Below are 55,961 nucleotides of genomic sequence, written 5' to 3'. Positions count from 1 at the left end.
GCCGGCGGCAAGGCGCGCCTGGGCGACATCCTCGCCTTGCCGGCGCAGGCCTTCGCCGCCCTGCGCGGCGACCACGCGAACTTCGGCAAGAACGCCGCAGCCTGGTGGTTCAGGGTGCGCCTGGACAACCGCAACGGCACCGACCTGGCCGGTTTCCTGGAGATCAACTACCCGCTGCTGGACGACCTCAAGGTCTACCTGCTGACCGCCGATGGGCGCATCGAACAGCAGGAGAGCGGCGACCTGTTCGCCTTCTCCCAGCGCCCGGTGCAAGTGCGCAACTTCTGGTTCCCGCTGCGACTGCCGCCCGGCGAGAGCACCCTGCTGCTGCGCGTGCAGAGCACCAGCACCGTCTACGTGCCGCTGTACTTCAGCACCTACGCGGCCAGCGCGGCCAGCCAGGAAACCCTGATGGGCTTCAACGGGGCCTTCTACGGTGTGCTGTTCGGGTTGTTCTGCTACAACCTGTTCCTCTTCGTCTCGCTACGCGAGGCCACCTATGCCTGGTACCTGCTGTACAACCTCAGCCTCGGCCTGTTTTCCGCCAGCTTCGACGGCCTGCTGTTCAAGTTGCTGCCCGGACACGTGGCGCTGGAGTCGGCCGGCATCTACCTGCTGATGTACCTGAGCTGCCTGGTGTCGATCCAGTTCAGCCGCGGCTACCTCTACACCCGCCGCGACTTCCCGCGCCTCGACCGCTTCCTCCGCGGCCTGCTGCTGGCCTGCGTGGTCCTGTTGGCCAGCGAGCCGCTGGTGGGGCTGCGCGCCTGGAACGTCCTCGCCAGCCTGACGGTGATGCTGGTATCCCTCAGCCTGCTGCTGGCCGGCGTCCACGTCTGGCGCCAGGGCCTGCGCTACGGCCTCTACTACATCCTGGCCTGGGGCGCGCTGCTGCTGTCGTTCCTGGTCACCACCGCCGCCTCGCTGGGCTTCGAACTGTTCGGCCTGTTCGGCAGCAGCGTGGTCAAGATCGGCATGACCGTGGAACTGGTGACCCTGTCCATCGGCCTCGCCGACCGCATCAATGCGCTCAAGGAGGAAGGCTTCCGCTCGCGCCAGGCGGCCGAGCAGGCGCGGGTGGAGAACGAGGCGAAGAGCCGCTTCCTGGCGAAGATGAGCCATGAGATTCGCACCCCGCTGAACGGCGTGCTGGGCATGCTGCAACTGCTCCGCGACACCCCGCTGGACCGCGGCCAGGCGGCCTACGTGGAGACCATCGCCAGCTCCGGCAGCGCGCTGATGTCGGTGATCAACGATATCCTCGACTACGCTCGCATCGAGTCCGGCAAGCTGCACCTGGAGCGCATCGACTTCGACCTTGAGGAGCTGCTCTCCGACACCCTGGCGCTGTTCAGCGCCCAGGCCGTGGAAAAACGCCTGCGCCTGCATCTCGGCCTGGACAGGGGCGTGCCGCGCCGCCTCAACGGCGACCCGACGCGGTTACGCCAGGTACTGATGAACCTGCTCAGCAATGCCCTCAAGTTCACCGCCGAAGGCCATGTCGCCGTGCGCGTGCAGCGGCGCTTCGACGAGGGCGGACGCGAGCGCCTGCTGTACAGCGTCAGCGACAGCGGCATCGGGATATCCGCCCAGGCGCAGAAGACCCTGTTCGAATCCTTCTCCCAGGCCGACTCCAGCACCACCCGCCGCTACGGCGGCAGCGGCCTGGGCCTGGCGATCAGCCGCGAGCTGGTGCAGATGATGGGCGGGCGCATCGAGGTGAGCAGCGAGCCGGGCAAGGGCACCCGGTTCAGCGTCGACCTGCCGCTCAGCCCCGCCCTCGACGCCGGCGAAGCGGACGAACTGGCGCAACTGCTGCAACACCGCCCGGCCCTGCTGGCCAGCGAGGACAACCTGACCCTGGACTGCCTGCAGGCATTGCTGGAGCGTTGGGGACTGCGGGTCGAACGCTGCCTGCAGCCGAGACGGCTGAACGCCTACCTGGAGGACTTCAGCGCACCGCCCCTGCTGGTCCTGGCGGCGCCCTGGCCGGGGCCGCCGTCGATCTGGCTGGACACCCTCTATGCGCAACTGGAGCAAGGCCAGCGCATCCTCCTGCTATGCCCGCCGCAGCACTGCCAGGACCTGCCGCCGCACGAAGGCCTGCGCCTGCTGGCCCTGGCCCAGCCGGTGGCGGTGAAGGCCCTGCGCGAAGCCCTGCTGGAACTGTACCGGGAGCGGCGCCGACAGCCAGGGCGGAGCAGCGAGGCGGCCCCGGACGAACGCCTGGACGCCCCATGCATCCTGGTCGCCGAGGACAACCCGGTGAACCAGCTGGTGGTGCGCGGCTTCCTCGCCAAGCGCGGCTACGCGGTGCGCCTGGCCGGCAACGGACGGCTCGCGCTGGACGAGTACCTGCGCGATCCGAACGGCATCCAGTTGATCCTGATGGATGGCGAGATGCCGGAAATGGACGGCTTCGAGGCGACCCGCCTGATCCGCCGGGAGGAGCGTGCCCAGGGCTGGCCACGCGTACCGATCGTCGCCCTGACCGCGCACATCCTCGACGAACACCGCCGGGCCGGAATCGAGGCTGGCATGGACGCCTACCTCGGCAAGCCGGTGGACCGGGCGGAACTCTATGCCACCCTCGAACGCCTGCTCGGCCAGCCTTCGCGACAGGCATGACAGTGCGCGATGCGTCGCGCTAGCATTCGCCGCCATCCCGGAGTACCGCCAATGCTGATCCCCCACGACCTGCTCGAAGCCGACACCCTGAACAACCTGCTGGAAGACTTCGTCACCCGCGAAGGCACCGACAATGGCGACGAGACCCCGCTGGACGTGCGTGTAGAACGCGCCCGGCATGCCTTGCGGCGGGGCGAGGCGGTGATCCTGTTCGACCCGGAGAGCCAGCAGTGCCAGTTGATGTTGCGCAGCGAGGTGCCTGCGGAGCTGTTGCGCGACTGAGTCTCGGCATCGCCCCGCCTGGCGGGGCGGGTTCGCCGCCCTGCACACCCCGGAAACGCCGGACAGCGCCCCTGCTCCGCAGGGCGAATAGCCGCTCGCGGTCATCCGCCGCTCATCCGCGACATCGGCGGATAACGCCCATGGCGTTATTCGCCCTGCACACCCCGGAAACGCCGGACAGCGTCCCCGCTCCGTAGGGCGAATAACCGCTCGCGGTCATCCGCCGCTCATCCGCGACATCGGCGGATAACGCCCATGGCGTTATTCGCCCTACACACCCCGAAAAAGCCGGACAGCGCCCCTGCTCCGTAGGGCGAATAACCGCTCGCGGTCATCCGCCGCTCATCCGCGACATCGGCGGATAACGCCCATGGCGTTATCCGCCCTACACGCCCCGGAAACGCCGGACAGTGCCCCCGCTCCGTAGGGCGAATAACCGCTCGCGGTTATCCGCCGCTTATCCGCCGCCCCCTCACTCCTTCGCCCCACCCTCCTCCGTCTCCAACGCCGCCCTGGCGATGTTCCGGCTATGCGCGCCGAAATGCCCGATCAGTTCGATCAGTTGCGCGTTCAGCCCCGCATTGTCGTGGGCCTCGGGGCGTGGCTGGTTGCTCTCGCTGAAGTCCTGCGCGGCGGAGGCCGGGCGGGCGGCCAGCCATTCGCCGATGGCGGCGTCGAAGGCCGCGGCGTGGGCGTTCGACTCGGCGGCCACCACCTCGCGCAAGTAGGTCGGCGAATAGGCCGGATAGGCACCGTCGCGGCGGGTGTCGGCGTAGGCGTCGAGCATCGGCTGCGGGCGGCCGTCGCGGAGCAGTTGGCGCAGCCAGTCGAACTGGTATTTCTCCACCGCGGTATGGCGGTTCGCGACACGCTCGATGGCCGCCTGTTTTTCCTCCGGGTAGCCGAGCAATGCCTTGCCCTCCATCTGTAGCATCGCCGCCAGGCTGGCACCGGGCAGCGGCGTGGAGTGGTAGGGCTGGGTGATGTCCTGGATGTAGTGCATGCCCCAGCCAAGGAACCGGTAGCCCCAGTAGGGATGACCGTTGGCGAAGGCGAAGCGGGACAGGCCGAAGTACTGGTAGGCACGCCATTCCGGCCAGGCCCGGGCGAGGAACGGCGCGCCGCTGTAGATCACCGCCGCCTCGTGATAGAAGCCCATGTGGAACGGCGCCTGGGAGCTGAACTCGAAGCGCGGGTCGCCGAATGGCTGGGTGCCGAAGCCGTAGCGCTGGCCGGCTTCGCCGGGGTTGTCGCTGAACAGGTTGATGTCGTGGCCGTAGTCCGGTTCGTCGGCGGCGGTGGCCAGCACTGCCAGGGGCGCGACTCGCTCGCCGGGCTCCAGGCGGATGAAACGCCAAGCGGTCCACGGCGAGAGGTTCTGGAACACCAGCACCTCCTGTGGCTTGAGGTGCGGGCGCTGCGGCTGGTCCTGCCCGGGAAGCGGCTGGAGCGCCAGCGCCAGGCGGATCTCCGGGTTGACCCGCAGCGCCGCGAGGAACGCCTGACGCAAGTCGCCGGCCTCGCCCTCGGCAGCGAAGCGCAGGGCGTCCGGACGCGCCGGGTAGTTGCCGATATGCGCTCGGGCGTAGGCTTCCTGCTCGTCCAGCAGGGCGGCCAGTCCGCCGCGCTCGGCGGCGAGGAACGCCTCCAGCGACTCCACCTCGACTTCCGGCGCCTCGCGGATGGCCGCCAGCTCGCGCAATGCCAGGTAGCTGCCCACCGTATGGTTGGACCAGGCCCACAGGCTCGGCGAGACGACCCACGCCCCCAGCAGCAGGCAACGCAACAGCAACTTCATCGGCTTTTCGCTCTTGTCTCGACTCGGTGCCGGCAAGCCTACCAATGCGGGACACCCAGGGCACTGTCCTGCCTGGACATCGGAACTCTCCGATAGCGCCATCGGACCAATGTCTATCCACGCCGGGCCGGCCCCATGACCGCCATCAATGGCGCCCAGGCGCCAGGCGGCTAGACTTTCCCGACATCAGGCACGCTGATACAAGGCACCCATCTGATGCTCCAGTCCGTTTCGCCCAAGCACGACCTGCCCCTCAAACCCGAAGGCCAAGCGGCCAAGCCAGAACGCACCGGCACCTGGGCGCCGTTCTCGATCCAGGCCTTCCGCATCATCTGGATCTGCAACCTGTTCGCCAACCTCGGCACCTGGGCCCAGTCGGTGGCCGCCGCCTGGGTGGTCACCGACGCCCACGCCAGCCCGCTGATGGTGGCGATGATCCAGGTCGCCGCGGCACTGCCGCTGGTGCTGCTGTCGATCCTCTCCGGGGTCATCGCCGACAACCACGACCGGCGCAAGATCATGCTCTGGGGGCTCAGCTTCGAGATGACCGGAGCGATGTTCGCCACCCTGCTGGCCTTCCTCGGCTACCTCGACCCGGTGCTGCTGATCATCTCCATCCTCTGGATCTCCCTCGGCGGCTCGGTGACCATCCCGGCCTGGCAGGCGGCGGTCAACGAGCAGGTGCCGGCGCGCATGGTCAGCGACGCGGTGCTGCTCAACAGCGTCAACTACAACGTCGCCCGCGCCGCCGGCCCGGCCCTCGGCGGCCTGCTGCTGAGCGCGGTGGGACCGGCCTGGGTGTTCCTGTTCAACAGCTTCTGCTACATGGCCCTGATCTGGGCGATCTGGCAGTGGCGGCGCGACGTGCCCAAGCGCAGCCTGCCGCCGGAAGGCATCCTCGAAGGCGTCACCGCGGCGCTGCGCTTCACCCAGTACTCAACCGTCACCCGCCTGGTGATGATGCGCTCCTTCGCCTTCGGCCTCTCCGCCAGCGCGGTCTGGGCCCTGCTGCCGCTGCTGGCGCACCGCAACCCGGACGGCGACGCGGCGATCTACGGCTACATGCTCGGCGCCCTCGGCCTCGGCGCGATCCTCGGCAGCACCCAGGTCTCGCGTCTGCGCCAGCGGATCGGCAGCAGCCGGCTGATCAGCCTGGCCGGCTTCACCCTGGCGCTGATCCTGCTGACCCTCGGCCTGGTGGACAACCTCTGGGTCCTGTTCCCGGTGCTGATCCTCGGTGGCGGCTGCTGGATCGGCGCCCTCGCCACCTACAACTCGGCGGTGCAGATCCTCGTCCCCGACTGGATCAAGGCGCGCGCCCTGGCGCTGTACCAGACCGCGCTGTACGGTGGCCTGGCGCTGGGTTCGTTCCTCTGGGGCCATCTCGCCGAGACCATGACCGTGCACGGCGCGCTGCTGGCCGCCGGCTGCCTGCTGCTGGCCTCGGTGATCCTCCTGTACAACTCGCGCCTGCCGGAAATGGACGCCGCCAGTATTTCCCGCGCGCCGGCGAGCATGCCCGGGCAGCCGAGCTTCGTCTTCAACACGCGGCGGGGCATGGTGCTGGTCTCCATCGAATACCGGATTCCCGCCGAGCGCACCCGCGACTTCGTTCGCGCCGCCCAGCCGCTGCGCCGCCTGCGCCTGCGCAACGGCGCGGAGCGCTGGTCGCTGTTCCGCGACGTGAGCAACCCGGAGGTCTGGCAGGAACTGTTCCTGGTGGACAACTGGATCCAGCACCTGCGCATGCTCGACCGCATGACCCTGGCCGACAAGATCGTCATCGACAACGTCACCGCCCTGCATGCCGGCGACGGTCCGCCGCAGATCCGCCATTGCGTGAGCTACGAGGCCAGCAGCTACGATACGCCGCTGGTGAAGAGCGCCACGCCGCCGGCCAACGACGAGGCGGGCGCGACGGCGGGGAGCTGAGAACGGGGCCAGGCAGTCCCCCGGGGCGGACAGCGCCAGCGGCGTTATCCGCCATCCAACGCCGGCGCGGCGGATAACAGCAAACGGTTATCCGCCCTCCGAAGCGGTCGGCGGCGCGCGATCACTCCGCCGTCGGCTTCTTGCGCTTGAGCGGCGCCATGCCGTCGGCGCTGACCACCGCCGACGGCCCGGCCTTCGGCCGCGCGGCGGGCTTGCGCTTGGCCGCGGGCTTGGCGGCGGCGCCCTTCCTGTCCTGCTTTTTCTTCTTGCTGCCGGCGGCCTTGCCCGACGCCTTGAGTTTCTTCGGCCCCTGGTAGGCGGCCTTCAGTTCCTTGATGTTGCGTCGTTCGAAGTTCTGCTTGAGGTAGCGTTCGACGCTCGACATCAGGTTCCAGTCGCCATGGCAGATCAGCGAGATCGCCAGGCCCTCGGCGCCGGCGCGACCGGTCCGGCCGATGCGGTGCACGTACTCGTCGCCGCTGCGCGGCATGTCAAAGTTGATCACCAGGTCCAGGCCTTCGACGTCCAGGCCGCGTGCGGCGACGTCGGTGGCGACGAGGATCTTCACCGCGCCCTGCTTCAGGCGCTCGATGGCCAGCTTGCGGTCCTTCTGGTCCTTCTCGCCATGCAGGACGAAGACCTTGTGCTGGTTGGCGATCAGCCGCCCGGTCAGGCGATCGGCGGAGACCCGGGTATTGGTGAAGACGATGGCCTTGGTGTAGGTCTCGTTGCTCAGCAGCCATTGCAGCAACTGTTCCTTGTGCGCCACGTCGTCGGCGGTGATGACCTGCTGGCGGACATTCTCGTTCAGCTCGCCGACCTGGTTCAGGCGCAGCACTTGCGGCTCGCGCAGCACCTCGGCGATCACCTTGTTCAACCCGGCGCCGCTGTGGGTGGCGGAGAACAGCAGGGTCTGGCGCTCGGCCGGGCAGGCATTGGCCAGGGCCAGCACGTCGTCGGCGAAGCCCATGTCGAGCATGCGGTCGGCCTCGTCCAGCACCAGCACCTCGATGTCCTGCAACGGCAGGTTGCCGGCGTTGCGCTGCTCGAGCAGGCGGCCGGGGGTGCCGATGATGATCTCCGGGTTCTTGCGCAGGCGCGCGCCCTGCACCTTGAAGTCCTCGCCACCAGTGATCAGGCAGGCCTTGATGAAGGTGAACTGGGCGAAGCGCTCGACTTCCTTGAGGGTCTGCTGGGCCAGCTCGCGGGTCGGCAGGAGGATCAGCGCGCGCGCCAGGGAGCGCGGCTTGTCCTCGGCCAGCAGGCGGTGCAGCAGCGGCAGCAGGAAGGCCGCGGTCTTGCCGCTGCCGGTCTGCGCCGTGACCCGCAGGTCGTGCCCCTCCAGCGCCTTGGGAATGGCCGCGGCCTGGACCGGCGTCGGCTCGCTGAAGGACAGGCTTTCCAGTGCCTTCAGCAGGCGTTCGTGGAGGGGAAATTGGCTGAACAAGGGAGACCTCGGCATTGCACGTGAAAATGGACAGGTGCATAGCCTAACGGTTGCCGCGCCGGCGCGCAGGCTTTATTCGCGCGGCACGACGGCCAGTGCCGGCGTCGCAATCGGCTCGACGCCGGGTCGCCGCCAGGCAAGCACGGCGCGGGCGGCGATCGCAGACTCGTTCGACGCCCGCCGCCCAGAGGAACCAGGTCATGCCCGACGCGCCCGCATCCGCCGCCGAACGCCTCGAACGGCTGCCGCTGAGTCCATATCACCGACTGGTCTTCGTGATCATCGCGCTGGCGTTCTTCTTCGACTCGATGGACCTGGCGATGATGACCTTCCTGCTCGGCTCGATCAAAGCCGAGTTCGGGCTCGACTCGGCGCAGGCCGGGCTGCTGGCCAGCTCGAGCTTCTTCGGCATGGTGATCGGCGCGGCCCTGTCGGGCATGCTCGCCGACCGCTTCGGGCGCAAGCCGGTATTCCAGGCCAGCATCGTGCTCTGGGGCCTGGCCAGCTACCTGTGCTCCACCGCCGGCGACCTCGACAGCCTGACCTTCTACCGGGTATTGCTGGGGATCGGCATGGGGATGGAGTTTCCCATCGCCCAGTCGCTGCTGTCGGAGATGATCCCGGCCAGCCGCCGCGGCAAGTACATTGCGCTGATGGACGGCTTCTGGCCGCTGGGCTTCGTCGCTGCCGGCTGCCTGTCCTACTTCCTGCTGCCGCTGACCGGCTGGCGCAGCATTTTCCTGGTGCTGGCGCTGCCGGCGGTGTTCGTCCTCGCCATCCGCTTCCTGATTCCCGAGTCGCCGCGCTGGCTGGAGCAGGCCGGCCGGCGCGAACAGGCGGACCGGGTATTGCGCGACATAGAAGCACGGGTGATGCGTTCGCTGGGCCTGACCGAACTGCCGCCGCCGCTGCGCCAGCCGCAGCGGGAACGCAGCCGTCCGGGCTTCTTCAGCGCCTTCGCCGAGCTCTGGTCGCCAGCCTACCGGCGCCGCACCCTGACCGTCTGGGGCCTGTGGTTCTTCGCCCTGCTCGGTTTCTACGGCCTGACCTCCTGGCTCAGCGCGCTGCTCCAGCAATCCGGCTTCGCCGTCACCCAGTCGGTGTACTACACGGTGCTGATTTCGCTGGCCGGGATACCCGGCTTCCTCTGCGCGGCCTGGCTGGTGGAAAGCTGGGGCCGCAAGCCGAGCTGCGTGCTGATGCTCCTCGGCGGCGGCGCGATGGCCTACGCCTACGGCCAGACCGCGGTGTTCGGCGGCAGCCTGGCGCTGCTGATCGGCTTCGGCCTGGCCATGCAGTTCTTCCTGTTCGGCATGTGGGCGGTGCTCTACACCTATACCCCGGAACTCTATCCGACCTCCGCGCGCGCCACCGGCTCGGGCTTCGCCTCGGCGGTCGGGCGGATCGGCTCGCTGCTCGGCCCGCTGGTCACCGGGCTGGTCCTGCCGCTCACCGGCCAGGGCGGGGTGTTCACCCTCGGCGCCCTCTGTTTCGGCGTCGCCGCCCTGGTGGTCTGGGCCTTCGGCATCGAGACCCGCGGGCGCACCCTGGAGGAGCTTGCCGGCTGAGCCCGCGCGTCGGCGGAAAACCTTTGTAGACACGTCGGGGATGCGATCCGGCGCCCGATGGGGCACTCTTGGTTCCTTTGTGCGTTCCCGGCCCCCGCGTCGGGATCTCCGTTCAACCGCGGGGCCGGCCCGTCCCCCCGCCCGCTACAAAGGAAGTCGCCTGTCCATGGACTCCACATCCCTTCTCGACCAGCTCTCCGGGTACTGGTCGGCGCTCGACCAACACCCTATCCTGCACGCCGGCCTGGCCTTCGGCCTGCTGCTGGTGGGCGCCCTGATCCTCGGCCGGGTGGCCCGCTACATCGTCCTCTACGCCGCCAACCTGCTCGCCCGCCAGCCCGCGCTGCACTGGCTCGGCGACCTGATCCGCAACAAGGTGTTCCAGCGCCTGGCGCAAACCACGCCCTCGCTGCTGGTGCAATTCGGCCTGCCGTGGATCCCGGAGATGCCGGACAAGGCCGCGCACTTCCTCGGCAACCTGGCACTGGCCTTCACCGTGCTGTTCCTGATCCTCGCCCTCACCGCGCTGCTGAATGCCCTGCTGGACATCTACGCGCGTACCGAGCACGCCCGCACCCGCTCGATCAAGGGCTACGTGCAACTGGCGAAGATCGCCGTGTTCGTGTTCGGCGCGATCATCATCGTCTCGATCATCATCGACCGCTCGCCGCTCCTGCTGCTGTCCGGCCTCGGCGCGATGTCGGCGGTCCTCCTGCTGGTCTACAAGGACACCCTGATGTCCTTCGTCGCCAGCGTGCAGCTCACCAGCAACGACATGCTGCGAGTCGGCGACTGGATCGAGATGCCGCAGGTCGGCGCCGACGGCGACGTGGTGGACATCACCCTGTACACCGTGAAGGTGCAGAACTTCGACAAGACCATCGTCTCGGTGCCGACCTGGCGCCTGATGTCGGAGTCGTTCAAGAACTGGCGCGGCATGCAGCAGTCCGGCGGACGGCGGATCAAGCGGGCGATCTACGTCGACTCCAGCCAGGTGCGTTTCCTCGACGAGAAGGAAGAGCGGCGCCTGAGCCAGGTGCGCCTGCTCACCGAATACATGGCCCGCAAGCAGACCGAGTTGCAGGAGTGGAATGCCGCCAACGGCGGGGTCGCCCCGCTGGCCGCCAACCGCCGCCGGCTGACCAACATCGGTACGTTCCGCGCCTACGCCCTCGCCTACCTGCAGAACCATCCGGACATCCATCCGCACATGACCTGCATGGTCCGCCAGTTGCAGCCGACCGCCCAGGGCATCCCGCTGGAGATATACTGCTTCACCCGCACCACCGCCTGGGTCGACTACGAGCGCATCCAGGGCGACGTGTTCGACTACCTGCTGGCGGTGATGCCGGAGTTCGGCCTCGGCGCCTACCAGCAACCCAGCGGCCAGGACCTGCGCCAGGGGCTGCAGGGCATGCTCGAAGGGCGTGACGCCGAGGCCCGTTCGTTCGAGGCGTTGGCCGCACCGAGCCGCAGCGACGAAGCCACTGTCTGAAGCGAGGGGAGCGCCGTCCATGAAACCGCACCTGATCTACTACGTCGCCACCAGCCTGGACGGCTTCATCGCCCGTCCCGACGGTAGCGTCGACTGGCTCGACCGTTTCGCCGAGGGCGGCAACGACCATGGCTACAACGGCTTCTACCAGGGCATCGACGGGCTGCTGATGGGCCGCGGCACCTACGATATCGTGCGCGGCTTCGGCGACTGGCCGTATCCGGGCAAGCCCTGCCAGGTGCTCACCCGCAATCCCCGGGAGAGCGCGGTGGAAGGCGTCGAGTTGCGCCATGGCACGCCCCAGGAAGGCCTCGCACGCCTCGGCGAACAGGGCTGCCGGCGGGTCTGGCTGGCCGGCGGCGGCAGCCTCGCCGGTAGTTGCCTGGCGGCCGGGCTGCTCGACGAGGTGATCGTCAGCGTCATTCCGCAGCTGCTCGGCGCCGGCATCCCGCTGTTCGCCGGCGGCCGCGAGCGGCGCCTGCAACTGCTGGAACAACATGGCTACAACAGCGGCATCGTACAGATGCGCTACCAGGTGATCGCCGAGGACGACCCGCAATGACCGACAACCTGCTGAGCATTTCCGCCGCCTGCCTGTTCGACGACCAGGGCAACCTGTTGCTGGTGCGCAAGCGCGGCACCCAGGCCTTCATGCTCCCGGGCGGCAAGCGCGAGCCGGGCGAAACGCCCCTCGCCGCGCTACAGCGCGAACTGCTGGAGGAACTGCGCCTGCCGATGGGCGCCTCGACCTTCGAGCACCTCGGCAGCTTCCAGGCGCCGGCGGCCAACGAGGCGAACACCCGCGTCGATGCCGATATCTACGTCGCCCGCTTGCCCCACGCCGTCTGTGCGCAGGCGGAGCTGGAGGAACTGGCCTGGCTGGTCCCCGGCCAAGCGCAGCCGGACAATCTCGCGCCGCTGCTGCGCGATCATGTCCTGCCGGCCCTGGCGCGGCGCGCGGCGGAAAACCCGGAAACCCAGGCCGAACACCGGACGCGCCCCGATCATGTGCGCTAGCGCTAGCGCTACCGTTAACGAAAAAGGCCACCTCGGGGTGGCCTTTTCGCGTTCTCGCACCGATCGCGCGGAATATCGGCGGTTAACGCCTCTCCCCCGTGCGCAGCCTGCGGCTGAGCCTCAGAACGAAGTCCGGCGGTAGGCACGGTAGCGCGGGAACCAGAAGTTCGCCTCGATGGCGTCGTTCAGTACCTCGTCGCTGGTATGCAGGGCCTTGCCCTCGGCCTGGGCCTGCTTGGCCACGGCGACGGCGATGCGCTTGCTGACCTCGCGGATGTCGCCCAGCGCCGGCAACACGGCGCCCTCGCCCTGGGTAACGATCGGCGAGCAGTTGGCCAGGGCGTTGGCCGCGGCCATCAGCATGCCTTCGGTGACCCGGTTGGCCCGCGCGGCGATCACCCCCAGGCCGATGCCGGGGAAGATATAGGCGTTGTTGCACTGGGCGATGGGAATCCGCTTGTCGCCCACCTGCACCGGTTGGAACGGGCTACCGGTGGCGACCAGCGCCTGGCCGTCGGTCCAGTTGAGGATTTCCTGCGGAGTCGCCTCGACCCGCGAGGTCGGGTTGGACAGCGGCATCACCAGCGGCTGCTTGCAATGGCTGTGCAGCTCACGGATGACCTCTTCGGAAAACAGCCCGCGCTGCCCGGAGACGCCGATCAGCACCGTCGGCCGGGCATTGCGGATCACTTCCAGCAACGCCAGGTCGTCGCCCTGCTGGCCGCCCCAGGCACCGAGATCGGCGCGCTTCTGCGCCAGGCGGTGCTGGAAGTCGAGCAGGTTGCTCATGTCGTCGGTGAGCAGGCCCCAGCGGTCGACCATGAAGATGCGCCGACGCGCCTGGGCCTCGTCCAGGCCCTCCAGTTGCATGGCGGCGATGATCTGTTCGGCGATGCCGCAACCGGCGGAGCCGGCGCCGACGAAGGTCACGGTCTGCTCGCTGAGCTTCTCGCCCTTGGCCTTGCAAGCCGCCAGCAGGGTGCCCACGGCCACCGCGGCGGTGCCCTGGATGTCGTCGTTGAAGCAGCACAGCTCGTCCTTGTAGCGCTCCAGCAACGGCATGGCATTGGTCTGGGCGAAGTCCTCGAATTGCAGCAGGACGTTGGGCCAGCGGCGCTTGATCGCCTGGATGAACAGGTCGACGAACTCCTCGTACTGCGCCCCGCTCACCCGCTCGTGGCGCCAGCCCATGTACATCGGGTCGTTGAGCAGGTCCGGGTTGTTGGTGCCGACGTCCAGCACCACCGGCAGGGTGTAGGCCGGGCTGATACCGCCGCAGGCGGTGTACAGCGACAGCTTGCCGATCGGGATGCCCATCCCGCCGATGCCCTGGTCGCCGAGGCCGAGGATCCGCTCGCTGTCGGTGACCACCACGATCTTCACGTTGTTCTTGGTGGCGCTGCGCAGGATGTCGTCGATCCGCTCGCGGTCCGGGTAGGAGATGAACAGGCCGCGGTGGGTCCGGTAGATCTTCGAGAACTCCTGGCAGGCCTGGCCGACCGTGGGGGTGTAGATGATCGGCATCATTTCTTCCAGGTGCTCCTCGAGCAGGCGGAAGAACAGGGTCTCGTTGTTGTCCTGGATCGAGCGCAGGAAGATGTGGCGGTCCAGATCGGTGTTGCACAGGTTGTACTGGCTGTAGGCGCGCTCGGTCTGCTCCTCGATGGTCTCGATGTTGTGCGGCAGCAGGCCCTGCAGGTTGAAATCGATGCGTTCCTGGGTACTGAACGCGCTGCCTTTGTTCAGCAGCGGCATCTCCAGCAGCGATGGGCCGGCATGGGGAACGTACAAGGGACGCTTGGCTGTTTCGGTCATATCTGGACTCGCTTCTACGGGCTTCACTCGGGTACGGGGAACACGAACATACCCCCGGCGCAGAGGCTTTCCAAGGCCACGGCGAACAACAGGTCATTGCCGGACCCGCAAGTATCGCCACTTGCACGGCGAAACCGGCGCGTCACATCCGGAACCGATCATTCGACGAATGGTCAGAAGGCCGGCGTCAAAATAGGTCACAATAGCCGCCGCTTTCGTAGGGGAATACGCTGGGAACGCCGATGAGTCCCCGATTTTCCTTCGTGAAGCCCGTTATCGCCGGGACAACCTGAATGCATCCAGGCCCGGAAGCAGTTGGCCGTTTCGTTTGACGGCCTGGTCGGAAGAGTCAGGAGGGCTCGTTCCGGTCACCCAGAAGACACTCCGATGAACAGAGAGTAACCACGAACCAGCGGAAGCCTGGACCGTTATTCACGCACGCGAAGACATGCCGAAATGCGTTCACCCTTTTTGACATGCCTGTCTGTAGGCTTCGCGGCCCTTCTGGCCGCCCTCTCGACGCCCAGCCTGGCTTCCAACCAGGTCACCCACACCTTCAAGCCGTCGAAGAATTCCACCCTGTCGCCCAGCCGGGTCGTCAGCACCCGCCAGTCCGCCAACCGCTCGGTGGTCGCGGCCGCCGCTTCCGAAGTCACCGACCGCGCCTTCAGCATGATCGGCACCCCCTACCGCTGGGGCGGCACCACGCCGAAGAAAGGCTTCGATTGCAGCGGCCTGGTCAACTATGTGTTCCAGGACGTCGACGACGTCGACCTGCCGCGGACCGCCCGCGCCATCTACAACATGGACAACAACAAGGTCTCCCGCGGCAAGCTGCAACCGGGCGACCTGGTGTTCTTCCGGATCCGCAGCCGCAGCGTCGACCACGTCGGCATCTACGTCGGCAACGACCGCTTCGTGCATGCGCCGCGGCGCGGCAAGAAGGTCCGCGTCTCCGACCTCAACAGCAGCTACTGGAAACGCCACTACCTGGCCGGCAAGCGCATCCTGCCGACCACCCTCGCCCAGGTCGAAAGCACCCGCAAGCGCTGATTCCGGCGCCTGCGGCTCGCTCAGATGCCCCGCCGCGCCTGTTTCCTCAGCAGGCGCGCGCTGTCCCAGCCGGTCAACAGCACCGCCAGCCAGATCGGCGCGTAGGTCCATAGCTGCTCGGGACGGAACGCCTCGCCGAGGAACAGTACCGCCACCAGGAACAGCAGCACCGGTTCGACGTAGCTGAGAATCCCGAACAGCCCCATCGGCAGCAGCCGGCTGGAAGCCATCATCGCGCCGAAGGCCAGGGCGCTGATCAGCCCCAGCATCGGCAGCAGCAGCCACAGGCGCGGCGCCTCGCGGAAGGCCTGGCTCTCGTCGCCCAGCCAGTACAGCGCGGCCAACGCCAGCGGCAGCAGGAAGAGCATCTCGAAGACGAACCCGGACAGCGCGTCCACGCCCATCCTGCGCCGCAGCATGAAGTACGGGGGATAGCCCAGCGCGGTGACCAGGGAGACCCAGGAGAACGCGCGGGTCAGCCAGAACTCGTGGAGCACCCCGGCCAGCGCGCAGGCCACGGCGATAGCCTGCAGCGGCGTCAGGCGCTCGCCGTAGAACACCCGCCCCACCAGCACCATCACCAGCGGCAGGAGGAAGTAGCCCAGCGACAGTTCAAGGGTTTTCCCGGCCAACGGCGCCCAGATGAAGATGCCCCATTGCAGCAGCATCATCGCCGCGGTCAGCGGGAAGCAGGCCAGCAGCCAGGGCTCGGCGAACAGCCGGCACCAGGCGGCGCGCAGGGTCGGCCACTGGCGGGTGGCGACGACCAGCAGGAATACCATCGGGATCGACCAGACCACCCGATGCGCCACCACCTGCAGGCTGTCCAGCGGCTCCAGCAGGTGGACGTAGCCCGGCAGGGTAACGAACAGCACCGAGGCGGCCAGCGACAGCAGCACGCCCTGTCCGGAAATCCTCATGCACGCACCTCGCGCCGGCCGAGCCGGTTGACCCACAGCGAAGCGACGATCACCGCGCCGCCCAGGGCCAGGCGCGGCAGGTCGGCGTGCTGGTTCCAGATCAGCAGGTTGAGCAGCAACCCGACCGGCACGTGCAGGTTGTTCATCACCGCCAGGGTACCGGCGTCCACCTCGGTGGCGCCCTTGTTCCACCAGAACTGGCCGAGGGCGGTGGCCAGCAGCCCCATCCATACCAGTACGCCCCATTGCAGCTCGCCGGCCGGCAGGCGCTGCGGATCGCCGAACAGCAGCCAGGCAGGCAACGCCACCAGCAGCGCGCCAACGAAGAAATAACCGAAGCGCTGGCGCTGCGGCAGCTCGGACGGGTACTTGCGCACCAGGCGCTTGTACAGCACCTGGCCGGCGGCGAAGGTGGCGTTGGCCAGTTGCAGCAGCAGGAAGCCCTGGAGGAACTCGCCGGTGATCCCGTCGTAGCGGATGATCGCCGCGCCCAGCACCGCCACCAGCGCGGCGGCCAGGGCCCAGAAGTTGAAGCGGCGGTTGAGCAGGTCGTCGAACAGGGCCACGTGGACCGGCGTCAGCACGGTGAACAGCAGCACCTCGGGCACCGTCAGCACGTTGAAGCTCAGGTACAGGCAGACGTAGGTGATGCCGAACTGCAGCGCGCCGACCAGCATCACCCCGCCGACGAAACGCGGTTCGACGCCGCGCCAGCGGGTCAGCGGGAGAAACACCAGGCCAGCGAGAAGGACCCGGGTAAGCACGGCGAAGTAGCTGTCGACCTGGCCGGCGAGGTACTCGCCGATCAGGTTGAAGGAGAACGCCCAGAGGACGGTGACGAACAGTAGATAACGCATGGACCAGGCACCAGGATGGGGCGCCGACCATAACGTTTTTGCCGCCGCCAAGGAAGGCCGCGCGGGCCCTGTATTACTTGCCGTGCGCGGTGGGCCAGCGGTATTCGAGCCAGTGCTCCATGCGCTGGCGCAACAAGCCGCTCTGCTCGGCGATGTGCAGCCACTGGTCGACGTAGCGCTTGAAGGCCTCGTCGCGCGGCAGCAGGTAGGCCTTCTCGGCGAAGTCGAAGGGTTGCTGCGGATGCACGGCGCAGAGTTCCGGGTGCAGACGCGACTGCAGGCGGGCCTCGATGGCGTCGGTCATCATCAGGTCGGCCTTGCCGTCGACGATCTGCTGGAAGATCGTCACGTTGTCCGGATGCACCAGGATCCGGGCCTTCTTCAGGTTCGCCCGGGCGAACTTCTCGTTGGTGCCGCCGGGGTTGACGATGGCCGTCACGCCCGGCTGGTCGATCTGCTCCAGGGTCTGGAAACGCGCTTCTTCGCTACAGAGGGTGATCGGCGTCTTGCCGTCGCGCAGGTAGGGAATCGAGAAATACGCCTGGCGCTGGCGCTCCAGGTTGATCGAGATGCCGCTCATGGCGATGTCGAAGCGGTCGTCGGCGAAATCGCGCATCAGGTTCGGCCAACTGGTCGGCACCACTACCAGCTTGGCCCCCAGGCTCTCGGCCAGGCGCTGCGCCATGTCCACGTCGAAACCGGCGTAACCGCCCTCTTCCGTGCGGTAGCTGAAGGGCTTGTAGTCGCCAGTGGTGGCGACGCGCAGCACGCCGCTTTCGAGGATGCGGTCGAGGCGGCTCTCCTGCGCCTGGAGGCTGGCGCTGGCCAGCAGCGCAAGGCAGGCCAGGGCCTGGACGAGATGGCGGAATGACTTCGGCATGGCGACTCCTCGGGATGGCGGACCGCAGAGAGACTACGCAAGTCGGCAGCCGCGGCCAAATCCCGGAATGCAGGGGAACGCCCGATGACGCCGGGGCGCGGGCCGAGCATGCGGCAGGAGAAGCGGAAAAAAGTGCGCGAAATGGCTGACGACCTCACACCGCCATCGACAGCGGTACGCCCTGCAGCCATTCCGGGTGGTAGCGCAGCAGCATCTCCAGGCCGCGCTCCTGGTAGGCCGGGAAGCTGATCGCGACCAGCGTCTCGCCCTTGACCTTCTGCGGCGGGCCGAGGCGCTGGAGGATCACGCCGTTGCGAACGAAATAGCGCTCCATGGCCGTGGTGGTCACCGCCACCACCGAACTGGCGCCCAGGTACCAGGCGCATTGCAGGCTGGACCAGAATATCTTCATCGCCAGTTGCGGATCGTCCGCCGCGCTGGCGGCGTAGCGCGAAAGCTCCCATACCGACGGATCGCTGGGCGGGGTTTCGCTGCACAGGTAGGCGAAGACTTCCTTGAGCAGGTAGGCGTCGGTCGTCGGCAACAGGCGGGCACAACCGCAGATACCCTGGCGGCCCATGGCGACGATGTAGCGGGTTTGCGGATGGTCGAACTGGTCGAACTCCTGGTCGCGGACCCTGGAGGTGGAGACCACGTCCCAGCCCAGCTTCTCGATGAAGACCTGATGCCGGTAGCGTCCCAGCTCGGCGATCATGGCGGCGGAAAGCCCTTCCAGCGATTCAGAGAGCAATTCGATCATGACCAAGTCCCCGTGTCGTGCCGGCCGAGAAAAAAAGGCGGCATCCCTACCCTGATACTCCTGGGCCCTCTCAGTCGGAGGACATACCAGCACACACATGAGGGGGAAGACTAAAGGAGGATGAACGGCAGGCAACCTGCCAGATCTGGTAGGGCGCGCCGGCCGGCGCGCCCTGCGCTTCAGATGAGGCCCAGCGCCGCGGCGTAGGCGGCAGCCAGCGTCTTGTTCGGCGCGTCGAACTTCTTCTGGATGTTCTTGTGGTGGAAGTTCACCGTGCTCTCGGAGATGCTCAGGATGATGGCGATTTCCCCGGAGCTCTTGCCGTCGGCGGTCCATTGGAGGATCTCGCGTTCGCGATGGCTCAGGCAGACCGGGTTGGACATCAGCATCGGATGCTCCAGGTCGGTCAGCTTCTGGGTCAGCAACTCGATCATGCAACGCAGCCGCAGGCGTATTTCCTCGCGCTCGAAGCTGGAGATGTTCTGCTGGTCGCGCGCCACGGAAAGCACGCTGAGCAAATTGTTCGGCGCGCGGATCGGCAGGGTCGCGCCGACACAGAGGCCCCAATCGCGAGCCTCGTTCCAGAGCATCCGGCTCTGGTCGAACAGGCTGTCGCTCCAGACCACCATTTCCGAGGAGCGCAGGCCGTTGAGGATCGCCGGATCCACGGCCCCGTAGTTCTGCATCTGGTATCGCTCCAGCCAGGCCTTGGGATAGGTGCCATGGACCTCGGTCTTCGGCCGGGTGAAGGGAATCGTATGGCGCACGCCATAGGCGTAGTAATCGAAGCCCAGGCGCCGCACTTCCTTTTCCAGGACGGCGAACACGCCCTGGCTGTCGTGGATCGGCTGCATCTCGCTACGCAAACCGTCCCACCACAGCAAAAAGCCTCCGTCATTCCTCATTGCAGTAAGCCCTGATCGATAAAATGCATCACAGCAGAATTGGCCCGGGGTATGACGCTGTCAAGCGCGCAGCCTTGCCGATACGGCAAAATCATGGCAACCCTATCTGTTATGCCAGCACCGTTCAGGACGCAGCCTTCAGCCATCGCGCATCCCCCTCCCTATGACAACGTTCGACCACCTGGGCCGCTTTACCGCAAGCGATACTGTGCGGTTGTGACAATTCCATGAAACGCCGACAGGCCGCCGCCATGGCCGGGTCCTCGAGCAAGCGCCACAGCGCCCCGCGCAACTCCTGCTCGCGCAACGGCACGCCCAGGCGCATCCCGCAGCCGAGCCGGACCAGCCGTTCGGCATTGTCGAACTGGTCGTGGGCGCAGGGCAGCAGCACCTGCGGCACCCCCGCCGCCAAGGCCAGGCTCATGGCGCCGATACCGCCCGGATGGACCAGCCCGGCGCACGATGGCAGCAAGGCTCCCAGTGGCGCGTAGGCGCGCTGCAGCACGTGGTTCGGCAAGCCGCGCAGCGGTTCCTGGCCGGCGCCGGTGAGGAAGATCCCACGCGCGCCGAGGCGTTCCAGCGCGCGCAGGGCCATGGCGTAGAAGTCGCCCTGCAGGTGTTCGGTCGAGCCCTGGGTGAACACCAGCGGCCGGTTGCCCTGATCGAGAAAGCGTTGCAGTTCGTCGTCGAGCGGGGTTCCCGGGATACTGCCGTCGAACAGCGGGAAGCCGGTCATGTGCAGGGGTTGCGGCCAATCCTGCTGGGGTGGCGCGAACCAGGCCGGGAACAGGCAGACCACGCCCTGCGGCGAATGCATCCATTGGGTGAAGATGCGCTTCACCGGCGTTTCCAGGCCGACCTTGCGGCGCACCGCGTTGATCTCCGGCGCGCAGGTGCGATCCAGCTTGAAGCGCTCGATGCAGCGCCAGAGCAGCTTGCGCATCGCCAGCGGCATCTGCTCGGGCACGTTGAACTTGGGGTGTACCGGCGGCAGGTGCGCCGACAGCAAGGTCGATGGCGAGACCTGCGTGGACAGGTAGGGAATCCCGTACTTCTCGTGAGCGATGCGTGCGCCCAGCGCCCAGAGCGAGCCGACCACCACGATGTCGTCATGGCGCTGCGCCGAGACGTACTCGTAGACCGGCTCGATCATCCCGGCGATGGCTTGCCAGAGCACGCCGAAGGACGTCTTGGGGTCCCACAGGCGCGGATCGCCCATGGTCCGGCGGTAGGTCAGTTCGTCGCTCAGCGGGACGAACGCGATGCCGTGCTGCTCCACCGCGTCGCGAAACACCGGGATGGTGCAGAGGCTCACGCGGTGCCCGCGCAATTTCAGGGTCCGGGCCAGGCCGATGAAGGGAAATACGTCGCCGGCCGAGCCGATGGCGATGAGGATGGCGTGCATGGGGCTACTCCGTGCGTTATGCAACCGCAAAGCCCGGCCAGGCCGGGTCTTCGCAGGTCAAGGGTTCAGGCGTAGCCGATGGCCATCTCGTGGAATCCCGCCGCGCGTTCCGCCCGCTGCGGCTCCGGTTGCTTCAGCAGGTGCTCGAGCAGGGCGCGGTGCACGCGTACCGCGGCCAGCTTGGACTCCAGGTCGAGGAAATGCCCGGTGCCCTCCACCCGCGAGAAACTGCAGTGCGGCAGGTAGTCGCGGAACTGGCGGGCGTCCTCGGCGGTGGTGTATTCGTCCCAGCTGCCGTTGATGAAATGCACGTGGCTCTGGATCCGCTCCAGGCAAGCCAGGTAGCCCCGATCGTTGAGCGCCAGCACCTGGTCGATGTGAAAGCGCGCCTGCTCGTATTCGCCGGTGGCCAGCGAAGCCATGTGCTGATGGTTGCTGGCTTTCAGGCGCGGCGGCAGGTATTTGCCGACGGTCTCGTTGAGCAGATGGCCGATCGCCGACTTGTCGTCCAGCTCGATCAGCGCCTGCGCCCGCCCGACGTAGTCGAGCATCGCCTGGTTCAGTCCAGGGGCGAATGCCATCACCACCGAGCTGCGGATGCCGCGCGGATTGCGCGACAGCGCCAGCAGCGTGGAGATACCGCCCCAGGACGCGGAGACCAGGTGATTGACCTCGAAGCGCTCGATCAGCGCCAGGAGGATTTCCACCTCGTCGTCCTTGGTGATCAACCCGCGCTGCGGGTTGTGCTGACGCGACTGCCCGGCGAAGGGCAGGTCGAACAGCACCACGTTGAAATGTTCGGCCAGGCACTTGCAGGTCCGGGCGAACGAGGCGGTGGTCGCCATCGCGCCGTTGACCAGCATCACCGTGCTGCGCCCGGGATCCTGCCCAACGCGCTCGACATGTACCCGCAGGCCCTTGCAAACCGATACCAACAGACTTTCGCGCCGCATTTCACACCTCCCAAAAATTTTCGAACAGGCAAACAGCTATCGCTGCCACGGGTATCCCGGCATTACGTAGAGTTCGTTCTTGTTGTTCGAACGGCAGACAAGTAACTCAGCGGCCATCCGCGCGGACCAGCCACGGCGGATGCGTACCCCTTCAGGCGAGGGGCTTGTGTGGGTCTTGCAGATCGGCCTGCGCAAACGATTGGCGTCCGTGTTCACGCGTAGCCGATGAACACTTTTTAGCCAATTCGAAAGCTAACGGTAACTGCCAGATTTCACAGGACGGGCGGCCGCCTGCGCATAAGCCCCTGCCCGCCCGCGATAAGGCGTGCCAGAGCGGCCGGCGGGGAACAGCGAGGGGTTGGCGGAAAAGGCATGAAAAAACCGGGCGCCAGGCCCGGTTTCCGGTGTCGAAACGCTCTGGCGTCAGGCTTTTGGCAGGGTCACGCCGCGCTGGCCCTGGTATTTGCCGCCACGGTCCTTATAGGACACTTCGCAGGCCTCGTCGGATTGCAGGAAGAGCATCTGCGCCACGCCTTCGTTGGCGTAGATCTTCGCCGGCAGGTTGGTGGTATTGGAGAACTCGAGGGTCACATGGCCTTCCCACTCCGGCTCCAGCGGGGTGACGTTGACGATGATGCCGCAACGCGCGTAGGTGCTCTTGCCCAGGCAGATGGTCAGGACGTCGCGCGGGATGCGGAAGTACTCGACGGTGCGCGCCAGAGCGAAGGAGTTCGGCGGGATGATGCAGACGTCGCTGTTGATGTCGACGAAGCTTTTCTCGTCGAAGTTCTTCGGATCGACCACCGCCGAATGGATGTTGGTGAACACCTTGAATTCGGCGGCGCAGCGCACGTCGTAGCCGTAGCTGGACACCCCGTAGGAAATCACCCGGCTGTCGTCCGCGCCGCGCACCTGGCGCTCGACGAACGGCTCGATCATGCCGTGCTCCTGAGCCATGCGGCGAATCCACTTGTCCGATTTGATGGTCATGGAGGGTGTCCTGTCGAAAGCTGCGAAAAATGATCGCGAATCTTACCGGGGCCGCCGCCCCAGGGCAAAGGCAGCCGTCGCCGACGGCTGCCCGAGCGCCTCAGTCGTCGCTGATGCTGATGTTCGGCAGGCCGACGCTGGCCCGCTCGCTGAGAACGATGCGCGCGCCGACATGGCGGGCGATTTCCTGGTAGAGCATCGCCAGTTGGCTTTCCGGGTCGGCGATCACCGTCGGCCGGCCGCTGTCGGCCTGGGTGCGGATGGCGATCGACAGCGGCATGGACGCCAGCAGCTCGACGCCGAACTGCGCCGCCAGCTTCTCGCCGCCGCCCTCGCCGAACAGGTGCTCGGCATGGCCGCAGTTGGAACAGATATGCACCGCCATGTTCTCCACCACGCCGAGCACCGGGATGTTCACCTTGCGGAACATCTCCACGCCCTTCTTCGCGTCGAGCAGCGCCAGGTCCTGCGGGGTGGTGACGATCACCGCGCCGGCCACCGGCACCTTCTGCGCCAGGGTCAGCTGGATGTCGCCGGTGCCCGGCGGCATGTCCACCACCAGGTAGTCGAGGTTGTCCCAGGCGGTCTGGGTGATCAGTTGGATCAGGGCACCGGAGACCATCGGCCCGCGCCAGACCACCGGCGTGCTGTCGTCGGTGAGGAAGGCCATCGACATCACCTGCACCCCGTGCGCCTCCAGGGGCTCGAACCACTTCTGCTCACGGACCTTCGGCCGGGTGCCTTCCGGCAGGCCGAACATGATGCCCTGGCTGGGTCCGTAGATGTCCGCGTCGAGGATGCCCACCCGCGCACCCTCGCGGGCCAAGGCCAGGGCCAGGTTGGCGGCGGTGGTGGACTTGCCGACGCCGCCCTTGCCGGAAGCCACCGCGACGATGTTCTTCACGTTGCCCATCACCTCGACCTGCGGCTGTGCCTTGTGCGGCTGGATCACGCAGTCGACCCGGACCTCGGCGCGAGCGACGCCGTCGAGCGCCTCCAGGGCCATTTGCAGGGTTTGCGCCAGGCCGTTCCTGAACAGCCCGGCGGCGTACCCCAGTTCCAGGCGCACCCGCACGCGGTCGCCCTGGATCTCCACCTCGCGCAGGCAGCCGGCGCTGACGGGGTCCTGGTTCAGATAGGGGTCCTGGTACTGGCGGAGGGTGGCTTCCACCGTTTGGCGAGTGATAGCGGACATGGGGGATTTCCTGAGGGTTAAGCGGGGAATCGATGCCGGTCATCCTACCCGAGTGGCGCGCGGATGAAAAAAAACCGCCGCTTCTTTATAGTGACCGATCCGTTTAGCTCTCAGCCGATAAGCCGAACCCATGTCCGAACCACGCAAGATCCTCGTTACCAGCGCCCTCCCCTACGCCAACGGTTCCATTCACCTGGGACACATGCTGGAGTACATCCAGACGGACATGTGGGTGCGCTTCCAGAAGATGCGTGGCAACCAGGCCATCTACGTCTGCGCCGACGACGCCCACGGTTCGGCGATCATGCTCCGCGCCGAGCGCGAGGGCATCACCTCCGAGCAACTGATCGACGCCGTGCGCGCCGAGCACATGGGCGACTTCGCCGACTTCCTGGTGGACTTCGACAACTACCACTCGACCCACTCGGAAGAGAACCGCGAGCTGTCCAGCGCGATCTACCTGAAACTGCGCGACGCCGGGCACATCGACACCCGCCCGGTGACCCAGTACTTCGACCCGGAAAAGCAGATGTTCCTCGCCGACCGCTTCATCAAGGGCACCTGCCCGAAGTGCGGCACCGCCGACCAGTACGGCGACAACTGCGAGGCCTGCGGCGCGACCTACGCCCCGACCGAACTGAAGGACCCGAAATCGGCGATCTCCGGCGCCACCCCGGTGCTCAAGGAATCGCTGCACTACTTCTTCAAGCTGCCGGACTTCGAGGCCATGCTCAAGCAATGGACCCGCAGCGGCGCCCTTCAGGAGTCGGTGGCCAACAAGCTCGCCGAGTGGCTGGACAGCGGCCTCCAGCAGTGGGACATCTCGCGCGACGCGCCGTACTTCGGCTTCGAGATTCCCGACGCTCCCGGCAAGTACTTCTACGTCTGGCTGGACGCGCCGATCGGCTACATGGCCAGCTTCAAGAACCTCTGTACGCGGCGTCCCGAGCTGGACTTCGACGCGTTCTGGGGCAAGGACTCCAGCGCCGAGCTGTACCACTTCATCGGCAAGGACATCGTCAACTTCCACGCGCTGTTCTGGCCGGCCATGCTCGAAGGCGCCGGCTACCGCAAGCCGACCGCGCTGAACGTGCACGGCTACCTGACTGTGAACGGCCAGAAGATGTCCAAGTCGCGCGGCACCTTCGTCAAGGCGCGCACCTACCTCGACCACCTGGACCCGGAATACCTGCGCTACTACTACGCCTCCAAGCTCGGCCGCGGCGTCGAGGACCTCGACCTGAACCTCGAGGACTTCGTGCAGAAGGTCAACTCCGACCTGGTCGGCAAGGTCGTCAACATCGCCAGCCGCTGCGCCGGCTTCATCCACAAGGGCAACGCCGGCGTGCTGGTCGGCGCCGATCCTGCGCCGGAGCTGCTCGCCGCCTTCCGCGAGGCCGCACCGGGCATCGCCGAGGCCTATGAGGCCCGCGACTTCAATCGCGCCATGCGCGAGATCATGGCCCTCGCCGACCGCGCCAACGCCTGGATCGCCGAACAGGCGCCCTGGGCGCTGGCCAAGCAGGAAGGCCAGCAGGACAAGGTCCAGGCCGTCTGCGGCCTGGGCATCAACCTGTTCCGCCAGTTGGTGATCTTCCTCAAGCCGGTGCTGCCGAAGCTGGCCGCCGCCGCCGAAGCCTTCCTCAACGTCGCCCCGCTGACCTGGGCCGACCACCGGACCCTGCTGGCCAACCACCAACTGAACCCGTTCCAGCCCCTGATGACCCGTATCGAGCCCGCGAAAGTAGAAGCCATGATCGAAGCCTCCAAGGAAGACCTCGCCGCCGCCGCATCCCAACCCGCCGGCAACGGCGAGCTGGTCAAGGAACCCATCGCCGCGGAGATCGACTTCGACGCTTTCGCCGCGGTCGACCTGCGCATCGCCCTGATCGAGAAGTGCGAATTCGTCGAAGGCGCCGACAAGCTGCTGCGCCTGTCGCTGGACATCGGCGACGCGAAGCGTAACGTGTTCTCCGGGATCAAGAGCGCGTATCCCGACCCGAGCGCCCTGGAAGGCCGCCTGACGCTCTATGTGGCCAACCTGGCGCCGCGCAAGATGAAGTTCGGGGTGTCCGAGGGCATGGTCCTGGCCGCCGGCCCAGGTGGCGAGGAGATCTACCTGCTGAGTCCGGACAGCGGAGCCAAGCCGGGCCAGCGCGTCAAGTAACGCAGACCACGAAGCCATGGAGGGCTCGATAGAATGAACGCATGGAAGCTTGCCGCCGGCGTCCTGCTGGCGGCGCTCTACGGATGCTCCGCCGAACACGCCGAAAGCGTCTCCGGCAATGCCGGTTTCCAGGGCGAGACGGGCAAACCCGGCACCGCCCTCGCCTACGAACACCGCGTCGGCATCCGCCTTCCCGCCGCGCGTATCGACGCGCAACTCGCCGCCAGCCGCGACGCCTGCAACAGCGAGCGCTTCGGCCAGTGCGACGTGCTCGCCATCGAACAACGCGGCGGTATCGGCCATTACGCCGAACTCACCGTGCGCATCGTCCCGGACGGCGTGGAGAAGCTGGTCGCGGCCGCTGCCGAGAGCGGCACGCTGGAAAGCCGGCAGACCCGCGCCGAGGACCTGGCCCAGGCGGTCGCCGACACCCGCCAGCAACGCGAGCGCCTGCAACGCGAGTACCAGACCCTGCAGCAATACCAGGGGCGCAAGGACATGAGCGTCGGCGACCTGCTGGCCCTGGCCAAGGAAATCGCCGCGGTGGAAGCCCAACTGGCCGACAACGCCCAGGCCGGCGCCCAGCAGCAGCGGCGCATCGCTACCAACCTGCTGACCCTGAGCTTCAGCAGCGAGGCGCAGCCGGACAGCCGCCTCGGCCAGCTCGCCACGGCCGCCGGGCAACTGCTCGACGACCTTGTCGATGGCACCATCGCCGCAATGAAGTTCTTCGCCTACAGCCTGCCGTTCCTCGTCGTGCTGCTGCCGCTGGGCCTGTTGCTGCGCGGCCTGTGGCGCTGGTTGCGGCGGCCCGGCAAGAACGAGGCGCGCTGAGCCCAGGCATACGGGCGGACCGGGAGGGTCCGCTCTTTCGCCCAGGACCGCCTGACGGGCCTGGCAACTCACAAGGAGGAAGACCGATGACCGCCACCAGCGACCTGATCGAGTCACTGATTTCCTATAGCTGGGACGACTGGCAGGTGACCCGCCAGGAAGCCCGCCGGGTGATCGCCGCGATCCGCAACGACAACGTGCCCGATGCGACCATCGCCGCACTCGACAAGAGCGGCTCGCTGATCAAGCTGTTCCAGCGGGTGGGCCCGCCGGAACTGGCGCGCTCGCTGATCGCCAGCATCGCCGGGCGCACCACCATGCAGCGCTACCAGGCACGCAATGCCTTGATCCGCAGCCTGATCAACAATCCCCTGGGCACCCAGACCGACAACTGGATCTACTTCCCCACCATCACCTTCTTCGACATCTGCGCCGACCTCGCCGACGCCGCTGGCCGCCTGGGCTTCGCCGCGGCCGGCGCCACCGGGGTGGCCAGCCAGGCGATCCAGGGTCCGTTCAGCGGGGTCGGCGCCACCGGCGTCAATCCGACCGACCTGCCGTCCATTGCCTTCGGCGACCAGCTCAAGCTGCTCAACAAGGACCCGGCGACCGTCACCAAGTACAGCAACCCGCTCGGCGACCTGGGCGCCTACCTGAGCCAGCTTTCGCCGCAAGACAAGCTGAACCAGGCACAGACGCTGGTCGGCCAGCCGATCAGCACGCTGTTCCCCGACGCCTATCCGGGCAACCCGCCGTCGCGGGCCAAGGTCATGTCCGCGGCCGCGCGCAAGTACGACCTGACGCCGCAACTGATCGGCGCGATCATCCTCGCCGAGCAGCGTGACCAGACTCGCGACGAAGACGCCAAGGACTATCAGGCGGCAGTCAGCATCAAGAGCGCCAACACCTCCATCGGCCTCGGCCAGGTAGTGGTCTCCACCGCGATCAAGTACGAGCTGTTCACCGACCTGCTCGGCCAGCCGGTGCGCCGCGGCCTGTCGCGCAAGGCGGTCGCCACCCTGCTGGCTTCCGACGAATTCAACATCTTCGCCACCGCCCGTTACATCCGCTACGTCGCCAACCTCGCGTCGCAACAGGACCTGCGCAAGCTGCCGAAGACCCGCGGCGCATTTCCCTCCATCGATCTCCGCGCCTACGCCGGCAATCCGCGCAACTGGCCGCGGGACAATGTCCGCGCGCTGGCCTCGGAATACACCTCGCGGCCCTGGGACGACAACCTGTCGCCGGGCTGGCCGATGTTCGTCGACGATGCCTACGCCACCTTCCTCGACCCTGGAATGAGGTTCCCATGAAGACAGTCGCCCTGATTCTCGCCAGCCTCGCCCTGCTGGCCTGCACCGCGGAGTCCGGGGTGGACTTCGACAAGACCCTGACCCACCCGAACGGGCTGGTGGTGGAGCGCCCCGTCGGCTTCGACGCGCGGCGCAGCGCCGAGGGCTTCCGCTTCGACGAAGGCGGCAAGCTGCGCAACCCACGCCAACTGGAGGTCCAGCGCCGGGACGCGCCGCCCCCGACCGACCTGGCGAGCAGGCGCCTGGGCGACGGCGAGGCGCGCTACAAGGTAGAGGAAGACGACGGCGGCTCCGCAGGCAGCGAATACCGCCTGTGGGCAGCCAAGCCGGCGGGCGCGCGGTGGATCGTGGTCAGCGCCAGCGAGCAGAGCGAGGATGGCGAACCGACCTTCGCCCTGGCCTGGGCGCTGCTGGAGCGGGCCAGGTTGCAGTGAGCGCGACCCCGGGAGACGCAACGGCAGTCCGTCTCCCGGTCTTTCGTACGTGTTTGCGCTAGCCTTGCAGGGCAATCCCACCCGATAATAGGGGATTTCCCCCGACGGCCCCGGCCCTGCAACGAATGCTTCGCGTATGACTGAACTCGCCCTGATCCTGGTCAGCGCCATCCTGGTCAACAACTTTGTCCTGGTGCAGTTCCTCGGCCTGTGCCCGTTCATGGGCGTGTCGCGGAAGATCGAGACGGCCATCGGCCTGTCCCTCGCCACCACCTTCGTCCTGACCCTGGCGGCGATGTGCAGCCATATCCTGCAACGCTACGTGCTGCGCCCGCTGGACCTGGAGTACCTGCGCACCATCGGCTTTATCCTGGTGATCGCGGTGGTGGTGCAGTTCACCGAGATGCTGGTGAAGAAGACCAGCCCGCTGCTGTACCGGGTGCTCGGCATCTTCCTGCCGCTGATCACCACCAATTGCATCGTCCTCGGCGTCGCCCTGCTCAACGCCAACAAGGCTGAATACGGCTTCCTCCAGGCCACTACCCAGGGCTTCGGCGCCGGGCTGGGCTTTTCCCTGGTACTGGTGCTGTTCGCCGCCCTGCGCGAGCGCATCGCCATCGCCGACGTGCCGGCGCCGTTCCGCGGCGCGGCCATCGGCATGATCACCGCCGGCCTGATGTCGCTGGCGTTCATGGGCTTCAGCGGGTTGGTCCGGCCATGAACGGCGTGTTCCTGGCGATCGGCGCGCTGCTGCCGATCTGCCTGGCCGGCGGTGCGCTGCTCGGCTATGCGGCGGTGCGCTTCCGCGTCCAGGGCGTTCCGGTCGCCGAGCAGGTCAACGCCCTGTTGCCGCAGACCCAGTGCGGCCAGTGTGGCTACCCCGGCTGCAAGCCCTACGCCGAGGCGATCGCCGCCGGCGACAAGATCAACAAGTGCCCGCCGGGCGGCGAAGCGACCATCCGCGCCCTCGCCGACCTGCTCGACCTGGAGCCCGAGCCGCTCGACGCCGCCGAGGAAACCCCGCCGCGGGTAGCCTACATCCGCGAGGCCGAATGCATCGGCTGCACCAAGTGCATCCAGGCCTGCCCGGTGGACGCCATCGTCGGCGCCGCACGGTTGATGCACACGGTGATCGCCGACGAATGCACCGGTTGCGACCTGTGCCTGGAGCCCTGTCCGGTGGACTGCATCGAGATGCGCGAGATACCGGACGACGTGCGCCACTGGAAATGGCCGCAGCCGTCGCCGCGACTGATCGCCAGCGACCGGGAGCGAGCGGCATGAGCGCCCTGCACGCCTTCCCCGGCGGCCTCTGCCTGCCGGCCAACAAGGAGCGCTCCACCGCCCTGCCGATCCAGCAGGCGCCGCTGGCGCAGCGCTACATCGTGCCGCTCGGCCAGCACATCGGCGCGCCGGCGCGGCCTTGCGTGGAAGTCGGCCAGGCCGTACTCAAGGGCCAGACCATCGCCCTCCCGGACGGCACCGTCAGCGCCGCGCTGCATGCCCCGACCTCGGGTACCGTGGTGGCGATCGGCGCACACCCCTATCCGCATGCCTCCGGTCTTCCCGCGCCGGCCATCGTCATCGCCAGCGACGGCCTGGAGCGCTGGACCGAGCTGCATCCCTGCCCGGACTTCCGCGCCGAAAGTCCGCTGGCGTTGCTCGAACGCATCCGCGCGGCCGGCATCGGCGGTCTCGGCGGCGCCGGCTTCCCCACCGCGGCCAAGCTCGCCGCGCGCCCGGCGGAAAAGATCCATACGCTGGTGGTGAACGGCGCCGAATGCGAGCCCTACATCAGCGCCGACGACCTGCTCATGCGCGAGCGCGCCACGCAGGTGCTGGGCGGCATCGATATCCTGGTGCAGATCCTGTGCCCCGAAGAGGTGCTGGTCGGCATCGAGGACGACAAACCGGAAGCCATCGCCGCCCTCGGCGCCGCCCTCGGTGAACGGCCCTATCGCATCGTCGCCCTGCCGACCCGCTATCCCTCGGGCGGCGAGCGCCAGCTGATCCAGTTGCTCACCGGCAGGGAAGTCCCGGCGGACGGCCTGCCGGCGGACATCGGCATCCTGTGCCAGAACGTCGGCACCCTGGCCGCCGTGCACGATGCCGTCGTCCTCGGTCGGCCGCTGATCTCGCGGATCACTACCCTCGCCGGCGGCGCCCTGGAGCGGCCGATGAACGTCGAGGCGCTGATCGGTACGCCGGTACACGAGTTGCTGGCGTTCGCCGGCCTCGCCGAGGGACGCCTGGAACGCGTGCTGATGGGCGGGCCGATGATGGGCTTCGCCCTGCCCGATCTCTCGGTGCCGCTGATCAAGACCTGCAACTGCCTGCTCGCCGGCGATGCCACGGAGCTGCCGGAACCAGTGCCGGCCATGCCCTGTATCCGCTGCGGCGACTGCGCCCAGGTCTGCCCCGTCAGCCTGCTGCCACAACAACTGCATTTCTTCGCCCTGGGCGACGAGCACGAGCAATTGCTCGCCCACAACCTGTTCGATTGCATCGAATGCGGCGCCTGCGCCTACGTCTGCCCGTCGAGCATTCCCCTGGTGCAGTACTACCGCGCGTCCAAGGCGGAGATCCGCGAGCAGCGGCAGAAGCTGCTGAAGGCCGAACAATCCCGTGAGCGTTTCGAGCAACGCCAGGCTCGCCTGCGCCGCGACGAGGAGCGCCGGGCCGCAGAACGCGCCCAACGCGCGGAGAAGGCCGCGCTGGCGCGCGCCGCCCAGGCCGAGCGCGAGGAAGCCGCCCCCGCCACGGCGGTCGACCCGGTGCAGGCGGCGATCGAGCGGGCCAGGGCGCGCAAGCAGGCCGGTAGCGGCAGCGAACGGCTGAAACGGCTGAAGATCGAAGCGAGCATGGCGCGGGTGGCCCTGAAGAAGGCCGAGAAACAGTTGCTCAGCCACGACACCCCGGAACAGCATGGCCTGGTCGCGGAACTGCGCGCCGCCGCCGAGGCCGCCGACAAGGCCCTGGCCGATGCCGAAGCCAGCCTGCCGCGCGACCTACCCAGCGCACCGCCTGCCGCGCTCGACGACGAAGCCGAACTGAAGAAGGCCAAGGCCCAGGCCGCCATGGCCCGCGCCCAGCTCAAGCGCTCGGAAAAGGCCTTCGGCGAAGCGCCCGGCGCCGAGCAGCGGGCGACCCTCGACGAACTGCGCGCCGAGGTCGAGCGTTGCGAAGCCACCCTGGCCCGCCTCGAGCGTCACGCGCCGAAGCCCGCGGCGCCCGGCGACGACGGCCAGGCGGCGCTGAAGCGGGCGAAGATCGCCCTGGTCGGCAAGCGCGCGGCCTTGAAGAAGGCCGAGCAGGCCGGGGTGATGGACAGCGAGCTGGAACGCCTGCGCGGCGAGCTGCAAGCCGCCGAGCGCGACCTGCATGCCGCCGAGGACGCCTGCGGCAAGCCGGCGCCGGAGCTGGTGCGGATCGACAAGCGCCCGGTCGACCCGCGCACCCGCGAGCTGAAGACCGAGCTGGCCTACGCCCGCGCCGCCCTGAAGAAGCTCGAACGCCTGGCGAACGCCGACGCCGCCGCACTCGCCGCCGCCCGCACGCGCCTGAGCGCCGCCGAGCGCGCCCTGACCGAACACGGCACGGAGTGACCATGGCCCTGCCCCGCCCCACCTCGCCCCACGCCCGCGGCTCCAACCGTACCCCGGCGATCATGCGCCTGGTGCTCGGCGCCTGCGTCCCCGGCCTGCTGACGCTGACCTGGCTGTACGGCCCGGGCACCCTGCTCAACCTGGCCTGGGCCAGCCTCGTCGCGCTGGCCTGCGAAGCCGCCATGCTGGCCCTGCGCAAACGTCCGCCGGGGGTGTTCCTCAAGGACGGCAGCGCGCTGGTCACCGCCCTGTTGCTGGCAGTCGCCCTGCCGCCCTACGCCCCCTGGTGGCTGACCCTGGTGGCGACCTTCTTCGCCCTGGTATTCGGCAAGCACCTGTACGGCGGCCTCGGACAGAACCCGTTCAACCCGGCGATGCTCGGCTACGTCGTGGCGCTGGTCTCGTTTCCCCTGGAAATGACCCGCTGGCCCTCGCCGGACAGCGCCCTCGGCCTGCCCGACAGCCTCCGCGAATTCCTCGGTCTCGCTACCCGGCCGGACGCCTGGGCCCACGCCACCGCCCTCGACGTGCTGAAGACCGACCGCAGCCTGACCGTCGACGAGCTGTTCGCCGGCAACCCGGCCTTCGGCCACCTCGGTAGCGCCGGCAGCGAGTGGGTCAACCTGGCGTTCCTCCTCGGCGGCCTGTTCCTGCTCTGGCGCCGGCTGTTCACCTGGCACGCGCCGCTGGGCATGCTCGCCGGCCTGTTCGCCATGAGCCTGCTGTTCTGGAATGGTTCCGGCTCCGATTCCCATGGCTCGCCACTGTTCCATCTGTTCAGCGGGGCGACCATGCTCGGCGCCTTCTTCATCGTCACCGACCCGGTGTCCGGCGCCACCAGCAATCGCGGGCGGCTGGTCTTCGGCCTCGGCGTCGGCGTCCTCACCTACGTCATCCGCGCCTGGGGCGGCTATCCCGATGGCGTGGCGTTCGCCGTGCTGCTGATGAACCTGGCGGCGCCGACCATCGACTACTACACCCGGCCGCGCACCTACGGCCATCGCAAGGCCGAGCGCGGCTTCAAGGCAGGCGACTGATGGACGCCGCGACTCGCCGCTCGATGCTGCGCAACGCCCTCCTGCTCGGGCTCTTCGCCCTGGTCGGGGTGGGCCTGGTGGCCCTGGTGCAGCAATTCACCGAAGCGCGCATCGCCGAAGCCCAGCGCGAGGCGCGCGGCCGCGCCCTGCTGGAACTGCTGCCGCCGGGCAGCTACGACAACCATCCGCTGGACAGCCAGGTGCCAACCTTCGCGCCGAAGCTGCTCGGCCTGGATGCGCCGCGTCCGGCCTATGTCGCCCGCCTGCACGGCCAGGCCAGCGCAGTCATCCTCCAGGCCAGCGCGCCGGATGGCTACAGCGGCGCCATCCAGCTACTGGTCGGGGTCACCGCCCAGGGCCGGCTGCTCGGCGTGCGGGTCGTCGCGCACAAGGAAACCCCCGGCCTCGGCGACCGCATCGAACTGGCCAAGAGTCCCTGGGTGCACGGTTTCGACGGCAAGAGCCTGGGCGATCCGGCGGACGCCGGCTGGGCGGTGAAGAAGGACGGCGGTACGTTCGACCAGTTCGCCGGCGCCACCGTCACCCCGCGCGCCGTGGTCCGCGCCGTGCACAAGGCGCTGCGCTACTTCGACGCCAACCGCGAACGCCTGCTCGCCCCCGAAGAGGCTGCCGGACATGAGTGAACAAGATTTCCGCGAGATCGCCCGCAACGGCCTGTGGCGCAACAACCCGGGTCTGGTCCAGTTGCTCGGCCTGTGCCCGCTGCTGGGCACCAGCAACTCGACGGTCAACGCCCTCGGCCTGGGCCTGGCCACCATGCTCGTGCTGGCCTGCTCCAATGCCGCGGTATCGTTGGTGCGCGGCGCGGTGAGCGAGGCGATCCGGCTGCCGGCGTTCGTCATGATCATCGCCGTGCTGACCACCTGCATCGAACTGCTGATGCAGGCCTGGACCTACGAGCTGTACCAGGTCCTCGGCATCTTCATCCCGCTGATCACCACCAACTGCGTGATCCTCGGTCGCGCCGAGGCCTTCGCGGCGAAGAACGGCGTGCTGCGCGCCAGCTTCGACGGACTGCTGATGGGCCTCGGCTTCGCCCTGGTCCTGCTGGTCCTCGGCGGCCTGCGCGAGCTGCTCGGCCAGGGTACCCTGCTGGCCGACATGCACTTGCTGTTCGGCCCGGCGGCGGCGGACTGGAAGATCCAGCCGTTCCCGCAGTACCAGGGCTTCCTGCTGGCGATCCTGCCGCCGGGCGCGTTCATCATGCTCGGCCTGCTGATCGCCCTGAAGAACCGTATCGATGAAAGCCTGGCGGAACGCGCCAAGGTGCAGGCGGGCGACGTACCCGCCACCCAGCGCCAGCGCGTCCGCGTCACCGGAGTGATTGAATGAATGCCGCCAAGCGCGCGGAGATCTTCCGCCGACTGCACGAAGACAACCCCGAGCCAAGGACCGAACTGGCCTACACCACCCCCTTCGAACTGCTCATCGCGGTGATCCTCTCCGCCCAGGCCACCGACGTCGGGGTGAACAAGGCCACCGCCCGCCTCTATCCGGTGGCCAACACCCCCGAGGCGATCCACGCCCTCGGCGTCGAGGGGCTGTCGGAGTACATCAAGACCATCGGCCTCTACAACAGCAAGGCGAAGAACGTCATCGAAACCTGCCGCATCCTCATCGAAAAGCACGGCGGCCAGGTCCCCGACAACCGCGAGGACCTCGAAGCCCTGCCCGGGGTTGGCCGCAAGACCGCCAACGTGGTGCTCAACACCGCCTTCCGGCAACTGGCCATGGCGGTGGACACGCATATCTTCCGCGTCGCCAACCGCACCGGCATAGCACCGGGAAAGAACGTTCTGGAGGTGGAGAAGAAACTGCTGAAGTTCGTGCCGCGCGAGTACCTGCTCGATGCCCACCACTGGCTGATCCTGCATGGCCGCTACGTCTGCAAGGCGCGCAAGCCGCAATGCGGAAGCTGCCGGATCGAGGACCTGTGCGAATACAAGCACAAGACTTCAGACGATTGATCAACTATTCGAAATCCTATCTTTACGATTGAAAAAATCTTTTTTACCAGCCACGGCTTTGTCGCTATAAGGTGCGCCATTACCACCCCATAAGTTGGAGTGAATGTCATGGCAAAAGCCAAAGAAGAACTCGAGATCGACGACGAAGCCGGCGTTGAAGAGGATGACGGCGAGGAAACCAGCGTCGAGGTGGCCAAGACCAACCTGACCAAGCGTCGCATCATCGACAACCTGCTGGAAGAACGCCGCCTGCAGCGCCAGTTGTCGGACTACGACTTCGACCTGTGAGAGCGCCGCCCACACCGCAAGCAAGCCCCGCAATTGGCGGGGCTTCGTTTTTTCCGCCGTTCAGAAGTAGTAGCCGATGTTCAGGTTGGTGCGGAATATCCACTCGTTGCTGCGCGACGAACTGGTGCTGCTGAAGCCCGTGCCGCTCTCGGCACCGCCGTAGGGATTGGCGTTGCGTCCCCAGGTGAAGTCCAGCCAGCCCATGATCGGCAAGGCGAAGAACTGCACCCCTGCGGTATACATCTGCGAGTCGTCCCAGCCGGCCTTGTCCTTGAACATGCGGCTGTAGTCGTTGTAGAAGCGCAGCTTCTTCAGCATGCCCAGGTTCGGCGTCGGCACGTCGTAGGCGACGTTGAAGGACGCCACCGAGGCCCTGGCGGCCATCAGGTAGGCCGGGGTCAGGCCGTTGGTACCCATGAGCACCACGTCGTCGCTGACGCCCGCCGGGTTCTTCGGATCGAAAGCGTAGCGAATGGCTTCGCCGCTGAACGTCCAGTTGCCGGCGTTGAGCACGCCATGCAACCCCGCCGCCCAGTAGCGGCCATCGTCCCTGGTGGTCGCGTTGTACAGGCGCGAGGCCGCCAGCGACGCGCCCAACTCGCTTTTCCAGCCATCTCCGGCGAGATTACGGGCGACCCGCAGGTTGAGCTGGTCACGTTTCTCGTTGTCCTGCCGCGAATGAATCGCCGCGACCGCGTTGTCGTCCAGGTCGGCATAACGGCCGACTTCCGGCGAATAGCGCACACCGCCCGGCAGCATCCGTGGGAAATAGCCGGCCTGGACATGCCAGTCGGCGTCCTTGTAGACGTACTTGGCGCCGCTGCCGGCGCTGACCCCGTAGCCCAGGAAGAACGGGATGTGGTAGCTCCAGCCGAACTGCGGATAGGGCTCCAGGCCGAACGGCTTGAACGGCGCGCCCAATTGCAGGCTGGATAGGTCGCTGAAGCGATAGCCGACGAAGCCGCGGTCGATGGCCCGCTTGCCGTCGTCCTGGAACCAGTAGCCGAGGTCGGAAAAGAAGTCCTCGTGGGTTGCCTGGATATCCAGGCGGAAGGTATCGAACAGCAGGCGGCCATTGTTTTCCGTACTCTTCCAGTGTTCGTCGCGGTAGTTCACCCGCAGCGCGCCGCCGATATCCAGGCTGCTGCGCCCGTCGTCGCTGCGCAGGCCGACATGCGGAAAAGGCTTGCCGGTCTTCGATGCCTCGGACGGCGGCGAAGCGGCCAGGGCCGAAAGACTGGAAAGAAGAAGTACGGGGAACAGCGGATGGGTTTTCATCATGACCTCGTCTGCGAGTGCGCCAGGGCAGCGTTTTTTTCGAGCAAGCCGAACCCCTTCGGCGAACTTCGCCGACAGCGCGGGTGGCCTTGGATAGTTGGTTTCCGGTTGCTCTTGTTTTTTATTTTTCCCGGCCGGCGGAACGGCCTCGGTTGTGTTATCGCTCCGCACTTCGTTTCATATGCGGCACAACGTTTCGAGCATTAACCATGCCAGTGCAAGAACAATCTTATAAAACAAAAAAATCATTTAAATACAGTTGTTTATATATTAAACGCGCAACTTCTTTTCACCCTCGAAACAGGCTCTTGGCAAGGTAACGAAAACGCCCGAAGCGGGTGCGTAGAAAGATCACGGTGACACTTTTCGTCCCCCCCGGAACGCTATTCCAACCTTGGCCGGGCTCGATCCCCAGGCAAAAAAAACCGGCGTTACAAACGCCGGTCCAAAGGCAATGCGGGAATAACCAGGGATCAGAGGTCGAGCACCAGGCGCGATCCCTTGCAGCCGGACACGCAGACCATCATGGTCTGGTTGGCGATCTTTTCCGCCTTGGTCAGGACGCCGTCGCGATGCTCCGGCTCGCCTTCCAGCACACGGGTCTCGCAGGAACCGCAAACGCCCTCGCGGCAACTGCAATCGACCGCCACGCCTGCTTCCAGCAGGGCGTCGAGCAACGACTTGCCGCTCGGCACCTCGATGCTCGTGCCGCTGCGCGCCAGGCGCACTTCGTAGCTGCCCTGGGGCGCCGCCGGGGCCTGGGGCGCGGCGGCGAAGCGCTCGATGTGCACATGCGGATGGCCGAGGCGTTCGCAGTGCGTCTCGAAGGCATCGATCATCGGGGTCGGCCCGCAACAGTAGAAATGCGCGGTGGACGCCCGTGCGCCAAGGAAGGCGCCGAGATCCATGGGGCCGCCCTTCTCGTCGTCGAAATGCAGCTGGATAGCGGCATCGCTGGCGGCCAGTTCTTCGACGAAGGCGGCTTCCTGGCGCGAGCGCGCGCAGTAGAGCAGTTCCACCGAACGTCCCAGCGCACGCAGGCGGTTGAACATGCAGTAGATCGGCGTCACACCGATGCCACCGGCCACCAGTACGCTGTGCGCAGCGTTTTCCTCCAGCGGGAACAGGTTGCGCGGCCGGGATATCTGCAATTGCATGCCGACCCGCAGGCTATCGTGGACGAACGCGGAGCCGCCGCGGCTGCCGCGATCACGCAGGATGCCGAGCACATAGCGGCCGCAGTCCTCCGGCGAGTTGAGCAGCGAGTAGCTGCGCACCAGGCCGTTGGGCAGGTGCAGGTCGATATGCGCGCCGGCGCTGAATGGCGGAAAGACCTGGTCGCCCTGCGGGCGCAGTTCGACGCCGAGGATACCCTGCGCCTCGAAGCGCAGGGTATGGACGAAGGCCGCCAGTCTGTTGTCGTGAGTCATCTTCTACCTCGCTTTCAGGCTTCGTCGCAGTTCGCCAGGTCGATATCGAGGCGCGCCCAGGCGTCGATCTCCACCAGCAGTTCGGGAAACACCAGGCCGCTCACCTCGACCAGGGTGGAGGCGGGAAAAGTGCCCTGGCCGGCGAAGAACTCCTGCCGCGCGCGCCCAATAGCGTCCTTGTCGGCGATGCGGGTGACGTAGACGTTGAGCTTGTAGAGGTTGCCGACATGGCCTCCCGCCGCCTCCAGCAGCGCCTTCACCTTGCCCAGCACCACCAGGGCCTGGGCATGGGCGTCGAGCGCGGCGCCGCGCTCGGCGGCCTGGCGGGTGGCCGGGTGCGCGGTCATGCCGGACATCACCAGCTCCTCTCCCACCAGCAGGGCATTGGACCAGCTTGCATCCGGCAGGTCGGGTAGCGCCGCGGCGCGGATCCGGCGCACCGCGGTCACAGTTGCCGGGCCTCGATCAGTTCCAGCTGGGCCTTGGCCAGGTTCTTCAGGTGCCGCCGCAGGCGTACCAGACCGAGGTCGTGCTGATAGAGGTTCTCCCGCTGGTTGGCGTCCGGCTCCATGAACTCGAGCATTTCCCGGTCCTGCTCCAGCACCGCCCAGTGACGCGCCTCCAGGCGGTTCCTGTAGAGGAAGCGCCAGGTGTCGCGCTGCCAGCCGGTAAGCGGCCGGCAACGCCAGTGGAACACCGCGCAGAGGTCGCGGGCGATCGGCGTGTAGCTGCCGACGATATGGAAGTTGCCACCCGGGCCGCCGGTCTTCGGATAGGGAATCTCCAGGCGCATCCAGTGCATCCCGGTGTCGGCCCATTCGGTCCAGTCGAAGTTGACCCCGCGCTGGCCGTCCTTCTCGAAGATGAAGCCGGTATCGGTGTCGCGGGTGACGAAGCGTGCCTGGCTTTCGCCCTCGGACATGGAGTGCGACTGCTTGTGCAGGTAGGTGCCGTGCATGGGGTCCATGACGTTGTCCAGCACGTAGCGGTAGTCGCCGCGCCACTCGGTATAGCAGAGGAAGTGGGAAAACTCGGGGTCGGTCAGTTGCTCGGGCAGCACCAGCGGCGGGGCTTCCTCGACATTGCCCGCCGAGTTGTACAGCCACACGGCGCCGGCCGCCTCGGTGATGTGGAAGAAGCGCGTGGCCTGGCTGCCTTCCAGCTTGCAGCCGGGGCTGCCGGGCACGCGGGCGGTAACGCCGTCGCAGCGCACTTCCACGCCGTGGTAGGGGCATTGCAGGCGGTCGCCCAGGTTCACCCCGCGCGACAGCGACGCGCCACGGTGCGGGCAATGGTCTTCGAGGGCATGCAGGGTGCCGTCGGTATCGCGCCAGACGGCCAGCTTGTAGCCCAGGCGGCGCAGGGACACCGGCTTGTCCTCGATGAAGCCCACCGGGCAGATCGGGTACCAGAGGTTCTTCAGGCCGTTGGCGAGAAGCTGTTCAACAGGGTCCACGGTGCTCATAGCGGTTTCCTCTCGGGGGAATTCACGCGCCCAGGCGGGCCATCAGGGTCTTGTAGGCTTCCTCGGTCCAGGGACCGCCGCCCGGGCAGGTCGGGCCGGCCTGGTTGAGGTAGCCGAGCAGCCCCGGCAGGTCGTGCAGGCCGGCGGCGTAGGCGCGCTCGATGGAATCGCCGAGCAGGTCTTCGAAGGCGTTCGGCTCGCGGGTACGGGCCTGATGGGGTTCGAGGTAACGGTCTTGCATGTCATTGGCCTCCAGTGCGGACCCGTTCGCGGATGGTTTCGCGAACCGGGACGAAGTCGTAGGTCGGGTAGCATTCGGTGCGGAACACGCCCCAGGCGGAGCGCTCCAGTTCGACGTTGACGCGTGGCAGCAGGGCCGGCGGCAGGCGCAGGGTGACGATCTGGCCGAGGCCCATGGCGACGGTCCAGGAAACGATCTCCACGCCCTCTCCCGGAAAGCGCTCCCACCAGTCCATGGCCTTCATGCGGGCCTGGATCTCGTCGAGATTCTTCGACTGGTCGTGCCGGAGCAGCACGGTCAGCAACAAGGTGTCGCTCATGCTCGTCTCAACTCCTGGGTTTGTCGGTGAGGAACCGGCCCTGCGGTGCCTCGACGCTTTTCTGTCGCCGGGTATTGCCGTCCAGGCCACCGGCGATGGCCCATTCGGCGAACACCGTAGGGCCAGGTTCGAACTCGCGGGCCTGCCACTCGCCGGTCAGTTGGTCCTCGTCGGCGTAGTACTCGACGAGGGCGCCGGCGGGGTTCCGGAAGTACCAGAAGTACGCCGAGGACACCGGATGCCGACCCGGGCCGATCTCGGTATCCCAGCCGCAGCGGGCGATGTGCATGCCGCCGCCGAACACCTCATGGATATCGCGCACGGTGAACGCCACGTGGTTCAGGCCGGCGCGCGGTTGCGGCAGTTGCAGCATGAACAGGTCGTGGTGGCCGCCCTCCTCCGCGCAACGCAGGAAGGCGCCGCGATTCGGATAGCGATCGGAGCAGACGAAGCCGAAGCGCTCGCGGTAGAAGCGTTCGCAGGCGTTGACGTCCTTGACGAAGAACACCACGTGGCCGACTTCGACGGGCTGCGCACGTTCGTAGATGGGGCTGGCCTGGTTGATCCGGCCCTTGAACTGCCAGGTGTTGGACTGGCCGCAGGCCACCTGGATGTCGCGTTTACGGGTGACCTGCAAGCGCACGGCCAGACCGTTCGGGTCGGTGCAGCCGATACGGCCCTCGCCCTCGATGAAGCCGGGATCATTGGCGATGCGCTCGGCGTACAGCTTGAGGTCCGCCTCGCTCTCCACGCCCCAGACCACTTCACGCAGGGTCGAGCCTTCCTCGATGGCCGGCGGCAGGCCGGGCTTGTCCCGCGCCGCGACTATCACGCGGCAGCCGTTGAGGCTTTCGAATACCACCTGGTCCTCGCTCGCCTCGACCTGCGCCAGGCCCCAGTCGGCGAAGAAACGCGCGCTGGTGGCCAGGTCTTCCACGCCGTAGGTGATTTCGTCGATTCCCGATACGCTCATCGCGTCTTCCTCATCAGTGGCTGCCGGCCCAGGCCAGCGGCTGTTCGTTCAGGCCCCAGTAGAGGCTCTTCTGCTCCATGTACTGGAGTATCCCCAGGCGGCCCTTTTCGCGGCCCAGGCCGCTGTCGCGCCAGCCGCCGAAGGGGGTGGAGATGGAGAACTGCTTGTAGGTGTTGATCCACACGGTGCCGGCCTGCACGGCGCGGCCGAGCCGCCAGGCGCGCTGGAAGTCGCGGGTCCAGATGCCGGCGGCCAGCGCGTAGCAGCTGTCGTTGGCCTCTTCGATCAGGGCCTCTTCGCTGTCGAAAGGCATGGCCACCAGCACCGGGCCGAAGACTTCCTCCTGGCACAGGCGGGCGTCGTTGGTGAGGCCTTCGATGATGGTCGGGGTGTAGAAGTAGCCACGATCGAAGGCTGCGCCATGGGGACGTACGCCCCCCGTGCGCAGGCGACCGCCCTCGGCCACGCCCATCTCGACATAGCGCTCCACCGACTCGCGGTGCCGCGCGCTGATCAGCGGGCCCATCTGGGTGCGCTCGTCGGCCGGGTTGCCGACGCGCAGGGCCGCGGCGCCGGTGGCCAGGCGCTCCATGAATTCGTCGTAGCGCTCGCTGGCGACGAACAACCGCGAGCCGGCAATGCAGGATTCGCCGCTGGAACTGAAGATGCCATAGAGCACGCCGGCCACCGCGTGGTCGAGATCGGCGTCGGCCAGCACCATGGTCGGCGACTTGCCGCCCAGTTCCAGGGACACCGGCATCATCTTGTCGGCGGCGATGCGCGCGATGTGCTTGCCGGTGCGGGTGCCGCCGGTGAAGGACACGCGCCTGGCCAGGGGGTGGCGGGTCAGGGCATCGCCGATCAGCGCGCCCTTGCCCGGCAGCACGCTGACCAGCCCACGCGGCAGGCCGGCCTCATCGCAGATGCGCGCCAGCGCCAGGGCGGCCAGCGGGGTGATCTCGGCCGGCTTGACCACCACCGCGTTGCCGGCGGCCAGGGCCGGGGCGAGCTTCTGCGCCTCGGAGGCGATGGGCGAGTTCCACGGGGTGATGGCAACCACCACGCCCATGGGCTCGTACACGCTCATGCTGACGAAGTCGCCGCGCGACGGCGTGATGCTTTCCTCCAGGGTCTCGCAGGCGGCGGCGAAGAACTGGAAGGTGGCGGCGGCGCTGGCCACCAGGTTGCGGGTTTCCCTGATCGGCTTGCCGTTGTCCAGGCGCTGCAACTGCGCCAGTTCTTCGCTGCGCTCGCGGATCAGCGCGGCGATACGATAAAGCACGGTGGCCCGCTCATGAGGCTTGCGCTGGGCCCAGCCGCTCTCACGGAAGGCGCGGTGGGCGCCGGCCATGGCTTCCTCCACGTCCTCCAGGCTGGCCGCATGCAGGCGGGCGACGGCCTCGCCGGTGGCCGGATAGAGGCTTTCGTAGAGGTCGCCGCCGCCCGCTCGCCACTCGCCGGCGATGCAGATGGGTTGGATCGGGTTCAGGTCAATCACGGTAGTCGTCCCTAGATCGAAATCGCGTGGGCGTGGTTGCCCAACGCTCGGACCACGCTGTACACGGTCAGCGCCGATGTCTTCGGGTTGGCCGCCAGCGGTTTGCCACGCAAGGTCAGTTCGAAGCCGCCGAAGGCGCCGCTGGCTTCCACCTGGTGCACGTTCTCGCAGCTTTCGGGGTCGGCGATCAGGCGCACCTGGGTGCGGTCCAGGCCGAGGCCGGCGAGCGACAGGGTGGCGGCGACATTGGCGTTCTTCGGATAGAGCCGCGCCGCCTCGCGGGCGCTGCCGTCGAAGATCACCCGCGCCTTCTCCAGGCGCTGCAGGTCGCAGACCGTCTCGCCCGGCGTGCCCAGCCAGGCGCTCGCCGGCTTGCGCCCGGTGTAGCGCACCGATTCGAGGCCACCGACCCTGGCCGCCGACAGCGCATCGATGGCGCCGATGGCGCCGGGCAGCAGCTCGATGCGGCTGCCTCCGGCCTGCGCCGCGGCTTCCAGGCGCTCCACCAGGCCCGGCTCGGACAGCGCGCCCACCGAGACCACCAGGCAGGGAATGCCTTGGGCCAGCGCCGGCAGCACGTGCTGCTCGATGGCGCGGTGCCCGGCGCACTCCACCAGAAGATCGGGGCGCTCTCCGGCCGGCAGCGCGCTGAGTACCCGCGGCGGCCGGCGCAGGCTGGCCAGGCGATGGCGGACCTGGGTCTCGGACTCGCGAGGAACGATCACCGCATCGACCCTCAGTTGCGGATCGTTTTCCAACAGTTCCAGGACGCCGGCGCCGATGGCGCCGCAGCCGATCATGACGATATTCAGCATGGCGAGAGCCTCAGGCGGTGGCCTTGTCGGTCTTGGCATCGTTGGTCGGCGGGCCGGCGAAAATGCTCTTGAAGCTGCCCACCGCGAGCATGTCCACCTCCAGCAGGAAGGGACCTGGCTCGGCCAGGGCGCCATCGAGCACGGCGCTGAAATCCTTCAGATCGCTGACCTTGGCATGACGCAGGCCGAGGGAAGCCGACAGTTGGGCGTAGTCCGGGGTGTGCAGGTCGACGTAGCAGCGGCGGCCACCGTAGGCGGCGTCCTGGATGTTCTTGATCACCCCGTAGCCCTGGTCGTTCATCAGCACGATGAGCATGTCGGCCCGCTCCTGCACGGCGGTGGCCAGTTCGCCCAGGTTGAGGATGAAGCCGCCGTCGCCGGCGAGCACGAAGGTCTTGCGCCCAGGCGCGGTTTCCGCCGCGCCGACCGCCGCGCCGATGCCCATGGCCAGGCCCTGGCCGATGCCACCGCCGAGGGCGTGGACGCCGGCGCGGGGGCTGAAGATATTCAGGTGGCGGTTGCCCCAGGTGCTGTTGGAGACGGTGACGTCGCGCACCCAGTTGAAATTGCGGCCGGCCAGCGCCTGCAGTTGCTCCACCAGCGAAGCGTAGGGGCCAAGGCCGTCCACCAACTGGGCGCGGGCCTGGTTGCGTGCGGCGGCGAGATCCGCGGCGAAGGCCGGGTCCACCGACAGGCGCCCTTCCAGGCGGTCGGCGAGCCCCTTGAGGACCCGTTCGGAATCGCCGCAGACGAAGAAATCGCTGGGGTAGCAGCGGCCCTCCGCCGTGGCATCGGCGTCTGCCCGGTAAAGCGGACGCGGGAGCTTGAGTTCGTACTTGAGGGTTTCGTTGCCGCGCAGGCGCGAGCCCACCACGAGCATGGCGTCGCAGCTCTGGTAGAACCGCTCCACCGGTTTGTTCAGGTTGAAGGCGCCGAGGGAACGCGTGTCGTCTTCCGGGACGATGCCACGCCCCTGGGTGCTGGTGACCACGCCCACGCCCATGGCCAGCAGGCGTTGTACCTGCGGGCCGGCATGCCGGGCACCGCCCCCCAGCCAGAGCATCGGTCGCCGCGCCTGGGCGAAACGCTCGGCTAGGTCGTCCAGGGCTTGCTCGGAGGGCCTGGCCACCGGCACCGGCAGCGGCGACAGGTCGGCCGGCAGGTTGATCAGCGCCGATTGGATATCGATCGGGATTTCCACGCTCACCGGGCCGGCGGGCGCGGTCAGGGCGGTTTGCACGGCCAGCTTGAGGGTGCTGATGGCGGTGTCGACGCTGCGCACGCGGAAGGCCGCCTTGGAGATGGCCTTGAGCATGCTCAACTGGTCCGGCGCCTCGTGGATGTAGGCGAGGCTCCGATCCAGGTAGGGGGTTTCGATCTGCCCGGTCAGGTGCAGCAGCGGGGTGCCGGCAGTGAGCGCCTCGACCAGCGCCCCGGCAGCGTTGCCGGCGGCGGTTCCGGTGCTGGTCAGGCACACGCCCAGGCCACCGCTGGTGCGGGCGTAGGCATCGGCCATGTTGGCCGCCCCGGCCTCGCCGCGGGCCATCACGAAACGGATGTTGCCGCGGCTGGCGAAGGCATCGAGGATCGGCATGTTGTGGATCGAGATCACCCCGAAGGCGGCCTTCACCTCGCACTGTTCGAGGAAGGCGGCGATGGCGGCGCCGACGGTGACTTGGCTTGCGTTACGCATGACGGGACAACCCTCCGGAAACGTCGATATGACTGCCCGTCGTATAGGCAGACAGGGGAGATGCGAGGAACAGGATGGCGCGGGCCGCCTCGATCGGCTTGCCCAGGCGTCCCAGGGGAATCTGCTTGTTCCGCGCCAGCTGCGCGGTCCATTGCGCCCAGTCCAGCTCGCGCTCTTCGCGGGCTTCGAAACGGCGCCGCCACTGGCCGGACTCGACCAGGCCGATGAGGATGCCGTTGACCCGTACGCCCTTAGGCGCGAACTCGAAGGCCATGGAGCGCACCAGGTTCTTCACCCCGGCGCGGGCCGCGCTGGTAGCCACCATGTGCGGCTCCGGCTGGCTGGCCAGCAGCGAGTTGACGCAGACGATGGCCGCGTCGGCGCGGCTTTCCAGTTGCGGCAGGAAAGCGCGTACCGGGTGGATGACGGAAAAGAACTTCAGTTGCAGTTCCTCGCTCCAGGCCTCGTCCGTGGTCTCGGCGAAGGTCGAGACGCGGCCCTGGCCGGCGTTGTTCACCAGGATGCTGGCGCACCCCAGCGTTCTCTCGCAGGCTTCGGCGAAGGCGCGCACCTGCAACGCATCCAGCACGTCGCAGACACTGGCGAACAGGCGCGCCCCGGGGAAGCGCTGGCGTAGCGCGGACTCGGCGGCACGCAGGCGCTCGCCGTCGCGAGCGCAGAAAGCCACGGCGGCGCCTGCCTCCAGCAGCAGTTCCACCGTGGCCAGGCCGATCCCGGAGGAACCGCCGGTGACCACCGCCACCGCCTCGGACAGGTCATACGGTTTCATGCGGGCGACTCCGGAAGATCGGGGTGACGTTGTCCTGGCCGTCGGCGCGGTAGTCGAGCAGGTACGACAGCTCGTCGGCGCTGCTGCGCACCCGGCTGACCAGTCCCTCGATGCGTTCCGGGTCGATATGCCCGGCGGCGATGGTCGCCCCCATCGCCGCGATGACGCGACCGCTGTGATCACGTACCGGCGCCGCGACGGTGGAGATGCTCGCCTCGAAGAACCCCTCGCCCTGGACGAAGCCACGCTGGCGGTCGCCCTGGACCATGTCGAAGAGTTCCAGCACGCTGCGCGGGGTGTTCGGCGAGAACTGCTCCAGCTGCTCCTCCGGGTACAGCTCGCGCAGCTCGCCCAGGCTCAGGTCCTGCAGCAGGATGCGGCCGAGCACCGTGGCGTGGGCCGGCAACCGGGTCCCGACGTTCACCGAGCTGCTCAGCGGGGTGGACGGCGAAACCTTGGCCACGTAGACGATCGAACGGCCGTCGCGCACCACCAGGTTGCAGGGGTAGCGGATCTCGTCGCACAGGCGGTTCAGCAGCGGCTGGCCGAGTTCGGTCAGCTCCAGCGAGGCCAGGTACTCGAAGCCCAGGCGCAACACCGCCATGCCCAGGCGGTACTCGTTGCCGTTGCGGGTGACGAAGCCCATGGCCTCCAGGGTGGTCAGCAGGCGGAAGATGGTCGAGCGCGGCAGCTTCAGGCGCCGCGCCAACTCCGGCGCCGTCAGGGTACGGTCCTTCCGGCTGAACTCGCAGAGCAGCAGCAGGCCGCGTTCGAGGCCAGGCACGATGTACTTGTCTTGCGAATCGTCTGACTTATCCATTGGCGGTTCCTTCAAGAGAGAGGCGTTGCGCGTGGCCGATGCGTCCTGCGACCACTTCGGGTTGTTCGATCGGGCTGGCGTGGCCGGCCCCGGGAATCGACGAGAACGACGCGCCGAGCTGGCGGGCGATGGCGCCGCAACTCTCGGGCGTGGTGATGCCGTCGTCCTCGCCGCAATGCACCTCGCAAGGAGCGGCAGGCTGCCCGTTGCCCAGCAGGTCGTCGCCGCAGAGCAGCTCGACGGCCTGGCGGTAGCCCTCGGGGTTGAGCCGCGCCATGTTCCAGCGCACCCAGGCCAGGGCCTCCTCGCTGGGGTTGCGGCCGAGCAGGCGCGCGGTGCGCTCGCTGGCCATGCCGTCGATACCGAAGCGCTCCAGGTTCTCCAGGCGCTGGCGGCGCACCTGGGCGCCGCTGTCGCGCAGCTCGGCGGCGCCGTAGCCGCGCGCCGGGCTGAGCAGCACCAGGCGGCGCACCCGCGCCGCGCCGATGCCGGCGGCGTAGGCCGTGGCCATCAGCGCGCCGAGGGAGTGGCCCACCAGCAGGCAGCTCTCCACGCCCAGCGCATCCAGCAGCAGCTCCAGGCACGCGGCGTAGTCGCAGGCCTTGGGCCGGGCCGGCGGCAGCGGCGTGGACAGGCCGTAACCCGGCGCGTCCCAGGCGATCACCCGATTGCCGGCGGCCAGGCGCTGGGCGCAATGCAGCCAGGACGCCGAGCCCGAACCGATGCCGTGCAACAGCACCACCACCGGGCCCTGGCCGCATTCGCGGATGGCCAGCTGGGCGCCGTCGGCCAGTTGCACCAGCCGCTCGGGAAAGCGCTGTTGCAGGTTCGGGACGGGGGTGTGGGTCTGCGCCATGTTCATCGGCGGCCTCAGCGCTTGATGCTCGCCAGAGGGTGCTCCGGCGGGTAGGTCGGGGTGATCGGCTTCTTCGCACCGAGCATCACGCACATCAGCGCATCCTCGTCGCCGATGTTGATCTCCTCGCGGTACACGCCCGGCGGCACGGAAATCACGTCGCGGTCGGTGAGGATGGTCTCGAAGCGCTCGCCGTCCTTCTCCAGCACCACCTTGAGCTTGCCGCGCAGGACGAAGAACACTTCCTCGACGTCGATGTGCAGGTGCGGCGGGCCTTCGTGACCCGCCGGGATGACCATGGTGGAAAAGGTGAAGTGCTCGGACGGAATGGTGTTCATGTCACTGGCCACACCGGTGCCGCCGGTGCCGATGTAGCGCATCTGCGCGCGGCGGAACCTGGGGTCGTAGTCGGCCTGGAACTTCAGCGCGTTCCAGTCGTACTTGCGGGTGGAGTAACGGGCGATGCGGGTGTTGCACCACTCCTCGAAGCTGGCGCCTTCGGGGCGGTCCCAGGATTTCGGGGCGTTCTGGTTCAGATCGGTCATGGAGTCCTCCGGATCAGGGCATGACGAACCCGCCGTTGACCGGCAAGGTTTGTCCAGTGATGAAGCGGGAAAGGTCGGAAAGGGCGAACAGCACCGCGCCGCAGACATCCGCCGGCTGTTGGCCGCGCTGGAGCGCGCGCTGCTCGCGGTAGAGCCGGTGGCGGGCGGCCGGCACGTACTCGGTGGCCTCGACCTCCACCAGTCCGGGAGCGATGGCGTTGACGGTGATGCCGTCGCCGCCCAGCTCGCGGGCCAGGCTGCGGGTCATGGCGATCAGCGCGCCCTTGCTGGCGCTGTAGGCGAGCAGGTTGGGCGCGCCCCACAGCGGGGTGTCGGAGGCCAGGTTGACCACCGCGCCACGTCCGGACTCGCGCAGCGCCGGCAGGCAGGCACGGGTCATCAGCCAGGTGCCGCGCACGTTGACCTGGAGCACCCGGTCGAACACCTCGATCTCCAGTTCTTCGCAGCTCTTGCCGCCGGAGTTGGTGATGGAGGCGTTGTTCACCAGGCCGTCGAGACCGCCCAGGCGCTCGACCGCCGCGGCCACGCAGCGCTCGATCGAAACCGGGTCGGCCAGGTCCAGTGGCAGGCCGCTGATATCCAGGCCCTGCTCGGCGAGTTCACGGGCGGAGCGCTGCACGCGTTCCTCCAGGATGTCGGCGATCACCACCCGGGCGCCGGCGCGTGCCGCCGCTTCGGCGAAGGCGTAGCCGAGGCCGCGGGCGCCGCCGGTGAGGAGCACGCGGCGACCGTCGAGAAGAGAGTTCTGGCTCATGGCGTTCACACCGTGCCCAGGTTGGCTTTCGGCAGGTAATGCAGGACGCGCTTCTCGGCCCAGACCACCGCGCCATAGGCGAGCACGCCGATCAGGGTGAGCATGACGATGGCGACGAACACCCCGGCGGTGTTGCCCTGCCCTTCGGCATCCACCAGCAGGAAGCCGAGGCCCTTGTTGCCGCCCACCAGCTCGCCGACGGTGACGCCGATCACCGCCAGGGTGGAGGCGATGCGCAGGCCGGAGAACAGCGCGGCCATCGCCGAGGGGAACTCCACCAGGCGGAAGATCTGCCAACGGCTGGCGCTCATCGCGCGCACCAGGTTGATCATGTCCGGGTCGACGGTGCGGATGGCCGAGAGCACGTTGATCATCACCGGGAAGAACACGATCAGCACGGCGATGAGGATCTTCGGGTACACCGTATAGCCCAGCCACATCACGAACAGCGGGGCGAAGGCCACCTTCGGCGCGATCTGCAGCGCCAGGATGTAGGGCGAGAGCATGGCCTCGGTGGTCGGCGACAGGCCGAGGGCAACGCCGATGCTCACGCCAAGCAGCGCGCCCAGGGCGAAACCGACGACGATCTCCAGGCTGGTGATCGCCGTGTGCTCCAGCAGTCCGGCGCCGTGCCACATGGCCACGCCCTCCGCCGCCACCCGGCTCAGCCCCGGCAGGACGAACTCGGGCATGCCGAGCAGGCCGGGCCCCCACTGCCAGGCAGCGAGGAACAGGAACAACAGCGCGAGACTGCCGAGCAAGGGTCTGGTGGAGAGGTTCATGGGCGGGCTCCGTGCTGCGCGGTCAGGTCGGCGGACTCGACGAAACGGTTGGTGTAAAGCTCGTCCAGCGGCGTCTCGCGGCCGACGATGCCTTCGCTGACGTAGAACCTGCGAACCTTGTCCAGGCGCTGCGGATCGATGTGCCCGAGCGGCTGCTGGTTGGCGTAGACGTGCTCGACATAGAGCCGCAGGACCCGTTCCAGGCTGGCCTCGCGGCCCTTGTAGGCGGGCACCGCGGCAGCGAAGGTGGCGGCGGCCTGCCTTGGGTCGGCGATGATGTCGCGCATGCCCATGAGGGTCGCCCTGACCACCCCGCCGACCACCTCAGGCTGCTTCTCGATGGCCTCGTCCGAGGCGAGGATCGCCTGGGCCATGCTCTCGAACACCTCGCTGCCCGGCAGCAACTTCACCTGCCGGCCGGCATCCTCGGCACTCACCACCCAGTCCGGCACGCCGGCCATGGCCTGCGAGCGGCCGGCGGAGAACAGTTGCCAGACGCCGGATGGGCCGGCCGCCTGGATGTCCACGTCGGACTTGCCCAGGCCAGCCTTGCGCATCGACGCCAGCAGGGCGTAGTAGGTGGTGTCGGAGTAGGACATCACGGTCAGGGTCTTGCCCTTGAGGTCCTTGACGCTGTCGATACCGGCCGTGCCATCGGTGGCGATCATGGTCACCCCGCCGGCACCGAGCACCGCCACGGCTTTCACCGGGATGCCGTTGGCGCGCACCACGATCGGCGTATCGCCGATGGCGCCGCCGACCGGTGCGTTGCCGGCGCCGATCTGCTTGGCCACGTCGACCCCGCCCTTGCCGGCGACGAAGGTCACCTTCAGGCCCAGGTCGGCGTAGTAGCCCTTCTCCCGGGCGATCACCCAGGGTGCGAAGGCCGGCGAGTTCGGCGGTGCCGGCAGCAGGTAGGTGACTTCCCGCGGGGCGGCCTGGACGGTCAGGCCGGCGGCGAACAACGCGCCGCACAATGCGGCGTTGAGCAATGACTTGGACATCAGCGGCTCCTGTAACGGAATTCGGATCGGCAGGCGGCGATCAGTGCAGCTCGGCGCTCTCGCCCACTTTCAGCAGGGTCATCAGGCGCCCGACCAGCGGCCCGATCTCCGGCAGCTTGCGGCGCTCCAGCGGGTTGTCGCGCAGCGGCAGGCCGACCTCGATCTCCTCGACGATGGTGCCCGGCCGCGCGCTCATCACCAGGATGCGATCGGACATGGCGATCGCCTCGACCAAGTCGTGGGTAATGAACAGCGCGGTCTTGCGTTGCTCGCAGAGCATCCGCGCCAGGTCCTGCTGGAGGATCATCTTGGTCTGCGCGTCGAGGGCCGAGAACGGCTCGTCGAGGAACAGCACCTGCGGGTCGGTGGCCAGGGTTCGGGCCAGGGCGGCGCGTTGGCGCATGCCGCCGGAAAGCTGGAACGGATAGTGCTCGGCGAAACCGGCGAGGTGACACTTCTCCAGCATTTCCTCGGCGATGGCGCGCCGTTCGCCGGCCGCGCGACCGTCGATCTCCAGGCCCAGCTCGATGTTGCGGCGAATGCTGCGCCAGGGCATCAGCAGGTCCTTCTGCAACATGAAGGAGACCTTGCGTACCGGACCGCTGACCCGCTCGCCGCCGACCCGCACCTCGCCTTCGCTGGGTGCGTAGAGACCCGCCCCCATGTTCAGCAGGGTGCTCTTGCCGCAACCGGACGGCCCGATGATGGACACCACCTCGCCGCGGCGGATGGCCAGGTCGAGCCCCTGCACCGCGAGGGTCGCCGCGCTTTTGCCGCGGCCCGGAAAATGCTTGGCGACGCCGCGGAATTCGATTTCGAGACGGCTATCCGCAGGAGCGGCTACAGGTAGCGAATGCTCGGAAGTGAGGATGCTCAACGACGTCGCTCTCATCTGGACTAAGCCTCTTGTCTTGTTTTATATATGAAACATCGTTTTAAATATAAAACTTGCAGAAGCCATGCCAGATGAAAGTTCACCGGCGAAACAGCCTTGTTTCGAGTATTAAACTTTTAAAATCAGAGAGTTGAATTAAAGCGCGGAGAATTACCGAGGAATCCTGCGACGAAAGGCGCTCCGAGCGGTTTTCACGCGGTTCGCCAGGCTTCCGGGAAGTGGGGCGTTGTTGCACACACAAGGAGCAACATTGCTCCATTCGGTAACAGGGGAAGGTTTCCTGACAGCCACATCGCTCGCTTGAACGAGTGCCGCAGGCTCTCGACCTCTGCTCGCAGCAACTCCCCTGCTTATATAAGGACGAGGGTCTTCGCAGCGAAGACTTCAGGCCGAGGCAGACAGGGACGAAACGACTGCGGCGGTCCCGGACACACCGGGCTGCGGGTGGCGTCCGCCGCGGACGCCACCCTCGCCCCGGAGCCGCGCCAGGCGACTCCGGGCGTGCAACCTCAGGGTCGCAGTTCGAACAGCGCCGGCAGCGGCGGCCACTCCGAAGGCACCTTGCGGAAGCGACTGAAGCCGGCGGCCTCGGCCATCTGCCGCGCGCGGTCCTCGCCCATGAAGGCGCCGAGGCCCTCGCCGCCGTGGGACAGCGAACAGGTCATGCAATACAGCGTGCTCTGCGGGTACATCACGCGACCGAACAGGTTCATGTTCTCGTGCAGTTCCTGCGACAGGTTGAGTTCCACCATCAGGTAGGTCCCATCGTCGGCGGTCGACTCGCGCAGGTCCTTCATCATCTGCTGCGGGTCGGTCGCGTCGTGGATGACCACGAAGGTCGTGACGAAGTCGAACTTCTTGCCCGCCAGCGCATCGGAATCGCTGACCTCGAAGCGCACCCGGTCGCCGACCCCCGCGGCCTCGGCGTTCGCCCGCGCGCGTTCGATGGACGGCGCGTGGAAGTCACAGCCATAGACCTGGGCTTCGGGGAACGCCTTGGCCATCATGATCGCGGCCAGCCCGCTGCCGCAGCCGAAATCGAGCACGCTGCCACCCGCCTGGAGCTTTTCCTTGACGCCATCCAGCGAAGGAATCCAGTGCTGCACGAGGAAGTGCTTGTACCAGGGCATGGTCATGCGCTCCATGCCTTCCCAGGTTTCCAGCGGGAAGGATTCCTCGGGGCAACCGCCGCCGCAGCGGAAGGCCTCGATGATCTTCGGCGCCATGCTCACGAAGGGCACGCTCAACTGGATGATCCCGCCGGCGAAATAAGGCGAGTCCTCGTCGGCGAGCACCGGGACGAACTCGGCCGGCAACCGATAGCTCCTGCTCTGCGGATCGTAGGCCAGGTAGTTGCCGGTGACCATGCTGCCCAGCCATTCGCGCAGGTAGCGGGTGGTGTAGCCGGTCTGCTGCGCCAGCTCTTCCAGGGTCACCCATTGGCCATGGGCGAGCGCCTTGAACAGCCCCAGGCGGTCGCCGATGTAGAGCATCGCGCCGCGCAGGGTATTGCCGTAGTCCTCCATGATCCGTGCTGAAAACTGCTTGACCTTCGCGGTTTCGATCTCGTTAGCCTTTGTCATTCTTGTTCTCCGTTGATATGCAGTACCGCCGCCTCTGGCGGCGGGTGATTCAGTGGTGGCTGGCGACCTTGTCCAGCACCTTGTCGACGATGGTCCCGGCCATGCCGAGATGGGTCCGCGGCTCGAACAGCCTGGCCAGGGTTTCCTTCGGCATGACGGCGCCCACCCGCGGATCCGACTCGAGCGCCTGGCGCATCGGAATCCGCTTGCGCTGGCAGGCCTGGGTGATCTCGAAGATGATTTCGTAAGCGCTGCTCTTGCCCAGTTGCTTGGCCATCTCGAAGACGAACGCCTCGGTACAGATCGCATCGCTGTATGCATTCGCCGTCCGCGCCATGGTCTCGTCGTGGACCGTGAGCCCGTCGATGGTGTCGGTCAGCAGCGACAGCGCCATCAGCGCATAGTGGGAAACGTCCGCCACCGCACACCATTCCAGGCGCGTGCCGCGGTAGTCCCGCTCGTGCTCGAGGATCATGGCGTCCAACGCGAGCAGGACCTGGGCCTTGGCCAGCCGGGCCAGCACCACGACCTGCTCGCAGCCTTCCGGATTGCGCTTGTGGGGCATGGTGCTGCTACCGATCTGCTGCTGCGTCCAGCCCACCTCCAGCTCGCCGATCTCCCAGCGGTTCAGGGTGCGGATCTCGTCGGCGATCCGCGCCAGGGACGCGGTGACCATGGCCAGGGTGCTGACGAACTCGGTAACCCGGTCGCGGGACACGTGCCAACCCGCCAGCGGCACGTCCAGCGACAGCCGCCGCGCGAAGCTTTCGAGCAGGAGCATGGCCTCGTCGCCGAAGGCGGCCATCGTGCCCACGCCGCCGAACAGTTGCACCACCAGGATCCGCTTGCGCGCCTCGCCCAGGCGTTCGCGGTGACGCAGCAACTCGTCGATCCAGCCGGCCACCTTCAGCCCGAAGGTGGTCGGCAACGCCGGGATCGAGTGGGTCCTGGCGACCATCAGCGCATTGCGGGTCCCGCTCGCCAGCACCGAGAGCCGGTCCAGGAGGATGTCCAGCGCCCGCTCCGTTTCATCCAGCACATCGCGCATTTCCAGGGACTGCGCGGTGTCCTGGATATCCTGCGTGGTCGCGCCGAAATGCACGTACTCGCGCGCGCTGGGGCTGCAGTTCCTTTGCAGCGCGCCCAGCAGGGGCATCAGCGAGTGCCCGGTGCTGGCCACGCCGTCGGCGATCTGCTGCAGGTCGACGGCCGAAAGCCTGGCGGCCTTCGCGATCTCCAGCGCCGCCTCGGGCGGGATGACGCCGACATCGGCCTGCGCCAGCGCCAGCGCCGCCTCCACGTCGAGCCAGCGTTGCAGGCGGCAGTGGCTACAGAAGATCCGGCGGCTCACCGGACCGGCGTAGCCGCCGCCATGGGTTTTAGAGTCAACGATGTGACTGTGTTCGTGCTTGCAGGACGACTCGGCCGGTGCGCCGCCGAAGCTCTGCGGATGCGCGGTGCACGAGGAACGGGCAAGCATTTCCAGCGATTCAGCATCCATCACCTATCCTCCATCACGTACTGGGACTGACCGGGATTTCCTTGGGAAGAGGCGGCGCCTTCGGGCCTGTCGCCCGACGCGCCGGTTCGTGGTTTGCCGGCGACCAGGTCGACCATCTCCGCGGCGAGGCCGACGTAGCCGACGGGGTCGAGCAGTTCTTCGAGCGCCTCGGCGCTGAAACAGCCGCGCAACCTTGGCTGCCCGAGCAGCGCCTCGCGGAACGGAACGCCCTGCCGCTGGGAGGCCTGGGTTATCTCATGGAGCAGTTCGTGGGCGGTCTGCTTGCCGAACTGCCCCGCCAGCGCGAGCATGACCCGCTCCGACAGGATCAGCCCACCCAGCAGGTCGAGGTTGGCGCGCATGCGCTCCTCGCGCACCTCGAGCCCCTCGGCCAGCACCGCCTCCATGCGGGTCAGCAAGGCGCCGGCGTAGACGAACAGCTCCGGCAACGCCGCCCACTCGATGCGCCAGGCGGTGCCGTCGCGCTCGTGCAACTGGAACGCGGCATCGGTGAGCGCCACCATCTGTGCCCGCACCAGCCGCGACAGCGCGCTGACCAGGTCGACCGACGACGGGTTCCGCTTGTGCGGCATGGTGCTGCTGCCCACCTGTCCCGGCCGGCTGCCCTCGCGTATCTCGTCGATTTCGCTGCGCTGCAGGTGGTAGATCTCGTTCGCCACCCGGCCCAGCGTCACCGACACCTGGACCAGCAACCCGGCAACCTCCAGCACCCGGTCCCGGGCGCTGTGCCAACTGGTCGACGGCGCGCCGAGGCCAAGCCTGGCCAGGGTTCGCCGCTGTAGCTCGAAGCCCTGGGCGCCGAACGACGCCAGGGTTCCCACGGCACCGGTCAGATTGCCGACCAGGACGCGTTCGCGCGCCTCGTCGAAGCGCGCCAGGTGACGGTCGATTTCATCCACCCAGACGGCGACCTTGTAGCCGAAGGTCGTGGGCAGCGCCTGCTGCCCGTGGGTGCGTGCAACCATCGGCGTGTGCTGGTGGCGCAGGGCGAGCGCCAGCAGATGGCCACGGATCGAGTGCAGGAGCCCGAGCGTATGGCCCCAGGCTTCCTTGACCTGCAGCATCAGCCCGGTGTCGAGGATGTCCTGGGTGGTCACGCCATAGTGCACGT

Annotated in this window: 53 protein-coding genes (2 of these 53 only partly in view); 20 read left to right on the top strand and 33 right to left on the bottom strand. The window is 67.4% G+C overall.

Translation table 11 applies throughout. The annotated features are described in order from the left end of the window. Both AC1RB9_RS07605 and AC1RB9_RS07600 read left to right on the top strand, forming a co-directional pair. Positions 1 to 2,628, top strand: partial view of a hybrid sensor histidine kinase/response regulator gene (locus AC1RB9_RS07605; RefSeq protein WP_003453526.1) — the 3' portion only. The gene continues 129 nt to the left of window position 1, outside the view; the window shows 2,628 of its 2,757 coding nt (coding positions 130–2,757); its start codon lies beyond the left edge, outside the window; the stop codon is at positions 2,626 to 2,628. 51 nt (positions 2,629 to 2,679) lie between these two features. Further along, positions 2,680 to 2,910 carry a YheU family protein gene (locus tag AC1RB9_RS07600; protein WP_003091959.1) on the top strand — a complete coding sequence of 77 codons (231 nt, stop codon included), beginning with the start codon at positions 2,680 to 2,682 and terminating at the stop codon, positions 2,908 to 2,910. A 472-nt stretch (positions 2,911 to 3,382) separates the two neighbouring features. Here the strand turns inward: AC1RB9_RS07600 and AC1RB9_RS07595 are convergent, their stop codons facing one another. Beyond that, positions 3,383 to 4,708 (bottom strand): phospholipase C/P1 nuclease family protein, encoded by a 1,326-nt coding sequence (locus tag AC1RB9_RS07595; protein WP_003453529.1) that lies wholly within the window; start codon positions 4,706 to 4,708, stop codon positions 3,383 to 3,385. Positions 4,709 to 4,924: 216 nt separating this feature from the next. Between AC1RB9_RS07595 and AC1RB9_RS07590 the strand changes: the two genes are divergently transcribed. Further along, on the top strand, positions 4,925 to 6,640 hold the full coding sequence (locus AC1RB9_RS07590) for an MFS transporter (protein ID WP_003103747.1): 1,716 nt from the start codon (positions 4,925 to 4,927) through the stop codon (positions 6,638 to 6,640). 121 nt (positions 6,641 to 6,761) lie between these two features. On the opposite strand, the gene AC1RB9_RS07585 is transcribed toward AC1RB9_RS07590, so the two are convergent. Continuing rightward, positions 6,762 to 8,102, bottom strand: coding sequence for a DEAD/DEAH box helicase (locus AC1RB9_RS07585; protein ID WP_003122185.1), 1,341 nt, complete (start codon positions 8,100 to 8,102; stop codon positions 6,762 to 6,764). Positions 8,103 to 8,287: 185 nt separating this feature from the next. Between AC1RB9_RS07585 and AC1RB9_RS07580 the strand changes: the two genes are divergently transcribed. The 4 genes from AC1RB9_RS07580 (at position 8,288) to AC1RB9_RS07565 (ending at position 12,167) form a co-directional block, all read left to right on the top strand. Further along, positions 8,288 to 9,655 (top strand): MFS transporter, encoded by a 1,368-nt coding sequence (locus tag AC1RB9_RS07580; protein WP_003113893.1) that lies wholly within the window; start codon positions 8,288 to 8,290, stop codon positions 9,653 to 9,655. 166 nt (positions 9,656 to 9,821) lie between these two features. Next, a complete protein-coding gene (locus AC1RB9_RS07575; RefSeq protein ID WP_003103754.1) occupies positions 9,822 to 11,150 on the top strand; it encodes a mechanosensitive ion channel family protein in 1,329 nt (442 codons plus the stop codon). 19 nt (positions 11,151 to 11,169) lie between these two features. Next, positions 11,170 to 11,712 (top strand): dihydrofolate reductase family protein, encoded by a 543-nt coding sequence (locus AC1RB9_RS07570; RefSeq protein WP_003119560.1) that lies wholly within the window; start codon positions 11,170 to 11,172, stop codon positions 11,710 to 11,712. Beyond that, the gene (locus AC1RB9_RS07565; RefSeq protein ID WP_003113894.1) at positions 11,709 to 12,167 is read left to right on the top strand and encodes an NUDIX hydrolase; all 459 of its coding nucleotides are present in this window, start codon (positions 11,709 to 11,711) and stop codon (positions 12,165 to 12,167) included. The genes AC1RB9_RS07570 and AC1RB9_RS07565 overlap by 4 nt, the downstream gene beginning before the upstream one ends. Positions 12,168 to 12,287: 120 nt before the next feature. Here the strand turns inward: AC1RB9_RS07565 and AC1RB9_RS07560 are convergent, their stop codons facing one another. After that, entirely contained in the window at positions 12,288 to 13,982 is a 1,695-nt protein-coding gene (locus AC1RB9_RS07560; RefSeq protein WP_003103761.1) for an NAD-dependent malic enzyme, read from the bottom strand. Positions 13,983 to 14,438: 456 nt separating this feature from the next. Between AC1RB9_RS07560 and AC1RB9_RS07555 the strand changes: the two genes are divergently transcribed. After that, positions 14,439 to 15,035, top strand: a complete 597-nt coding sequence (locus AC1RB9_RS07555) for a C40 family peptidase (RefSeq protein WP_003103763.1) — start codon at positions 14,439 to 14,441, stop codon at positions 15,033 to 15,035. Between the two features lie 20 nt (positions 15,036 to 15,055). Here the strand turns inward: AC1RB9_RS07555 and rarD are convergent, their stop codons facing one another. The 9 genes from rarD to apbC form a co-directional block, all read right to left on the bottom strand. After that, entirely contained in the window at positions 15,056 to 15,955 is a 900-nt protein-coding gene (rarD, locus tag AC1RB9_RS07550; protein ID WP_003453536.1) for an EamA family transporter RarD, read from the bottom strand. Further along, positions 15,952 to 16,812: a carboxylate/amino acid/amine transporter gene (locus tag AC1RB9_RS07545; RefSeq protein ID WP_003092000.1), complete on the bottom strand. Its 861-nt coding sequence runs from the start codon at positions 16,810 to 16,812 to the stop codon at positions 15,952 to 15,954. Before AC1RB9_RS07545 ends, rarD begins: the two co-directional genes overlap by 4 nt. Positions 16,813 to 16,885: 73 nt before the next feature. Further along, positions 16,886 to 17,692 (bottom strand): cyclohexadienyl dehydratase, encoded by an 807-nt coding sequence (pheC, locus tag AC1RB9_RS07540; RefSeq protein ID WP_003092003.1) that lies wholly within the window; start codon positions 17,690 to 17,692, stop codon positions 16,886 to 16,888. Positions 17,693 to 17,846: 154 nt separating this feature from the next. Next, positions 17,847 to 18,452: an acyl-homoserine-lactone synthase RhlI gene (gene rhlI, locus AC1RB9_RS07535; protein ID WP_003111059.1), complete on the bottom strand. Its 606-nt coding sequence runs from the start codon at positions 18,450 to 18,452 to the stop codon at positions 17,847 to 17,849. Positions 18,453 to 18,631: 179 nt separating this feature from the next. After that, entirely contained in the window at positions 18,632 to 19,357 is a 726-nt protein-coding gene (gene rhlR, locus AC1RB9_RS07530; protein WP_003119559.1) for a quorum sensing system transcriptional regulator RhlR, read from the bottom strand. Positions 19,358 to 19,481: 124 nt separating this feature from the next. Beyond that, entirely contained in the window at positions 19,482 to 20,762 is a 1,281-nt protein-coding gene (locus AC1RB9_RS07525; RefSeq protein ID WP_003453539.1) for a glycosyltransferase, read from the bottom strand. A gap of 65 nt (positions 20,763 to 20,827) precedes the next feature. Continuing rightward, a complete protein-coding gene (gene rhlA / locus AC1RB9_RS07520) occupies positions 20,828 to 21,715 on the bottom strand; it encodes a 3-(3-hydroxydecanoyloxy)decanoate synthase (RefSeq protein ID WP_003092013.1) in 888 nt (295 codons plus the stop codon). A 423-nt stretch (positions 21,716 to 22,138) separates the two neighbouring features. After that, positions 22,139 to 22,705, bottom strand: a complete 567-nt coding sequence (dcd, locus tag AC1RB9_RS07515) for a dCTP deaminase (RefSeq protein WP_003092017.1) — start codon at positions 22,703 to 22,705, stop codon at positions 22,139 to 22,141. Positions 22,706 to 22,805: 100 nt separating this feature from the next. Further along, entirely contained in the window at positions 22,806 to 23,900 is a 1,095-nt protein-coding gene (apbC, locus tag AC1RB9_RS07510) for an iron-sulfur cluster carrier protein ApbC (RefSeq protein WP_003092020.1), read from the bottom strand. A gap of 130 nt (positions 23,901 to 24,030) precedes the next feature. Here apbC and metG point away from each other — a divergent pair, with 130 nt between their 5' ends. From metG to AC1RB9_RS07450, 12 genes are all read left to right on the top strand, one after another. Continuing rightward, positions 24,031 to 26,067 carry a methionine--tRNA ligase gene (gene metG, locus AC1RB9_RS07505; RefSeq protein ID WP_003453544.1) on the top strand — a complete coding sequence of 679 codons (2,037 nt, stop codon included), beginning with the start codon at positions 24,031 to 24,033 and terminating at the stop codon, positions 26,065 to 26,067. A gap of 33 nt (positions 26,068 to 26,100) precedes the next feature. Next, positions 26,101 to 26,901, top strand: a complete 801-nt coding sequence (locus AC1RB9_RS07500) for a DUF4349 domain-containing protein (RefSeq protein ID WP_003453552.1) — start codon at positions 26,101 to 26,103, stop codon at positions 26,899 to 26,901. Positions 26,902 to 26,987: 86 nt separating this feature from the next. After that, positions 26,988 to 28,214 (top strand): type VI secretion system effector muramidase Tse3, encoded by a 1,227-nt coding sequence (gene tse3 / locus AC1RB9_RS07495; protein ID WP_003092026.1) that lies wholly within the window; start codon positions 26,988 to 26,990, stop codon positions 28,212 to 28,214. Beyond that, the gene (gene tsi3, locus AC1RB9_RS07490) at positions 28,211 to 28,648 is read left to right on the top strand and encodes a T6SS effector muramidase immunity protein Tsi3 (RefSeq protein ID WP_003117529.1); all 438 of its coding nucleotides are present in this window, start codon (positions 28,211 to 28,213) and stop codon (positions 28,646 to 28,648) included. The genes tse3 and tsi3 overlap by 4 nt, the downstream gene beginning before the upstream one ends. 136 nt (positions 28,649 to 28,784) lie before the next feature. Next, positions 28,785 to 29,369 carry an electron transport complex subunit RsxA gene (rsxA, locus tag AC1RB9_RS07485; protein WP_003092041.1) on the top strand — a complete coding sequence of 195 codons (585 nt, stop codon included), beginning with the start codon at positions 28,785 to 28,787 and terminating at the stop codon, positions 29,367 to 29,369. Beyond that, positions 29,366 to 29,932, top strand: a complete 567-nt coding sequence (gene rsxB, locus AC1RB9_RS07480) for an electron transport complex subunit RsxB (protein ID WP_003453554.1) — start codon at positions 29,366 to 29,368, stop codon at positions 29,930 to 29,932. Before rsxA ends, rsxB begins: the two co-directional genes overlap by 4 nt. Then, the gene (gene rsxC, locus AC1RB9_RS07475; RefSeq protein ID WP_003143340.1) at positions 29,929 to 32,253 is read left to right on the top strand and encodes an electron transport complex subunit RsxC; all 2,325 of its coding nucleotides are present in this window, start codon (positions 29,929 to 29,931) and stop codon (positions 32,251 to 32,253) included. The genes rsxB and rsxC overlap by 4 nt, the downstream gene beginning before the upstream one ends. A 2-nt stretch (positions 32,254 to 32,255) precedes the next feature. Continuing rightward, positions 32,256 to 33,290 carry an RnfABCDGE type electron transport complex subunit D gene (locus AC1RB9_RS07470; protein ID WP_003092045.1) on the top strand — a complete coding sequence of 345 codons (1,035 nt, stop codon included), beginning with the start codon at positions 32,256 to 32,258 and terminating at the stop codon, positions 33,288 to 33,290. Further along, positions 33,290 to 33,934, top strand: coding sequence for an electron transport complex subunit RsxG (rsxG, locus tag AC1RB9_RS07465; RefSeq protein WP_003092047.1), 645 nt, complete (start codon positions 33,290 to 33,292; stop codon positions 33,932 to 33,934). The genes AC1RB9_RS07470 and rsxG overlap by 1 nt, the downstream gene beginning before the upstream one ends. Beyond that, a complete protein-coding gene (locus tag AC1RB9_RS07460) occupies positions 33,927 to 34,643 on the top strand; it encodes an electron transport complex subunit E (protein WP_003107418.1) in 717 nt (238 codons plus the stop codon). The genes rsxG and AC1RB9_RS07460 overlap by 8 nt, the downstream gene beginning before the upstream one ends. Continuing rightward, the gene (gene nth, locus AC1RB9_RS07455; RefSeq protein WP_003092050.1) at positions 34,640 to 35,278 is read left to right on the top strand and encodes an endonuclease III; all 639 of its coding nucleotides are present in this window, start codon (positions 34,640 to 34,642) and stop codon (positions 35,276 to 35,278) included. Before AC1RB9_RS07460 ends, nth begins: the two co-directional genes overlap by 4 nt. A 108-nt stretch (positions 35,279 to 35,386) precedes the next feature. Continuing rightward, on the top strand, positions 35,387 to 35,566 hold the full coding sequence (locus tag AC1RB9_RS07450; RefSeq protein WP_003092052.1) for a PA3496 family putative envelope integrity protein: 180 nt from the start codon (positions 35,387 to 35,389) through the stop codon (positions 35,564 to 35,566). 60 nt (positions 35,567 to 35,626) lie between these two features. Here AC1RB9_RS07450 and AC1RB9_RS07445 read toward each other — a convergent pair whose 3' ends face one another. From AC1RB9_RS07445 to AC1RB9_RS07345, 21 genes are all read right to left on the bottom strand, one after another. Next, entirely contained in the window at positions 35,627 to 36,847 is a 1,221-nt protein-coding gene (locus AC1RB9_RS07445) for a hypothetical protein (RefSeq protein ID WP_003112913.1), read from the bottom strand. A 470-nt stretch (positions 36,848 to 37,317) separates the two neighbouring features. After that, the gene (locus AC1RB9_RS07440; RefSeq protein WP_003112912.1) at positions 37,318 to 38,274 is read right to left on the bottom strand and encodes a PDR/VanB family oxidoreductase; all 957 of its coding nucleotides are present in this window, start codon (positions 38,272 to 38,274) and stop codon (positions 37,318 to 37,320) included. A 14-nt stretch (positions 38,275 to 38,288) separates the two neighbouring features. Next, entirely contained in the window at positions 38,289 to 38,723 is a 435-nt protein-coding gene (locus AC1RB9_RS07435; RefSeq protein ID WP_003112911.1) for a RidA family protein, read from the bottom strand. Further along, on the bottom strand, positions 38,720 to 39,739 hold the full coding sequence (locus tag AC1RB9_RS07430; RefSeq protein ID WP_003453557.1) for an aromatic ring-hydroxylating oxygenase subunit alpha: 1,020 nt from the start codon (positions 39,737 to 39,739) through the stop codon (positions 38,720 to 38,722). The genes AC1RB9_RS07435 and AC1RB9_RS07430 overlap by 4 nt, the downstream gene beginning before the upstream one ends. Before the next feature lie 22 nt (positions 39,740 to 39,761). Then, a complete protein-coding gene (locus AC1RB9_RS07425; RefSeq protein WP_003112909.1) occupies positions 39,762 to 39,980 on the bottom strand; it encodes a recombinase-like helix-turn-helix domain-containing protein in 219 nt (72 codons plus the stop codon). Position 39,981: 1 nt separating this feature from the next. Beyond that, on the bottom strand, positions 39,982 to 40,299 hold the full coding sequence (locus AC1RB9_RS07420; protein WP_003112908.1) for a hypothetical protein: 318 nt from the start codon (positions 40,297 to 40,299) through the stop codon (positions 39,982 to 39,984). A 7-nt stretch (positions 40,300 to 40,306) separates the two neighbouring features. Further along, positions 40,307 to 41,272 carry a VOC family protein gene (locus AC1RB9_RS07415; RefSeq protein ID WP_003453560.1) on the bottom strand — a complete coding sequence of 322 codons (966 nt, stop codon included), beginning with the start codon at positions 41,270 to 41,272 and terminating at the stop codon, positions 40,307 to 40,309. Between the two features lie 13 nt (positions 41,273 to 41,285). Next, complete coding sequence (locus tag AC1RB9_RS07410) at positions 41,286 to 42,770, bottom strand: aldehyde dehydrogenase (protein ID WP_003453562.1); 1,485 nt, start codon at positions 42,768 to 42,770, stop codon at positions 41,286 to 41,288. An 11-nt stretch (positions 42,771 to 42,781) separates the two neighbouring features. After that, positions 42,782 to 43,585 (bottom strand): aspartate dehydrogenase, encoded by an 804-nt coding sequence (locus AC1RB9_RS07405; RefSeq protein WP_003453564.1) that lies wholly within the window; start codon positions 43,583 to 43,585, stop codon positions 42,782 to 42,784. Between the two features lie 10 nt (positions 43,586 to 43,595). Next, the gene (locus AC1RB9_RS07400) at positions 43,596 to 45,278 is read right to left on the bottom strand and encodes a thiamine pyrophosphate-binding protein (protein WP_003130114.1); all 1,683 of its coding nucleotides are present in this window, start codon (positions 45,276 to 45,278) and stop codon (positions 43,596 to 43,598) included. Further along, positions 45,271 to 46,068 (bottom strand): SDR family oxidoreductase, encoded by a 798-nt coding sequence (locus tag AC1RB9_RS07395; protein ID WP_003112903.1) that lies wholly within the window; start codon positions 46,066 to 46,068, stop codon positions 45,271 to 45,273. The genes AC1RB9_RS07400 and AC1RB9_RS07395 overlap by 8 nt, the downstream gene beginning before the upstream one ends. Then, on the bottom strand, positions 46,055 to 46,888 hold the full coding sequence (locus tag AC1RB9_RS07390) for an IclR family transcriptional regulator (protein WP_003112902.1): 834 nt from the start codon (positions 46,886 to 46,888) through the stop codon (positions 46,055 to 46,057). The genes AC1RB9_RS07395 and AC1RB9_RS07390 overlap by 14 nt, the downstream gene beginning before the upstream one ends. Beyond that, entirely contained in the window at positions 46,881 to 47,750 is an 870-nt protein-coding gene (locus tag AC1RB9_RS07385) for an alpha/beta fold hydrolase (protein ID WP_003112901.1), read from the bottom strand. Before AC1RB9_RS07385 ends, AC1RB9_RS07390 begins: the two co-directional genes overlap by 8 nt. 8 nt (positions 47,751 to 47,758) lie before the next feature. Continuing rightward, positions 47,759 to 48,289: a cupin domain-containing protein gene (locus tag AC1RB9_RS07380; RefSeq protein WP_003112900.1), complete on the bottom strand. Its 531-nt coding sequence runs from the start codon at positions 48,287 to 48,289 to the stop codon at positions 47,759 to 47,761. A 13-nt stretch (positions 48,290 to 48,302) separates the two neighbouring features. Beyond that, positions 48,303 to 49,064: an SDR family oxidoreductase gene (locus tag AC1RB9_RS07375; RefSeq protein WP_003112899.1), complete on the bottom strand. Its 762-nt coding sequence runs from the start codon at positions 49,062 to 49,064 to the stop codon at positions 48,303 to 48,305. Between the two features lie 5 nt (positions 49,065 to 49,069). Further along, entirely contained in the window at positions 49,070 to 49,846 is a 777-nt protein-coding gene (locus AC1RB9_RS07370) for an ABC transporter permease (protein ID WP_003112898.1), read from the bottom strand. Further along, positions 49,843 to 50,850, bottom strand: a complete 1,008-nt coding sequence (locus AC1RB9_RS07365) for an ABC transporter substrate-binding protein (RefSeq protein ID WP_003112897.1) — start codon at positions 50,848 to 50,850, stop codon at positions 49,843 to 49,845. Before AC1RB9_RS07365 ends, AC1RB9_RS07370 begins: the two co-directional genes overlap by 4 nt. 40 nt (positions 50,851 to 50,890) lie before the next feature. Next, positions 50,891 to 51,742 (bottom strand): ABC transporter ATP-binding protein, encoded by an 852-nt coding sequence (locus tag AC1RB9_RS07360; RefSeq protein ID WP_003130104.1) that lies wholly within the window; start codon positions 51,740 to 51,742, stop codon positions 50,891 to 50,893. A gap of 512 nt (positions 51,743 to 52,254) precedes the next feature. Beyond that, positions 52,255 to 53,328 (bottom strand): class I SAM-dependent methyltransferase, encoded by a 1,074-nt coding sequence (locus AC1RB9_RS07355; RefSeq protein WP_003092054.1) that lies wholly within the window; start codon positions 53,326 to 53,328, stop codon positions 52,255 to 52,257. Between the two features lie 49 nt (positions 53,329 to 53,377). After that, entirely contained in the window at positions 53,378 to 54,829 is a 1,452-nt protein-coding gene (locus tag AC1RB9_RS07350; RefSeq protein WP_003092055.1) for a class-II fumarase/aspartase family protein, read from the bottom strand. Beyond that, positions 54,829 to 55,961 carry the 3' portion of a class-II fumarase/aspartase family protein gene (locus tag AC1RB9_RS07345; protein WP_023085992.1) on the bottom strand. The gene runs 301 nt beyond the window's last position, so only the last 1,133 of its 1,434 coding nucleotides appear in the window; the start codon falls outside the window, past its right edge; its stop codon occupies positions 54,829 to 54,831. The genes AC1RB9_RS07350 and AC1RB9_RS07345 overlap by 1 nt, the downstream gene beginning before the upstream one ends.

The sequence above is a fragment of the Pseudomonas sp. 20-5 genome, from assembly GCF_056782835.1.
This window is presented reverse-complemented; position numbering and strand designations above follow the sequence as displayed.

Bases quoted from the DNA above. Each gene is read 5' to 3' on its own strand.
- AC1RB9_RS07600 (WP_003091959.1), top strand. From the start codon at position 2,680: ATGCTGATCCCCCACGACCTGCTCGAAGCCGACACCCTGAACAACCTG.
- AC1RB9_RS07595 (WP_003453529.1), bottom strand. From the start codon at position 4,708: ATGAAGTTGCTGTTGCGTTGCCTGCTGCTGGGGGCGTGGGTCGTCTCG.
- AC1RB9_RS07590 (WP_003103747.1), top strand. From the start codon at position 4,925: ATGCTCCAGTCCGTTTCGCCCAAGCACGACCTGCCCCTCAAACCCGAA.
- AC1RB9_RS07585 (WP_003122185.1), bottom strand. From the start codon at position 8,102: ATGCCGAGGTCTCCCTTGTTCAGCCAATTTCCCCTCCACGAACGCCTG.
- AC1RB9_RS07580 (WP_003113893.1), top strand. From the start codon at position 8,288: ATGCCCGACGCGCCCGCATCCGCCGCCGAACGCCTCGAACGGCTGCCG.
- AC1RB9_RS07575 (WP_003103754.1), top strand. From the start codon at position 9,822: ATGGACTCCACATCCCTTCTCGACCAGCTCTCCGGGTACTGGTCGGCG.
- AC1RB9_RS07570 (WP_003119560.1), top strand. From the start codon at position 11,170: ATGAAACCGCACCTGATCTACTACGTCGCCACCAGCCTGGACGGCTTC.
- AC1RB9_RS07565 (WP_003113894.1), top strand. From the start codon at position 11,709: ATGACCGACAACCTGCTGAGCATTTCCGCCGCCTGCCTGTTCGACGAC.
- AC1RB9_RS07560 (WP_003103761.1), bottom strand. From the start codon at position 13,982: ATGACCGAAACAGCCAAGCGTCCCTTGTACGTTCCCCATGCCGGCCCA.
- AC1RB9_RS07555 (WP_003103763.1), top strand. From the start codon at position 14,439: ATGCGTTCACCCTTTTTGACATGCCTGTCTGTAGGCTTCGCGGCCCTT.
- rarD (WP_003453536.1), bottom strand. From the start codon at position 15,955: ATGAGGATTTCCGGACAGGGCGTGCTGCTGTCGCTGGCCGCCTCGGTG.
- AC1RB9_RS07545 (WP_003092000.1), bottom strand. From the start codon at position 16,812: ATGCGTTATCTACTGTTCGTCACCGTCCTCTGGGCGTTCTCCTTCAAC.
- pheC (WP_003092003.1), bottom strand. From the start codon at position 17,692: ATGCCGAAGTCATTCCGCCATCTCGTCCAGGCCCTGGCCTGCCTTGCG.
- rhlI (WP_003111059.1), bottom strand. From the start codon at position 18,452: ATGATCGAATTGCTCTCTGAATCGCTGGAAGGGCTTTCCGCCGCCATG.
- rhlR (WP_003119559.1), bottom strand. From the start codon at position 19,357: ATGAGGAATGACGGAGGCTTTTTGCTGTGGTGGGACGGTTTGCGTAGC.
- AC1RB9_RS07525 (WP_003453539.1), bottom strand. From the start codon at position 20,762: ATGCACGCCATCCTCATCGCCATCGGCTCGGCCGGCGACGTATTTCCC.
- rhlA (WP_003092013.1), bottom strand. From the start codon at position 21,715: ATGCGGCGCGAAAGTCTGTTGGTATCGGTTTGCAAGGGCCTGCGGGTA.
- dcd (WP_003092017.1), bottom strand. From the start codon at position 22,705: ATGACCATCAAATCGGACAAGTGGATTCGCCGCATGGCTCAGGAGCAC.
- apbC (WP_003092020.1), bottom strand. From the start codon at position 23,900: ATGTCCGCTATCACTCGCCAAACGGTGGAAGCCACCCTCCGCCAGTAC.
- metG (WP_003453544.1), top strand. From the start codon at position 24,031: ATGTCCGAACCACGCAAGATCCTCGTTACCAGCGCCCTCCCCTACGCC.
- AC1RB9_RS07500 (WP_003453552.1), top strand. From the start codon at position 26,101: ATGAACGCATGGAAGCTTGCCGCCGGCGTCCTGCTGGCGGCGCTCTAC.
- tse3 (WP_003092026.1), top strand. From the start codon at position 26,988: ATGACCGCCACCAGCGACCTGATCGAGTCACTGATTTCCTATAGCTGG.
- tsi3 (WP_003117529.1), top strand. From the start codon at position 28,211: ATGAAGACAGTCGCCCTGATTCTCGCCAGCCTCGCCCTGCTGGCCTGC.
- rsxA (WP_003092041.1), top strand. From the start codon at position 28,785: ATGACTGAACTCGCCCTGATCCTGGTCAGCGCCATCCTGGTCAACAAC.
- rsxB (WP_003453554.1), top strand. From the start codon at position 29,366: ATGAACGGCGTGTTCCTGGCGATCGGCGCGCTGCTGCCGATCTGCCTG.
- rsxC (WP_003143340.1), top strand. From the start codon at position 29,929: ATGAGCGCCCTGCACGCCTTCCCCGGCGGCCTCTGCCTGCCGGCCAAC.
- AC1RB9_RS07470 (WP_003092045.1), top strand. From the start codon at position 32,256: ATGGCCCTGCCCCGCCCCACCTCGCCCCACGCCCGCGGCTCCAACCGT.
- rsxG (WP_003092047.1), top strand. From the start codon at position 33,290: ATGGACGCCGCGACTCGCCGCTCGATGCTGCGCAACGCCCTCCTGCTC.
- AC1RB9_RS07460 (WP_003107418.1), top strand. From the start codon at position 33,927: ATGAGTGAACAAGATTTCCGCGAGATCGCCCGCAACGGCCTGTGGCGC.
- nth (WP_003092050.1), top strand. From the start codon at position 34,640: ATGAATGCCGCCAAGCGCGCGGAGATCTTCCGCCGACTGCACGAAGAC.
- AC1RB9_RS07450 (WP_003092052.1), top strand. From the start codon at position 35,387: ATGGCAAAAGCCAAAGAAGAACTCGAGATCGACGACGAAGCCGGCGTT.
- AC1RB9_RS07445 (WP_003112913.1), bottom strand. From the start codon at position 36,847: ATGATGAAAACCCATCCGCTGTTCCCCGTACTTCTTCTTTCCAGTCTT.
- AC1RB9_RS07440 (WP_003112912.1), bottom strand. From the start codon at position 38,274: ATGACTCACGACAACAGACTGGCGGCCTTCGTCCATACCCTGCGCTTC.
- AC1RB9_RS07430 (WP_003453557.1), bottom strand. From the start codon at position 39,739: ATGAGCACCGTGGACCCTGTTGAACAGCTTCTCGCCAACGGCCTGAAG.
- AC1RB9_RS07425 (WP_003112909.1), bottom strand. From the start codon at position 39,980: ATGCAAGACCGTTACCTCGAACCCCATCAGGCCCGTACCCGCGAGCCG.
- AC1RB9_RS07420 (WP_003112908.1), bottom strand. From the start codon at position 40,299: ATGAGCGACACCTTGTTGCTGACCGTGCTGCTCCGGCACGACCAGTCG.
- AC1RB9_RS07415 (WP_003453560.1), bottom strand. From the start codon at position 41,272: ATGAGCGTATCGGGAATCGACGAAATCACCTACGGCGTGGAAGACCTG.
- AC1RB9_RS07405 (WP_003453564.1), bottom strand. From the start codon at position 43,585: ATGCTGAATATCGTCATGATCGGCTGCGGCGCCATCGGCGCCGGCGTC.
- AC1RB9_RS07400 (WP_003130114.1), bottom strand. From the start codon at position 45,278: ATGCGTAACGCAAGCCAAGTCACCGTCGGCGCCGCCATCGCCGCCTTC.
- AC1RB9_RS07395 (WP_003112903.1), bottom strand. From the start codon at position 46,068: ATGAAACCGTATGACCTGTCCGAGGCGGTGGCGGTGGTCACCGGCGGT.
- AC1RB9_RS07390 (WP_003112902.1), bottom strand. From the start codon at position 46,888: ATGGATAAGTCAGACGATTCGCAAGACAAGTACATCGTGCCTGGCCTC.
- AC1RB9_RS07385 (WP_003112901.1), bottom strand. From the start codon at position 47,750: ATGAACATGGCGCAGACCCACACCCCCGTCCCGAACCTGCAACAGCGC.
- AC1RB9_RS07380 (WP_003112900.1), bottom strand. From the start codon at position 48,289: ATGACCGATCTGAACCAGAACGCCCCGAAATCCTGGGACCGCCCCGAA.
- AC1RB9_RS07375 (WP_003112899.1), bottom strand. From the start codon at position 49,064: ATGAGCCAGAACTCTCTTCTCGACGGTCGCCGCGTGCTCCTCACCGGC.
- AC1RB9_RS07370 (WP_003112898.1), bottom strand. From the start codon at position 49,846: ATGAACCTCTCCACCAGACCCTTGCTCGGCAGTCTCGCGCTGTTGTTC.
- AC1RB9_RS07365 (WP_003112897.1), bottom strand. From the start codon at position 50,850: ATGTCCAAGTCATTGCTCAACGCCGCATTGTGCGGCGCGTTGTTCGCC.
- AC1RB9_RS07360 (WP_003130104.1), bottom strand. From the start codon at position 51,742: ATGAGAGCGACGTCGTTGAGCATCCTCACTTCCGAGCATTCGCTACCT.
- AC1RB9_RS07355 (WP_003092054.1), bottom strand. From the start codon at position 53,328: ATGACAAAGGCTAACGAGATCGAAACCGCGAAGGTCAAGCAGTTTTCA.
- AC1RB9_RS07350 (WP_003092055.1), bottom strand. From the start codon at position 54,829: ATGGATGCTGAATCGCTGGAAATGCTTGCCCGTTCCTCGTGCACCGCG.